Here is a 56,192-nt window from a genome sequence, read left to right as displayed (position 1 = left end):
ATTGGAGGACACCGATCGCCACATCAGCGTCGGCATCGGCGCCGTGGCGATCGTGGCAGGCACGCCGCCGACACGCGCCGAGTTCACCGCCGAATTGGCGAAACGATTGGCGGGCGACGTTCGGTTACGTCAAAAGGTGCGCAGGATGCCCTGGGATCTGGCCGCTCCGCAGTGGGTGGATGACCCGGCTTTCGATCTCGCCCGCCACGTCCGGTGGATGGCAGTGCCGGAGCCCCGTGACGACGACGCGCTGTTCGAATTGGTCGCGACGACAATGGAGGAGCGGCTGGATCGGGATCATCCGCTGTGGCAATGCGTGGTCATCGAACGTCTCGCCGGCAATCGGTGGGCGATGATCGTGAAAGCGCACCACAGCATGGTCGACGGCATATCGGGGATCGCGCTGTTCGAGCGCTTCTGTGACAGAACGGGCGATTCACCGGCACCCGCCTCCGCGGCGGCCGACTCACGCAGCCTCGGCGCACTGGTGCGTGAGGGGCTTCGCCTTCCCTTCCACGCGCCACGAATTCTGGCGAGTACTGTGCGTGCCGCGGTTCCGCTGGTGGCCAGCGCGGTCAAGCCCGCGCCGGACACCTCGCTGAACGGCTCCATCGGACGTCAGCGCCGATACGCTGTCGCCCGCACCTCGTTGAGCGCTGTCCGGGAGATCGGCGCGGTATTCGGGGTGACCGTGAACGACGTCGCGCTCGCCGCGCTCACCGCGGCCTTCCGTACGCTGCTCCTTGGCCGGGGCGAAGATCCCGGTGCCGAGGAGATGCGCATCCTCGCACCGGTATCGATGCGACCCCCTGATGCGAAGGCGATACTCGACAACAGAGTGTCGGTGATGCTGCCGGTACTTCCGGTCGAATTGAGCGATCCGGTGGAGCAACTGGCCGCGGTGCACGCCCAGATGTCCGAGCACAAGAGCAGCGGTGAGGCTCAGGCCGCGAATTCCTTCATCACGCTGGCCGGGCTGCTGCCGTTCGTTTCGGTGGCCTGGGCCGTCCGGCTCGCGTCGCGGTTTCCGCAGCACAGCGTCGCGGGTCTGGCGACCAATGTGCCGGGGCCGAAGTACCGCCTGTATCTACACGGCCGCGAAGTGCTGGAGATCCTGGCCTACGTTCCCATCGCTATGCGATTGCGCACCGGGATCGGCATCCTGAGCTACCACGATCAGTTGCGGTTCGGAATCACCGGCGACTACGACTCCACACCCGATATCGCCGTACTCGCCGCGGGCATCGAAGATGCCACGCAACAGCTGTTGGAACGAGCACGACGTGTCGCCGAGGCAGGATCGACGAAGACACCGCAGCGGCCCGAATAGTCGGTCGCTCGGTAAGCCCTTCGGGCGCACGATGATCGGCCCACGCTCGTACAATTGGCCTGGTGTCGTTCCGCTTTCGCGGATGCCGGATCGAAAGTCGTTACTTACCTCTTACATTCGAGTCGTTACTTTCGAGCGGGCCACCGATCGTGGCAGCCGCGAACGTCCGGCCCGCGCGCCTGCCGACGCGAGTTGTGCTGCTCAGTGGGCTGTGTGACAGCCGGACCCGAGTCCGAATATGGCTGCGCTGCCATCGAAGTGATGCGGGAATTCGTCACAGTTCTGAGTCTTGTTGCGGCACCGTATCTCACGTGTCGTAGGCCGCGAGATCCGCAGCGCCGCTCGCTCGGCCGGCGGGGCAGCCGAGGCGGGGTCGGGGCGATACAGTACGGCGGTGACCGAACACCGATTGACCACCGGCGGGGATCGCTTGCAGGACCTCGGGGTACCGCCTCCGCTGGACCTCCGCTCCGCCGATTGGTCAAGTTCCGATGAGACCCTTGCCTGGCTGTTCCAACGTGTCGAGACGTTCGCCATGGACGCACGCGATTGGTATTCCAGGGATAAGTTGGCGAAGCAGCGGACAAGCCTAGCGCTCACCGCGGCGATGATCATCCTGGGTCTATTCGGAATTCTGGTACCACTGGTGACCGCCGCCGGAGTCGAAGCTGTCAACCCGAGTTGGGGCTACGTGCTGCTCGCCTGCGCTGCCGGATGCGCGGCAATCGACCGAATCTTCGGCATTTCAACGGCGTGGATGCGTGACGTTCGAAGCGTGCGGGTGATGAACGCAATGATATGTGAGCTCCAACTCGAGTGGATATCAGTCTCGAGAGTGCCCGCCAATTCCAATGGGGAGATCGATCGTCGCATGGGGCTGCTCAGAGATTTCTCCCGCCGAGTCAACGAGGTGCTGGTGGAATAGGGCTCCCGCCGGACACCGGCGGTGCGCCCGCGGGCGGTCGTGATTCGCTCATGACCGCCATGGGCTGTTACGAGGTCCGGTCAGCCACCCTGTCGCGGTGGACGCAGGCCTGGATCATTCCCGGTTGAACCGATCCCGGATCGTCTCCATCCGCGTGCGCAACTCCTCGGGGCTGATCAGTCCGCGATCGAGCATCGTGTGCGCTGTCACGATCAGCGAGCGCGCGCGCACGGGAAAGTCCCGGTAGATGGATTCACCGAGTGCGTCCTCGGCGTGACGACGGGTCAGGTTGTCCAAAGTGCCTCGCCAGGAAAGGCATTCGCATGTCGCCTGCGTACTCGACTCCCATGGATCCGGTTTGCGGTCGAGGTCGGGGAGTGTCGATTCCCTGGGCGAGGCGGGATCCAAGGTGTGCAGGATGACTTCGTACGGGTCGCCGGTCACCGCCGTGCCCCCTCGTTCGCGGCGGGCTCGACCTGGTCCGGCGGCCTCTGCGCGGTCCAACCGATCTGCGGCAGGGCAACGCCGATCATGGTGTCCCTGGTGACGATGGCCGCCAACTGTTCCTCGGTCCAGCCTTCGGTTCCCTCGGGACGCATCGGCATCACCATGAACCGGGACTTCTGATTCGAATCATGCACCCGAACCTCGACATCGGCTGGAAAGTGCAGGCCGAATTCGGCCAGTACCTCGCGCGGCCAGCGCACTAGACGCCTGCGGTAATTGGGGGTGCGATACCAATCCGGAGACATGCCGAGCACCGGCCGCGGATAACACGAGCACAAGGTGCACACGATGACGTTGTGCACCTCGGGGGTGTTCTCCAATACGTAGAAGTAGGTGTAATCGCTCGGGGTACCGGAGCCGGTCGGGTCACGCCAGTCGATACCGACTTCCTTACATGTCTCGGTTCCGTCGGCGAGCAGTCGCGCCTTGAATTCGGGGTCGGTCCACGCTTTGGCGACGAGTTTCGATCCTCCGTGTGGGCCTACCGATTCCGCCCACTCCGAGAATCGCCTGTGGTCTTCCTGTGAGAAGAGGCCTTTTTCGATGGCGAGTTCGCGGATCGCCGTCTCGAGCACCTCGAATTCGCTGATTTCCCCGTCGGTCTCGATCGGTGCGTGCGCCCCGTGGTCGTGGGTACCGCTCACTGAGAATCCTCCTCTGCGGGCGTCAGCCAGCGCTCGGAAACCTCCGTCTCCAGAGTGTCGACGTCGAAGCCGGTATATGTGGGCCACAGATCTCTCTGACGGAATCGCACAACGTAGAACGGTTCGAAACGGCCGTCTTCGCGGCCCCACGCCTCGTCCTCGGGGATCACCCATTCGGGCCGGTATTCCACGACCACACCGGTTCGTCCCCGGGTGTATGCCTGCGTACGAGTATGGAACATCGATGTCGCATCGCGAACCGTGACACGGTCGCCGATCTCGTATTTCCTGGTCACGCCGGTGACTCCATTCGCGCGCGTACTTCGTCCACCTTCGCCGACAGTTCGTCCGGGGTGATCAAACCCTTGCTGACCAGGTACTTCGCTGCCACCGTAGCCCAGCGTGCGTAGTAGGGCAGACCGAAGTACAGCGTCGCGCCCAGGTCGTTCTCCGCGCGGCGGCGTTCCTCGGGATTCCACACGCCACGCCAGCCGAGGCATTCGCACGTGACGTAGGTATTCATCTCCCAGGGTTGTTCTTCCTTTTCCTGGTACTCGATCGGCACATCCGGCTGCCCACCGACATCGTGCACGACGTGACGGAGCGCGGTGAACAATTCATTCGATATTTCATACGGTGAGTCCAGCGGTTCGCGGAAAACCGGGGCGATATCGGCTACGCGACGCTGGATCTCGTCGAAGCGGCTCGGTGAACTCATGAGGTCTCCGTAGTGACGGATGTATTCTCCCCCGCATTTCGGCGGCACTCCGCCAAAAGGAGTGCGACCCATTCCATTGCACGATCCGGCTCGAACAGCCTACACCGAGATCATTCGACAGAAGGATGAATCGGGGCGGCCATGGTCGGGGGCCGTGCTGACGGCCATCGGGCATGGCAGGATGTATCGGGTGAGCGTGCGTGACAGGAATAACGTGGTCGTCACCGGTTCCGGCGATGGGCCGACGTTACTGCTCGCGCATGGTTTCGGCTGCGACCAGAATTTGTGGCGCTCGGTCGTGCCTGCGCTGGCGCAGCGGTTTCGGGTGGTGCTGTTCGACCATGTCGGGGCGGGCCGGTCGGACACGTCGGCCTGGTCGCCCGAGCGTTACGCGAGTCTCGACGCATACGCCGAGGACCTCATCGAGATCTGTGCCGAATTGGATTTGCGCGATGTCGTTCTCGTCGGCCATTCGGTATCGGCGATGATCGCGGTCCTGGCGGTCAATCGTGCGCCGGAGCGATTCGCGAAACTGGTTCTGCTCACACCGTCACCGCGCTATATCGATGACGGAGACTACCGGGGTGGGTTCAGCCGGGCCGACATCGATGAGTTGCTCGATTCTCTCGACTCCAACTATCTCGGTTGGTCGGCGGCGATGGCCCCGGTAATCATGGGCAATCCGGACCGTCCCGAACTCGGCGACGAGTTGACCGAAAGTTTCTGCCGCACCGATCCGGTGATCGCGCGGGTCTTCGCCCAGGCCACCTTCCTGTCCGATAATCGCGCCGATCTGCCGAAGGTCAAGATTCCGACATTGGTCATCCAGACCGCGCAGGACGCCATCGCTCCGCCCGAGGTCGGTCGATTCGTCCACGATCAGATCCCCGCGAGCGAACTGGTCACACTGGATGCGACCGGGCATTGCCCGCAGCTGAGCGCCCCCGAACTCACCGCGGCGGCGATCGCGGCGTTCGCAGACGCGAGATGATGTCCCGGACCGGGGACGCCATCGGCGGCGCAGGCAACCCGGAGCGCGATCCGCTTCCCGATCGCAAAGACGCGGACCCGGCCTTCTCGGCACTGCTGGAGGACAGCGCCGAGGATCTCTACGAGCACGCTCCCTGCGGTTACCTGTCCACGTTGATGGACGGCACCATCGCGAAAATCAACAGCACGCTGCTGGACTGGCTGGGATATCGGCGCGACGAGCTGGTCGGACGCCGAAGATTCGCCGACTTGCTCACCGTCGGTGGGCGGATCTATCACGAGACTCATCTCGCTCCGATGCTCGCCATGCACGGCCAGGTCGGCGGTCTGGCGCTGGAGCTGCGATGCGCCGACGGGACGCGGCTGCCGGTAATGGTGACCTCGGTGGTCAAATCCGGTCCTGACGGCACCGCGCAGCTGATCCGAACCACGATCTTCGACGCCAGCGATCGCCGCGCCTACGAACAGGAACTGCTGCGCGCCCGCCAGGCCGCGGACCATGAACGAGAGCGGGTACAAAAACTCGCCACCACCTTGCAGCGGACCCTACTTCCCCCGGCGTTGCCGACGGTGCCCGGTGTCGAGGTGGCCGGCTATTACCATCCGGCCTCCACCGACGAGGTCGGCGGCGACTTCTACGATCTGTTCCCCCTCGCGGACGGCACGTGGGGATTCTTTCTCGGAGACGTGTCGGGCAAAGGCGCCGCCGCGGCGGCTGTGACCTCCCTGGCCCGCTACACGCTGCGCGCCGCCGCGGTCTACAACCCGGATCCGCTGTCGGTGCTCGGCAATCTCAACACCGTGCTCAACCACGAATACCGCGGCGCCGACCCTCGCTTCTGCACGGTCATCTATGGCTCGCTCACTCCCGGCCCCTCCGGCGCCGCCATCACCTTGGCCACCGGCGGGCATCCGCCCGCCGTGCTGATCCGCGCGGACGGCACCGCGGAACTGATCGAAACTCCGGGCGGGATGCTCGTCGGTGCGCTGTCCGACGCGGTGTTCACCAGTGTCGAGCTGCACCTCGTCGCGGGCGACACCCTCCTGCTCTATTCCGACGGTCTCACCGAGGCCCGCACTCGCGGCCGGGAACGGTTCAGCGAGGAACAGCTGATCGCCTTCATCGCCGGTCTCGGTCCGGCCACCGCGTCGACACTGATCGCCGCGCTGACCGAGCTGCTGACCGGGTTCGGTGACGGCGTCGACGACGACACCGCGCTGCTCGCCGTGAGCGTCCCGTCGACCGGGGGCGGACATCCGTGAGCAACGAGGACGCTCGGACTGGACGGCGTGTCGGCCGCTCGTGTGGCGGCACCGAGGAGGAAGCGGGTTGCGATGACCCAGGAGCGTGAGATCACCCGGCCGATCGATCTGTGTCTGCCGGACGGTCGGCTGGATCCTGCCGCTGTCGGCTGGACCCGGCGGCCCATGCATCGGGCGAATCTGCGTGGTTGGGGGCGGTGCAAGCGATGGGAGTACTGGGGGATCACGACCCAGCGGCACTTCGTCGGCGTGGTGGCTTCCTCACTGGATTACGCGGGCGTGCACGGGATTTACGTGCTCGACCGGGATACCGGAGAGGAGATCTCCCTGGACGCTGTTGTGCCCCTTGCCCGCGGCGCGGCACTGCCCGATCGCAGTGGGGCCGGGGTGGCGTCGGTGCGCGGCGGCGGTATCGAGATCGAATTGACCGACCATGCCGGGGGCACCACGATAAGGGCGGTCGCGTCCGGGGTGGATCTGTCGCTGGAGGTGCCCCTACCGCCTGGGCACGAATCATTGGGGGTGGTGGTGCCTTGGAGTGACACGCGATTCCAATACACCGTGAAGGACGTCGGCCGACCCGCGCACGGCACGCTGACCCTCGGATCGCGGGTGCATTCGATCACCGACGCGTTCGCGGTGCTCGACCACGGTCGCGGTAAGTGGCCGTATGCCATCACGTGGAACTGGGCCGCCGGCGCGCGGCCCGGACTCGGCGTTCAGTTGGGTGGCACGTGGACCGATGGCACCGGCTCCACCGAGAACGCGCTCATCGTCGACGGCCGGATCCACAAGATCGACGATGAGTTGCGCTGGACCTACGACACCTCGGATCGGCTGCGTCCCTGGCGAATCGAGGGCCCGCGCGTCGACGCGCGTTTCCATCCATTCCACGAGCGGGTCGCACGGACCAACCTCGGTATCGTCGCCAGCGAAACCCACCAGTGCTTCGGACATTTCACCGGCCGTGCCCGCACCGACGACGGGGAATGGATCGACCTCGACGGCGTCACCGGCTGGGCGGAGGAGGCACGCAACCGGTGGTGACAGCCGCGTCGCGCTCGCGAACTATCTCGGGCTAACTGCGCGAGGCGCTGCGGAAGGCCATCCCGCTGCGCCGGCTCGGCCGGCCCGATGACCTCGCCAGCGCCGTCGCGTTCCTCGCCTCCGACGAGGCGTCCTACATCACCGGCCAAACCGTCAGCGTCAGCGGCGGCCTCACCATGAGCTGATCCGAGGCAGTCGAGACTGCTCGTCGTCCCCGCCGAATTCCGCGGTTTCGACTATCCGGCGATGGTCGACCGGCTGCGCCCGCAGTGGAGCTGCTCCCCGTACATACGTGACGCCCGCGTCGTGACACGCTACGAAGGCACGAGCCAGATCCGGAAGCTCCTCATCGGCCGCGCCGAGACGGGCATCCCCCCTTCCGCTGACCACCCGACCTCCCGTAAGGAAAGCCATGGCACAGACCCCGTTCGGCCTCTTCGCGATCGACCAGTTGGTGGGCGAGGAGGACCGCGACATCCGCGACACCGTTCGCGCCTACGTCGAGAAGGAGATCAAGCCGCAGATCGCCGACTGGTACGAGGCGGGCCAGATCCCGGCCAGGGATCTGGCCCGTGACCTCGGCAAGCTCGGCCTCCTGGGTATGCACCTGGAGGGATACGGCTGCGCGGGCACCAGCGCCACGGCATACGGCCTGGCCTGCCTCGAGCTCGAGGCAGGCGATTCCGGCCTGCGCTCGCTGGTCTCTGTCCAGGGATCCCTGGCGATGTTCGCGATCTGGCAGTGGGGGAGCGAGGAACACAAGCAGCAGTGGCTGCCCAGAATGGCCGCGGGCGAGGCGATCGGCTGCTTCGGTCTCACCGAGCCGGACTTCGGATCCGACCCCGGCGGCATGCGTACTCGCGCGCGGCGCGACGGTGACGACTGGGTCCTCACCGGCACCAAGATGTGGATCACCAACGGTTCCATCGCCGACGTGGCGGTGGTGTGGGCGCAGACCGACGAGGCGGCCGACGGCAAGGGCATCCGCGGATTCGTCGTGCCGACGGACACGCCTGGATTCTCCGCGCCCGCCATCAAGCACAAGCTGTCGCTGCGGGCCTCGGTCACCAGCGAGTTGGTCCTCGACAACGTTCGGCTACCGGGGTCGGCGGTGTTCCCCGAGGTCCGAGGTCTGCGCGGTCCGCTGTCCTGCCTCAACGAGGCTCGCTTCGGCATCGTCTTCGGATCGCTCGGCGCCGCCCGCGACTGTCTCGAGACCGCGATCGCGTACGCCGGTCAGCGCGAGATCTTCGACAAGCCCCTCGCGGCCTTTCAGATCACCCAGACCAAGCTGGCCGACATGGCGCTCGAGCTCGGAAAGGGCATGCTGCTCGCGATCCAGCTCGGCAAGCTCAAGGACGCGCATCAGCTCAGGCCGGAGCAGATATCCCTCGGCAAACTCAACAATGTGCGCGAGGCGATAAAGATCGCTCGTGAGTGCCGGACGATCCTCGGCGCCGCCGGGATCACGCTGGAGTTTCCCGTCCTGCGGCACGCGAACAATCTCGAGTCGGTGCTCACCTACGAGGGCACCAGCGAGGTGCACCAGCTGATTATCGGCCAAGCGTTGACCGGCCGGTCCGCGTATCGGTAATCCGAGTCGTGCGACGTCCGGAGGTCGCGTGCGACATCGGGTCGTGTCGGTGTGGCTGGACATTCCGGGCGTATACCCGAATGCTGTTCCTGCGCCGCAGATACGGCGCGAACACCTCTTCGGGCAGCACACTGAAGGAGCAAGCTCAATGGCGATGCGTCGTAATCGGATTCACGCTACATCGATGGCGCTCGGCATCGCCCTCGCCGCAACGCTCGGTCTCTCCGCGTGCGGAAAGACCGAACGTTGGTGCGAATTCGACCGGGGCGACGTGCTTGTCGAGAACTGGCACTGCGAACAGAACCAAGCGGGCTACGAATGGGAGCCCGACCACGACAAACCGAAGGTGAAGAAGAAGCCGAACAAGACGAAGAAGCACTAGCCGATAGCGGTCGCCCCTCGAACAGTGCGGACGCCCGCTGGATGTGATGTGAAATCGCGGGTGAATGGCGGATCCGACCGCATCGGACCGATCGGCGATGTCGTGTGGCGTAACGTCGTCGGCCCTTCCAGGTCTCCGCAGCCGGGGACCTCGCCAACTGGGATGACGGCAGCCCGATCGCGCCTATCCGCTCACCGGCGTCGCCTGCGTGAGCAGGGTCGACACCGACCATGCGCTGTTGGAGATCACGCAAGACGTCGGTCGCGTTCTCGAAACCCTCGGGACTTCGGTCGAGGAACTTCGCGGGTGGCTGGACGTTCCGTTCCTCCAAGCACGTGATCCCAGCAATGGTTCTCGGTAGTGTCCGGAGTGTCGGGTAGGCCCGTAGGTGTGACAGTGCCCGATGATGTTGATCCAGGAAGCAGCGCGTACCGCCCGAGCAAGTGCTCAGCATGACGGAGCGGATCGTTGTGACCAGCTCCAGATGGCCCCGGTGGACGTATTCATCTTCTCCACTGACGCGTGAATCGGTAGTACGGAACCACGATTTCTACATAACGTCAGCTATGTCTCATCGGTGTGACTAGTGAGGGAGTACAAATGAGCGTGTCCGACAGCAACGCGCTGTTCGAGGACTTGCTGTCCTCGGCTGCCAGGCTCTCCTTCGATCCCAGAAATCCAGCGGTCTACGAGCGCGGAGTGGAGGACGAGTGGTCGCACGGAATGACACCCGAATGGTCCCCGCTGTACGGCACTGCGATGTGGGATTCCATGTCCGAGGCCGAGCGGTCGCGTCTCACCACGAGTGAGGTTGCGCAATTCCTCGGAGTGGCGATCTGGCTTGAACTCGGGTTGCAGGTCGCGCTCTTGCGCCGAAACGTCAGCTCCGATCCGGCACGACCGGATGTCAGATTTCTACTCAACGAGTGCGCGGACGAGAATATGCACTCGTTGATGTTCGTCAATGCGATCAGTAGCATCGGAGCTCGGTTCTACCCTCGGGACGCTTCGTTCACCCTGTTCGGTTGGTTGTTCCGTAGCTTTGCCTGGGCAGAGGTGGCATACGGGATAACCCTGGCCGGTGAGGAGATTTTCGATGTCATGCAGCGCGACTGGATGGCGAGTGAGAACGTTGTCGCCGCTATTCGGCGCACTTCATATATTCACGTTGTCGAGGAATCCAGGCATATGCAGTTCGCGCGGCGAAACATCCGCGACTGCTTGGCCGGATCATCGCGTTTCCGGCGAACTATCAGCTCACTGTTCATCGCGATAGGGACGCATGTCATAGCCAAAAGCCTGATCAACCGGCGCGTGTATGAGGACCTGGGTTTGAATTGGCGCTCCGTCAAGCGTGAAATCGACGGAAATGAACATCATCGAATGATGTTCCGCAAAGCCGCCGAACCTCTCATCGAGTTCTTGGGTAAAGAAGGTCTGCTGAACGGTGGCGCGCGATGGATCTATCGTAAGTCGAACCTTCTCTAGGAAATGTGAGCGATCTTGACCCACGTAATATTGGGCCACTGTTGTAAGGATGCATCGTGCGTTCGGGTGTGTCCACAGAATTGTATCCATCCCGCACCGGGTGAGGTCGGTTTCGAGCTCGCGGAAACGTTGTACATCGATCCTCGGTCCTGTATCGACTGCACTGCCTGCGTGGAGGCTTGCCCGGCGTCGGCGATCAAACACGAGCGGGAACTCACCATCGTGGAGCGGCGCGACGCCCTCCGGAACGAGGAGTTCTTCCGTGATACGCCGGTCGTGTCCCTGCGGCCGACCCGTCGAGACGCGGGGCGCCGCGCATTGATCCACCGCAACGGACGGTGGAGTATCGCCATCGTCGGTTCGGGTCCGGCCGCTCTGTATACGCTTCGAGAGATCCTGCAGCGATCGGGGTCCGTCCGCGTCACGGTATTCGAGAAGTACGCCGAGATCGGTGGTCTCCTGCGTAGAGGGGTTTCGCGTGACCATCCTCGAGTCCGTGAGATGATCCGGCTTTTCGATGTGCCATTCAATGATGACCGCGTCGAGGTCGTATACGGGACCGAAGTCGGCGTTGACATTTCCATAGGGGATCTTCGGAGGGATTTCGACGCCGTCGTGCTGGCCTGCGGCGCGTCGGAACCGATATCGGTCGGTTCCCGGGACGCGGTGGATGCCGGTGATTTCTATCAGGCCATCGATATTCTGGTCGCAGATAATTGTGAGTTACCCGACCCGGTGCGTTTCGAGAACCTCGGTCCGAGGTGTGCGGTCATCGGGGCGGGAAACGTGGCCCTCGATATCGTCCGATATATCGTGGCTCGTCGTGTCCACGCTGTCGCCGACGCCGTGACGGAACTGCTTGTCCTGTCGCGGTCCGATCGAGTGGCCTTCACGCCGTCGGCATTCTATGAGATCGCCGATCTGGAAAATGTGGAGGTCGTCGTCGACAGCGCCGGGTCCGCGGTGGATATGTCCGTGCCGAGCCGGTTCCTCCGCGATGTCGCCGGACTGGAAGCCGTAGACGTCACGGACGCCGATGATATTGGCACGAATACCGGAACGCTCCGCGTGATCCTTTCCTTCGGAAGCGAGGTGACAGATATCGAGAAGATGGATCGGGGGTTGACGCGAATTGCGACATCGTCCGGGCGTGCCTTCATGGCGAATTCTGTTATCTCTGCCGCCGGCTTCAGGATGAAGGAGTTGGGCGGCATACCGGTGAGTGACCGCGGAGTTGTACTGAACCGGCAAGGAAGGGTGATCTCCCGCGAAACAGGCGAAGCCCTCGAAGGTTTGTACGTGACAGGTTGGGCAAAACGGGGTTCGACTGGAGGGGTGGGCGATAACCGTGTGTGCGCAGCGGAAACTGTCGCGCAGTTGGCCACGGACTTGGCACGCAAATCAGTCGGCGCCCGTTTCGTCGAGGACTAACCGGAGCTCGCGCCGTCGGGTTCGGTGACGGCGGGCGCCATGACCGGATCGGGTACCGCGATCGGGCGTCGGCGCAGTATCAGCAGATTGATCATGCATCCCGCGGCGACCACCGCCGCGGTCGCTCCGGGGGTGGAGTTGTCCAGGGCCAGATCCGGGTCCGTGGTGAACATCCGTCCGCGCAGGGCGATCACGACGCCGGGCACGTACAGCACGGCGATGCCGAGCATGACGCTGGGGCTGTGCCGCGGCACGGCCGCGGCGAAGCAGTACCCGGTGATGACCGTCAGCGCCAGCATGCCGCCGATCGCCGCGCCGGGCAGCGCCCGTCCCGGCGTCGCGGCGAGCGCGCCGAAGGCGGCCAGCGCCAGCAGCGCGAGCATGCCGAAGACCGGTGCGGCCCGGCGGTACCCGAACCACATCCCGGCCACGTTGCCGATGATCGACAGCGGGACCATCCATACCGGTAGCGGAATCGGCACGATCACACTGCCCACCGACGCGACGGCGATACTGGTCTGCAACAGCGTGCCGTCGCGGCCGGGTAACAGCCGTCCCGCGAGCAGCGCCGCGAGCACCGACGCGGCCGTGACCAGCGCGATATCGCCGGTCGTCGTCCCATGGCGCACCATCCATTCCGAGCCGAGGACGGGCACGGTCACCCCGATCACGGCGGCCAGGATAGGGCTCAGCGGCAGTTCGACGGTGATCGACGCATGGCGTCTGCCGTGCCGGTACCGCAGCGCGCACCACACGACCAGCACCGTCATGGGCCACATCAGCCACACCGGGGGCGAGTCGATGAACCACGCGGCGGGACCGCGTGGCGCGCCCTCGAGCCCGGCGAATACGCTGAGTTCGCCGATCACGACGCTGATGAGCGCGCCGAGGATGAAGGCGAGCGTCATCGCCAGCCGCACCGCGGCGGCCGAGGCCAGACCGCCGAGCAGGATCCCGCCCGCGAGGGTATCGATGTAGTTCAGGGTGGTCAGCGGCGCGATCGAGGACAGACTTCGCCCCAGCAGATGGTTGAGCAGCAGCACCACCAGGCCGCACAGCGCCGCGGCCCACGGCACGATCATCGACTCGGCGGTACTCGCGAAGACCGCGACCACGACGGCGGCGATGCATCCGATGGCGGCTGCCCTGGGCATATTGATCGCCAGTAGTTCGATCTGCATCGTGGCGGTGCCGCCGCGCGCCCACGCCAGCGAGACGGGTGTGGCGAGCGCCAGTCCGCCGATCACGGCGGAAACGAGAACCGTGACCAATTCGACCGGCCCGGTGTAGCGGCGCACCACCTGCTCAACCTAGCCGACCCAAGATCATTTACCCAGGGTTTGCGCTGGAAGTCGGCCACCGGGATACAAGACGGCGGCGACCGCGACAAGACCGGTCCGGTCTCGCCGATCACGACGTTTCCCCGCGACCCGAAGGCGATGGGTGCGACCGGCCCGGTGCCGGGGCGGAAACGATGTCGTCGGCCGACGTCGCGACCACTGCGATGATCCGAGCTGCCAGATCGGGGGTGACTCCCGCCGCGGAAAGGGCTCCGGACAGGTGGCCTGCTACGAGGTCGAAGTGGTGCCTGGTGATACCGCGGCCTTGGTGGACCTGCCGCATCGCGGCACCGATGTACGGGTCGGGTCCGCCGAGGGCGGCACTGAAGAATTCGACCTGACGGCCCTTCAAGCGGGCCATATTCGTTCCGGTGAAGAACGGCGACAGCGCCTGGTCGTCGAGAACTCGCGCGTAGAAGTCCTCGACGACCGTTTCCAAGGCTTCGCGCCCGCCGATCTGCTCGTAGATCGGCGGTCCCCCGAGTGCGGTGGGCTCGGGCTCGAAGGCTGAAGCGGGATACATGATTCGCTACCTTCGTCGGGATCAGCGGGGCGGCTGGCTCATGTCTCGGTTCATGGTCGGGAGTTCGATGCTGATCGGCAGCCGCAGTTCGGCCAGGTAGATCAGGGCTGCTTGGCGCAGGAATTCATCGAAGAGCCAATAGGCGTCCGGTGCCAGCGGGACGACGGGGAGCAGGCCTTCGCGGACCGCGATGAAGGGGCCCCAGCTCAGTCTGAGCAGCGGATCCCAGACCGGCTCCCTGGGGATGGCGAGCCCATCGGCGATGTTGTCGCCGAGTAGGAAACGGGTGAACGCTCCCAGAACCGGTTTGCTGAGCACGGCGAGGTCGAGGTTGACTCCCAGATGCAGGAGTCTGTCGGCCAATGCCGCCCCTTCCGGCGTCGGCGCGAGAATGGGATCCAAGACCTGTGCGGCCTGGGAATTGGCCTCGGGCCACGAGTTGGGGATGTACTCGTCGCGAACGCCGAGCATGTGCGCGGCCACCTGCCACGAGTGCAGGAAAGCCTCCGACTCGTGGGCCGGGATGGGCACCTTCCACGCGGTCAGATGCTTCATGACGGTCGTAGGCAGGCTGTGCCAGGTGACCATGACGTCATTCTGGCTGATCGGTATGTCTTCCTCGGCGGAGTACACCCAGTGCGGAGACTGCGGCAGCAGGTGCCGCACCGCCGCATGAACCAACCGGGTCTTGACGCAGGTCACGACCATCTCACCATCGGCCGCGTAGGCGTTGTAGGTCCCGATGTCGTACCCGAGTTTGGCGGTTTTGGAGATGCGGTCCTTGAGGTCGTGGCCGCCCTTGGAGTAGTAGACCGCGCGCGCTTCCTTGGGAATGACGGTGCTCATCATGCCGCTGGCCAGCCCGTACAACACGCCGAGATAGAGTCCGCGTTTCTTGTTGAACTCGACCGCGGTGCCCAGCTTGCCCTGATCGGTCCAGGGCGGCAACTGACGGGCGTACTCCATGAAATCCCGCAGGTCCGTTGGCAATCCGTCCGGAAGGGGCTGACCGTTCCTGGTCCAGGTCCGCAACAACTCGTTGACCCTGGGGACTTCGCCCCTGTCGATCAGTGATGCGACCAGCTCGTCTGCCTCGGGGTCCCACACCGTCATCGGGTCGGCCCCGGCTCCGGTTCCGGCCACCGAACCCTGCGGCGACCACGTCCACGGCTCCGCGCGTGCTGGCGACACCATCGCCAGGGCGCCGAACGCGCCCAGAACGCCGCCGGCCTTCAACGCGTTACGTCGGTTGAGTCCATCCATCTCGCCACTCCTCATTGAGTTCATGCGCCACCCGACGACGCAGGGTGGTCGATCTATGCCAGCCACGCCGGTCGGATGATAAGAATAGTGAGTAACTTAGCAGGCTCGTCGCGGTTCTGTCCGGCTTTGCGAAAAATTGATACGCCCGCATGCCCGGTGCCTGTCAACCGTCGACCTACGAACGCGATTGATGGTGCTGTACTGCATGATCGCCGAATCTCCCTGGCTTGTTCGCCTGGCTGAACAGTGACAAGGGCGGTAGGGGTCGATAGGGCGATTTTGCCTGACCGAAGCTGTCGATATTCTCATAACAGAGCATCACATCTGGAAGCCTCCCTCCGCCCGTCCCGCTTGGCGTGGCGGCTGCGCGGGGTCTGCGTCGCGGTCCAGGGCTCCGGAGCCACATCGCCGCTGGACCGTGGGGTCGAACCACTCGGAACAGAAGCTTGACTCGTTCCAGAAAGCGGACAAGACTTCGGTGCGTGCCGACCGGCTCGGAGTTCCAGCAGATGCTGCGAGGAGTTTCGCTACGCGTGACCCGTCCACGGGTCGCGGTGCCGAGCGCGGTGCGTGAGCACCCGCACGCCGACACGGATCCGATCATCCATGCCGTGCGATCCGCTCTGCCCGAGGTATCGCACCAGACGGTGTACGACTCGTTGAACACCCGCACCGCCGTACGGGATCACAGGCTTCCCGATCACCTCGGTGATCACAGCCCGATCACTCATCCACGGAAGGAATGCCGTGTCATCCGATAGCAGCCCGACCAGCCCTGATACCGAAACTCGGAGCGAGAGCGAGAACCCGGCGATCCCGTCGCCGACTCCGAAGACCGAGCATCGACCCCGAACCAATAAGGACTGGTGGCCGGAGCAGATCGATGTCTCGGTGCTGCAAGCTCATTCGTCCAAGGCCAACCCGCTCGGTGCGGACTTCGACTACTCCACGGAGTTCGAGAAACTCGACGTCGACGCACTGAAGGCCGATGTCACGGCGGTCCTCACCGATTCGCAGGACTGGTGGCCCGCCGATTACGGCAACTACGGCGGTCTGTTCATCCGGATGAGCTGGCACGCGGCGGGCACCTACCGCATCGCCGACGGCCGCGGCGGCGGCGGACAGGGCGCCCAGCGCTTCGCGCCACTCAACAGCTGGCCGGACAACGCCAACCTGGACAAGGCTCGCCGACTGCTGTGGCCGGTCAAACAGAAGCACGGCACGGCGATCTCGTGGGCCGACCTGCTGGTGTTCGCAGGCAACGTGGCCCTGGAATCGATGGGGTTCGAGACCTTCGGATTCGGATTCGGTCGCCCGGATATTTGGGAGCCGGAGGAGGTCTTCTGGGGTCCGGAGGACACCTGGCTCGGCGACGAACGCTACAGCGGGGACCGTGAACTGTCGGGGCCGTTCGGCGCGGTCCAGATGGGCTTGATCTACGTGAATCCCGAAGGGCCCAACGGCCAACCGGATCCGGTGGCCTCCGCGCGGGATATCCGGGAGACGTTCGGCCGCATGGCGATGAACGACGAGGAGACCGCCGCGCTGATCGTCGGCGGCCACAGCTTCGGCAAGACCCACGGCGCGGGCGACCCCGACCTGGTCGGCGCCGAACCCGAAGCCGCCCCGATCGAGCAGCAGGGCCTCGGCTGGAAGAGTTCCTACGCCACCGGCAAGGGCGAGGACGCCATCACCAGCGGTTTGGAGGTCGTCTGGACTGCCACGCCGACCCGGTGGGGTAACGGCTTCCTGCAGAACCTGTACGGCTACGAGTGGGAACTGACCAAGAGCCCCGCCGGGGCGTGGCAGTGGAAACCGAAGGACGGCGCGGGCGAAGGCGCCATTCCTGGGCCGTTCGGTGGACCCGCGCGCACCCCGACCATGCTGACGACGGATCTGGCGTTGCGGGAAGATCCGATCTATCGGGAGATCACCCGTCGCTGGTTGGACCACCCGGAGGAACTGTCCGAGGCGTTCGCGAAGGCATGGTACAAACTGCTGCACCGCGATATGGGACCGATCAGCCGATATCTCGGGCCATGGGTCGCCGAGCCGCAGCTGTGGCAGGACCCGGTTCCCGCCGTCGACCACGAACTGATCGACGAGCAGGACGCCGCGGCCTTGAAGCGCGAGATCCTCGAGTCCGGCCTGTCGGTGGCGCAGTTGGTCAAGACCGCGTGGTCCTCAGCGGCCAGCTTCCGCAGTACGGATAAGCGCGGCGGCGCCAACGGAGCCCGAATTCGACTGGAGCCGCAGAAGAATTGGGAGGTCAACGAACCCGATCAGCTGGCCCAGGTGCTGCCGGTACTCGAGCGGATCCAGCAGGATTTCAACAGCTCGGCCACCGGCGGGAAGAAGATCTCGCTCGCCGACGTGATCATCCTGGCGGGGTCCGCCGCGGTCGAGAAGGCGGCCAAGGACGCGGGGCACGATGTCACGGTGCCGTTCGCGCCGGGGCGGACCGACGCCTCGCAGGAGAACACCGATGCGGAGTCGTTCGCTGTGCTCGAACCGCGAGCCGACGGGTTCCGCAACTATGTGCGGGCCGGTGAGAAGGCGCCGCTCGAGCGCCTGCTGCTCGAGCGCGCGTACTTGCTGGATGTGACCGCCCCGCAGCTCGCGGTGCTCATCGGTGGCCTGCGGGTCTTGGGAGCGAACTATGGCGGCACCCGGCACGGCGTGTTCACCGACCGGCCCGGAGTACTGACCAACGACTTCTTCGTCAACCTCCTCGACCAGAAGACCCAGTGGAAGGCGTCGGAATCGGCGGAGAACGTCTACGAAGGTTTCGACGGATCCGGGCAGGTCATATGGACGGCTACCGCCAACGACCTGGTCTTCGGGTCGCACTCGGTACTGCGCGCGATCGCCGAGGTGTACGCCCAGCGTGGCGGTGAGGCGAAATTCGTGAACGACTTCGTCGCCGCGTGGGTCAAGGTGGTCGACAACGACCGGTTCGACCTCGCCTGATCCCTGTCGACGTATCCAGGTGGGCCCTTCGGGGCCGCCTGGATACGTGTGCCCGCTTCGCCGAACACCGAGATTCGCCGGTCCCGTCGCGCTGCGTGCGGTGTCCGCATCAGCTCGCGGCACGGGCCGCCTTGGTCGCCGTCGTCGAGATCGGTGGTGCGTGGCTGGTCTGGCGCGAGCGCGCGAACACGCGACCGAGGCTCGGATCGGCGCGGGTGTGATCGTCGCCCGGTCAGGTGATCGTCTGATTCGCCGACGATGCGCGGCGGATCGTGGTGGCGGGTCGCGGCGGGTGGGTGAGCGCGGTGAGGGCGGGGATGCCGACGGGTTCGTCGGCGAGGGTGGGGATGACCGCGTAACGATGGGTGTGGGTGGTGACCCGGCGGATCTGCTCGAGTTCGGCGGCGGCGCGGCGGCGCAGCAGCGGGTCGACGGGGGCCGCGGCGGCGAGACTGTTGTCGATGATCCAGGCCCAGGGGTGGATGCCCGCGCGTTCGAGGTCGGCTTGCAGGTCGGTGGCCTCGAGGACCGGGGTGGTTTCGGGCAGGGTGACGAGGAGAACCTTGGTGGCGGTGGGGTCCTGTAGCCGCATCAGGGGGGTGACGAACCGGGTGCCTGGTGCCATCTGGCGCACGATGTCGCGGTGGTAGGAGCCGGTGGCATCGAGCAGCAGCACGGTGTGGCCGGTGGGTGCGGTGTCGATGACGACGAACCGGCGCCGTGATTCGGCGATGATATGTGAGAACGCTTGGAAGACAGCGACTTCGTCGGTGCACGGGGAACGCAGGTCCTCGGCGAGCGCGGCGCGGCCTTCGGCATCGAGGGCTGCGCCTTTGCCCGCCATCACCCGGGCCCGGTAGTCGGCGACGGCCTCGGCGGGGTCGATGCGCGAGACCGTCAGGTGTTCGAGGCTGCCGCCGACGGTCTCGGCGAGGTCGGTCGCGGGATCGGTGGTCGACAGGTGCACGTCGTGGCCGCGTTCGGCCAGCGCGACAGCGACCGCCGCCGCGACGGTGGTCTTACCGACCCCGCCCTTGCCCATGGACATGATCAGGCACGGCCCGTCGCGCTCGATGTCGTCGACCAGTCGCGCCAGCGGCGCGTCGGCCAGCGCCGGAACGATCGTCGGCGCCACTGCCGGGGTCGGCTCGGGTGGTGTGCGGTCGAACAGAGTGGTCAGGGTATCGGTGCCGACGATATTGGTGGCTTTGAGCTCTACCAGATCACGTGGCAGGTCGCGGACCCCCGCGGGCATGGTGTCGATGGCGGTGAGTTCGCGGCGGTGGATCGCGGCGGCGAGCGGATCGGTGGTGTCGGTGGCGTCGGGCAGGACGCCGTTGATCACCACGTACTGGTTGCTGAGTCCGACATTGCCGAGTTCGGTTCGGGTGCGGGCGATTTCGGCCAGCGCGGACCGCGACGGCCGTGCTACGAGAACGAGGCGGGTGCGGTGCGGGTCGGCCAGCGCCGCGACCGCGGCGGCGTAGACGGCTTTCTGCTTATCCAGTCCGGACAGGGGCCCGAGGCAGCTCGCGTCGCCGCCGCCGGTGAGGAATTCGCTCCAGTTGCCCGGCAGCTGCAGCAGGCGGATGGTGTGCCCGGTGGGGGCGGTGTCGAACAGCACGTGATCGTAGCCGCTCGTCTCGTCGGTGAGCAGGGCGGTGAACTCGTTGAACGAGGCGATCTCGGTGGTACACGAGCCCGACAGCTGCTCGGTCATCGACGCGATATCGTCCTGGGGCAGCACGCCGCGCATGGGCGCGATGACGCGTTCCCGATAGGCCTGTACCGCCTGGTCGGGATCGATTTCGAGTGCCCACAGGCCGGGAACTCCATCGATGCCGGTCACGGTGTTGCCGATCGATACCCCGAACACCTGGCCGACGTTCGATGCCGGGTCGGTCGAGACCAGCAGCACCTTCCGGCCCGCACGGGCGAGCCGGACCGCCGCCGCGCAGGCGATCGAAGTCTTTCCGACCCCGCCCTTGCCGGTGAAGAACATGAACCGCGGCGCACTGTCGAGGAAATTCATCTCATCCATTCTCCTCGACGCTCAGGTGCGGGCGGGCAGCAGTTCGGCAATGAGATCCTGGACGCGAGACTCGATCTCGTCGCGGATCGGGCGCACCGACTCGACACCTTTGCCCGCGGGGTCCTCGAGCACCCAGTCGCGGTAGCTGACACCGGGAAACACCGGGCAGGTGTCACCGCAGCCCATGGTGATCACCACGTCCGAGGACTCGACGGCGTCGAAGGTGAGGATCTTCGGAGACTGGTCGGAGATATCTATACCCAGCTCGGCCATGGCCTCGACCGCGGCCGGATTCACCGAGTCGGCCGGTGCGCTACCCGCCGAGCGAACCTCGATGGCGTCCCCGGCCAGGTGGGCCAGGAATCCGGCGGCCATCTGGGAGCGACCGGCGTTGTGGACGCAGACGAACAGGACGCTGGGTTTGTCGGCCATGGAGGCGAAACCTTTCAGGGGAGAGCGGGGGCGGTGGCGGGCCGGAATCGTTTCCGCAGGGCCAGGGAGACATAGACCAAGCCGACCAGGACGGGAACTTCGATGAGGGGACCGACGACTCCGGCCAAGGCTTGCCCGGAGGTCGCGCCATAGGTGGCGATCGCGACGGCGATGGCGAGTTCGAAGTTGTTGCCCGCCGCGGTGAAAGCCAGCGTGGTGGTGCGCTCGTACCCTATTCCCATGACGGCGCCGAGGAGGTATCCGCCGCCCCACATGATCGCGAAATAGGCCAGCAGCGGGAGGGCGATCCGCACGACATCGAGGGGCTGGGACGTGATCTGCTTTCCTTGCAGCGCGAACAGGATCACGATCGTGAACAGCAATCCGTACAGCGCCCACGGCCCGATCGTGGGCAGCAGCGTCGACTCGTACCAGTCGCGGCCTTTCGCGCGTTCACCCAGGCGGCGGGTCAGGTAGCCGGCGAGGAGGGGTATGCCGAGGAAGATCAGCACCGATTTCGCGATCTGCCACGGTGAGGTGTCGATCGTGGTCTGTTCGAGGCCGAGCCATCCGGGCAGCACCGAGAGGTAGAACCAGCCGAGCACGGCGAACATGATCACCTGGAAGACCGAGTTCAACGCGACCAGCACCGCGGCGGCCTCACGGTCTCCGCACGCCAGGTCGTTCCAGATGATGACCATCGCGATACAGCGGGCCAGCCCGACAATGATCAACCCGGTCCGGTACTCGGGCAGATCCGGAAGCAGCAGCCACGCCAGCGCGAACATCAACGCCGGACCCAGGAGCCAGTTCGATACCAGCGAACCCACCAGGAGTCGGCGGTCGCCGGTGACGGAGTCCAGGCGGTCGTAGCGCACCTTCGCCAACACGGGATACATCATGATCAGCAACCCGATGGCGATCGGCAGCGAGATCCCGTCGATCTCGACCGCGCTCAACGCGTCGCCGAGTCCGGGGATCAGGCGACCGAGGAGCAGTCCGGCGGCCATCGCGACACCGATCCACACCGGCAGGAATCGGTCCAGGGTCGACAGTTTCGCGACTACACCCTGCTCGCCGGTAGCGGTGCCCACGCTCACGAGGCCACTCCGGCCACGGTACCACTCTCGACGAGCAGCACATTCGAGAGCCGTTGCAGCGCTTCGGGTACCACCCGATAGTAGACCCAGGAAGCGCGGCGTTCGGATTCCAGGAGACCCGCCTCTCGCAGCACCTTCAGATGGTGGGAGATCGTGGGCTGGGTGAGGTCGATGCCTTCGGAGAGATCGCATACGCACGCCTCTTGTCCGGCGCGGGACGCGATCGCGCTGAGCAGTCGCAGCCGCACCGGATCCGACAGCGCCCTGAACACGCTCGCCAACTCGGCCGCGGCCGAGCCGGTCAGTGGTTCACGCACCAGTGGCGATCCGGAACATGCCTGGACCGGTACGATCGGCAGCTTCGACTTCGACATATACCTATATTGACTGATATCTATACGGGACTGCAAGCAAACGTGCGGTGAACGCTGCGGATATGCCGCCGATGGACATATCTCGATCGCCGCACTCGGCCCGACGAACCGTATCGAAAGTGTCCTGCGCATCGGTTGGACGGTACCGCGCGACCCCGTTCGTTTTCCGTCCGACAGGCCTGGTGTGCGTATCCGGCAATTCGCGGGCACCTGTCCCGCGAATTGCCGGTATCCGGATCGGTCGTCAGCCGAAGACCGCGGTGGTCGAGGGCAAATCCAGTGTCGATCGGATTCCCGGTGCCGCCGCGCACACTGCCGCGACGAGATTCACCGCGCGGTTGGCCGTGTACCCCGGCGAGGTCTCGGCCATGTGCTCGAGCGGCACCGGCATCCTCAACGCGACGTCCAAGGGGGCGTCGCCGTGCACGGCGACATGCCACCCGGTGTCGTGGACCTCCCACGCCGGATCGAGATCGGTGGTGGTGTACCAGGTCGCGCGGAAGGTGATGAGCTCGTGCCCATCGCGCCGGCCGGTGATGGTGATGCGTTGCGCGGCAACCGATCCGGCTTTCAGTGTGCCCGCGGCGATCTGGATTTCGCGTGGTGTGGTCGCCAATTCCCCGCTGGCGGTCACCTCGTCCAACGGCATGCCGATCGCGTCGGCTGTCAAACGAAGCGATGGCCCGAAGCTGGAGCGCAGGTAGTCGGCGCGGAATTGCTCGAACGGAGCCAGGTCACGGCCGAAACCCATGAGGTCGAACAACATCTCGGGCGAATTTCGTTGCGACAGGTCCGCGTACTCGTCGATGACGATCGTGTCCAACCGGCGCTGGATGGACGTCAGTACCAGTGGCACGGCCTCGGAGATGAAGCCGGGGCTACTTCCGGTGCTGTGAATCGATGTGCCACCGGCCTGGCAGGCCGCTTCGACCCTGGCCCGCGTCGTCGCGTCCATGCTCGGCGGATGGTGGAACTGACCGCACGTCGTCACGATATTCGAGCCGGACTCCAACAGTCGGCACACCTCGTCGAGGTCGAACATCCGTGGCATGTAGAGCACGCAGTCGGCACCCGCTGCCAGTACGTCCTCGATCCGTCCGGTGGTGGCGACCCCGAGGGCGTCGAGTCCGCAGAGTTCACCGGCGTCGAGACCGACCTTGTCCTGGTCGTAGACATGCACCCCGGCCAACGTCATCGACGGGTGTTCGATGATTCCGCGTAGCGCCTTGCGTCCGATGTTGCCGGTGGCCCACTGCACCACACGGTGATTCGCGTTCGTCATGCGGGGCTCGCGCTCACCGGCACGCCGGAACTGCGCACCATACCTGTCATCACGTCGATGTTCTCCTTGTCGGCCGGTATGTTGACGTTGCACTCGGCGTGGCCGTGCGGCATGGCGTCTGTCGCGGTGGACCGCGGGTGTCCTATGACTCGGCTCACATCGGGAATATAGGCAGGGCCCGATAATGCTGTCAATGACAACATTGTATTATCGCCGGATATGCCCGAGCGTCGCTACCATCACGGCAACCTTCGCGCGGCCCTGCTCGCGCAGGCCGAAGCCACTCTGCGGGTGTCGGGGGTCGACGGGTTATCGCTGCGGGAACTCGCCCGCGACGTCGGAGTCAGTTACGGATCGCCGCGCCGCCACTTCGAGGACAAGGCCGCGCTCCTCGACGCCCTCGTCGAAGCGGGTTTCCAGCGCCTGGGCGCCGAATTGGCAAGGGCGGCCGAACCCGACGGCCGCGACTTCGCCGACATGCTGACAGCCGTCGCGGTGAGTTATATCGGGTTCGCCACCGCCAGTCCGGCGTTGGTGGATCTGATGTCGCGGAGCCGATACCTCGCTCAGGCTCCCGAGGCGCTGGTCAGGGCGCGCGAGGCGAGTTTCGCGCCGGTACGCGGCCTCGTCGAAAGAGGGCAGGCGAGTGGCGAATTGGCGCCGGGGGAGGTGCGCCGAATCGGGACGTTGATCTTCGCGACGCTGCACGGCCTGGCGACCCTGGCCAACAACGGAATGATAGATCCGCTCGATGATCACGTGATCTCCGACTCGATCCACTCGTTGCTGACCGGTATCGCGGGTAGCGGCTTCCATCAGCGCTAGCAAGAAGCCGTCGACATCGGATCGCGCGAATTGGTGCGCCGGTGTAGGGTTCGGCCCCCGAGAGCGGCCCCCGAAGAACGCCGGTGGATCGATATCCCGTGCGTTTCCACCCGAGCCCATCCTGCGCGGGAAGTCTTACCCGCACAGGCGATCGGGCGGGGTGGATGTGAAATGAAAGTCTCTGAGGGAAAGGAGATTCGGGCATATCGGTCCGCGTCCGGGGGCCGGCGAGGTCCGCGTTGTGTGCGTGCGAGACTCGTTAGCGATGCTCACCTACTTTCAAGCGACTGTCATCGGCGCGGTGCAGGGCTTCACCGAACTGTTCCCGATTTCGAGCCTCGGGCATTCGGTGTTGATCGCGGCGTGGCTCGGAGGTGATTGGCAGAATCTGGTCACACAGGGCGAGTCGAGCACGGGCACACCGTATCTGGCGTTTGTGGTCGCCTTGCATGTGGGAACGGCCGTGGCGCTGCTCGCCCACTATTGGCGGGACTGGTATGCGATCGTCGCGGGTTTCATCGCCACGGTTCGGACCGGGCGTCTGGACACCGTCGCGCAGCGGTTGGCGTTGCTGATCGTGATCGCCACCGTTCCGGTCGCTGTTCTCGGACCGTTGCTGCAACATCCACTGCACGCGCTGTTCGCGGCGCCGATCTGCGCCGGCGTGTTTCTGGTGCTCAATGGTGTCGTGCTGATCGCGGGGGAGGGGTTGCGCCGACGTAATGAGCCGACGCTGGCGGAATACGGGCGACGGTTCGCCCGGCGAGAGGCCGGGACGAGGGTTCTCGCCGCGGCGCGAACTCGCCGCCAATCCGACCGGCCGCTGGCCGCCCTCGGGGTCGGGGACGCCGTCGGCATCGGCTTCGTACAAGTCGGCGCGCTGCTGACCGGGTTCAGTCGGGCGGGGCTCGCCATGGTCGGCGGTCTGTGGCGCGGTCTCGAACACGAACACGCGGCCAAATTCGCTTTCCTGCTCGCGACTCCGGCGATCCTCGGCGCGGGGGTACTGGAGACGCCCGAGTTGGTCGGGCCGCAGACCGATGGCATCCGCGGGCCGGTGCTGGTCGGCGCCATCGTGTCCGGGGTGTCGTCGTGGCTTGCCGTGCGGTTCCTGGAGCGGTACTTCCAGACCAGGACGTTACTGCCGTTCGCGGTGTACTGCGTGGTCATCGGGTTGGTCTCGATTGTCCGGTTCATCTGAATCGCCGCCGGGACCGGAATATTCGCGGCCAGCGGTTCGTTCCCGCTCAGTAGTTGACATAGAAACTTCTTGGGAGGGTGCGACCTCGTGGAACTGGGACTTACGACATTCGCCGAGCTGTACCCCGTCGGCGGACAGGCAGCGCCGACCGCCGCCGAACGGTTGCGCGAGGTCGTCGACGAGGCGGTCGCCGTGGAGCGGGCCGGGCTCGACGTCTACGGCGTCGGAGAACACCACCGCGAGGATTTCGCGGCCTCCGCACCGGCGGTGGTGCTGGCCGCCATCGCCGGACGCACGCGGCGGATCCAGCTGACCAGCGCGGTGACGGTACTCAGCTCCGCCGATCCGGTGCGCGCCTACCAGGAGTTCGCCACTCTGGACGGCCTCTCGAACGGACGCGCCGAGCTGATGGCAGGGCGAGGTTCCTTCACCGAGAGCTTTCCGCTGTTCGGCTTGGATCTCGGCGACTATGACGAGGTCTTCGAGGAGAAACTGGCGCTGTTACTGCACCTGCGCGAGGAGAAGCCCGTGACCTGGGCCGGGAAGTTCCGTGCCCCGCTGACCGACGCGATTGTCTACCCGCGCACCGACAATCGGCCACTGCCGGTGTGGATCGCCGTCGGCGGCAGCCCGGAATCGGTGGTCCGCGCGGGTCTGCTCGGCCTGCCACTCGCTATCGCGATCATCGGCGGACAACCCGCGCGATTCAAGCCGCTGGTCGATCTCTACCATCGCGCGCTCGCCGAGGGCGGCCACGACAGGCAGCCCGTCGCGGTCCACGCACACGGCTACGTCGCCGATACCGAGGAACAAGCCGTCGCCGACTTCTACGACGCCTACGCGTTGGCGATGAGCACTATCGGGCGCGAACGGGGTTGGGGTCCGATGACCCGCTCCGCCTTCGATGAGATGCGCTCGCCGAGCGGTTCGCTATTCGTCGGCTCACCCGACTATGTGGCGGAGAAGGTCGCCGATATCCGCGACACTCTCGGCCTGGATCGCTTCATGCTGCACACCAGCGTCGGCACGCTGCCGCACAAGAAGGTGCTGCACAACATCGAACTGCTGGGCGAGAAGGTGGCCCCACTGGTGCGCTGAATCGCGGACGCGCGAACCGCAATCGCGTCGGATGAGCGTGCCGGACGCGCGATCAGCGAATCGCGTCCACCACCAAGGTGGCGATGGCGCGGCTGCCGAGCGGTGTCGGGTGCCGGATGGGTGTCGAACTGGTCGACACGTTTCCCTCGAACCATCGACTCTCCGGAGGTGCGCACGCGTCGTGCCCGACCGCGGCGTTTCGCACATCGACGAATCTGGCATTGTGCGCCGTGGCCCGCACACGCAGAACCTGATCGATCGTGGCGAAGAAGTCTGCGACCCAGGCCGCGTCGAGCGCGCTGAAGGTGGCCGTCGCGCCGCAGCCCCGTGGCCCGTAGATACCCCCGTGGCCGACCACGACGACGGTGGCCTTCGGTGATTTCGCGACGACAGCGTCGAGGTCGGCGTCGATCCACCCGGCGAGTTCGGTCAGCCTCCGGTCGACGCGGTCCTGCACACCGGAATCGAGCCTGCATTTCGCGTCGGTGTTCTGCTCCGGCGGGAAGCATGGCGAAACCAGGTCCCACCACCTCAGATCGTTGCCGCCGATGCTGATCGTCACCAGAGTCGTCCGCGCGCTGAGCGCGGAGATCTGAGGTGTCGCGTCATGCCTGCGGCCATCGGGGCTCGTCGTGACCTGCGCGGTGGTCAAGATGTTCGGCGAGGTGGCTCCCGCGCACGACATATCGGTGAAGGACGTCGGTCGGATCAGGTCGGCGATCTGCACGGGATAGCCGTTCGCGCTGCGTCCGCAGCCATCGAGTCCGGGGCCGACGACCTTGTCGGGTGCCGCTGCCCGGGAGTCCCCCAACGCCACATACTCGATGACGCTGTTCGTTCCGACATATTCGATGGCGTTATCCGTTCGCGGACAACTGCTGACGATGAGCGCGAGTGCGGCCGCGATCAGTCCGAATCCAGGAAGCCACCGGCTTGTGAAACGTGTTTCGATCTTGCTGTACACCGTCGATCAGCGGCTACTGCTCGGCGAGCCAGGTGCGGGCCGTGGATTCTGGGTCGGGAGCCGTAGCGGCCGTGACTGACAGTGTGCGGTTGTTGCTCATTGCGGTGACAGGTCTTTCATCGAAATCGGACGCTGAGCTCGGTTGTCGTGCGTGTGTTCGGTGAGTGGACCACCCTATCCGTTCCGGAGCGACGGCTCGGCGCACCATGATTCGAAACCCCAACCCGCCCCCGCGTTGCTCGATGAAGCGCCGGCTAGGGCGTGGAGTCCGCGATCGTCTCGGCGCGAACGCTGTCGAAGGCATCGGCGCAACGCGTCAGCAACTCCTGCAGGGTGGCGCGTTCGGCGTCGGTGAATGCCGCGCCCACCGCGCGTTCCACGCGGATCGCGCGCGTATCCGCATCCCGCATCACGGCCGCACCGCGTTCGGTGAGACGGGTCTCCAGCACATTCCGGTGCCACTCGTGCGGGCTGCGTTCGATGAGACCGCGTTCCTGCAGATTGGTCAGGATCGTATTCATGGTCGGCGGTGTGACGCCGCACAGGCGGGCCAGCGCGGCGGCCGAGATACCTGGATTCTCGGTGAGGAACAGCAGCACCGAATACTGCGGCACGGTGACGCCCACCGGTTTCAGCGCGGCGTTCTTGGCCACGGTGAGGGCTTGCTCGGCGCGCTTGATATAGGACCCGAGGCGCTCGGCGGGCGGCATGGACGTCATGAACGCATGGTATCTGCCCACTTCCTGATTCGATCCTTGACGAATATTAGAACTCTAATTTATATTCGTGCTCGTCGCATGATGTGACTTCACTTGATGATTCGAACTCTCGGAGACAGGGTCATGTTGTCCCACACTCGCTTTCGCCGTCGCCTCGCCGTCGCCATGGCATCCACCCTCATCGCCCTGGTCGCGGCCGCCTGCGACTCGCGCAACGCGCCGAACACGGTCGAAACCGCCTACGAACTGCCGGGCGATCACATCTATCCGGAGGGCATCGCCGTCGATCCGCGCACGGGAGACAGCTATGTCGGCTCCTACGCCACGGGCGCTGTCTACCGCGCTGCTCCAGGCGCCACCGAGGCCGAAATCTTTCTCCCCGAGGGCGCCGACGGCCGCCACACCGCGAACGGGCTGAAGGTCGATCGCGCCGGACGGCTGTGGGTGACCGATTCCACCAGGGGCGTCGCCGTCTACGACATCGCGAGCCGAAACTTGATCGCCCGCTTCGATGTTCCCGGCGCCGGTCCTCGATTCGTCAACGATCTCGCCATCGCCCCGGACGGCACCGCCTACCTGACCGACTCGGTAGGCGGCGTCGTCTACCGGGTCACCCCGGATCAAGTGCGCGAGGCCGGCGCACGCGGGGTGCCCGCCGCTCTGACAACACAATTCGACCTCAGCGATGCCCTCGCACGCGATCGCGGCGCGTTCTACCTCAACGGCATCGTCGCGGACCCCGCCGGAAACTACCTGCTCGTCGTGGACATGGTCTCCGGCGAGTTGTACCGCATAGCCCTCACTCCCGGCGTCGCCGATCCGATCCGCGAGGTCACACTGCGCGGCGGCGATCTCACGCACGGCGACGGCCTCGAACTGCGTGACAACACCCTGTGGGCCGCCCACAACACGATCGACACCATCAGCCGCTGGTCGGTCACCGATGACGGCGCAATCGCCACTCGCACCGGCGAAGTCACCGACTCGGCGTTGAGTATCCCCACCACTCTGGTGCGTATCGCCGACCGAACCCTGGTGGTCGCCTCCCAGTTCGATCGGGGCGGGCCGATGGGGCCCGGATCCCCGACGACATTCGAGATCGTCACTGTCCATGGCATCTGACGCGGTCCCGGACCGGTGACGAAGTGCGCACCGCCGATCGGCGTGCGGCGGTGGACCATATCGAGCCGGTGTGCTGACCCTTTGCATTCCGACTGATCGCAACCCTGTTCCCGCGCGCGGGCGCGCGGTGGGATCGAAGACGCGGCGGATCGTCACTGTCCACCACATCCGCCATGGAGATCGTGATGGCTACCGGTGGACAAGTGACGGACCGATCGAACCCCTACGAGCGTCAGTGAGCCCGATGAGCGTGGCAGAACCCCGAATCAGCACCCTCGCCTTCCTGACTCCGGGCAACTATCCCGACGACGACCCCGCCGCCGGGCTCGAGGCCACGCTCGAACTGTTCGAGTACGGCGAGCGCCTCGGTTTCGACGGCGCCTGGATCCGGCAACGTCATCTCGAACACGGCGTCGGATCGGCCTCGGTATTCCTGGCCGCGGCGGCCCAGCGCACCGCTCGCATCGAGTTGGGGACCGCCGTGATCCCCATCGGCTACGAGAGCCCGTTCCGGCTCGCCGAGGATCTGTCCATGGCCGACGCCCTGTCCAAGGGACGCCTGCAACCCGGCTTCAGCGCGGGAACCCCACCCCACGCGGAACTGATGGGACACCTCGTCTTCGACGGGGATTGGCGTACCTACGATCTGTCCTACGGTCGGATCGAGCGGCTGATCGAGAATCTGCGCGGCGGCTATCTGGGTGACGAGCACGCGGTGATCCACTCGCCCGGCAATACGCAGCGTCCCCGGCTCCAGCCGTACAGTCCCGGCCTTGTCGATCGGATCTGGTACGGCGGCTCCAGCGCTCGGTCCGTCCGCTGGGCGGGTGAGACCGGGCTGAACCTGCTCACCGGCAATATCGTGATCGGTGACCGCAGTGACGATTTCGCCACCGCCCAGCTGGGCCTGATCGATGACTACCGTCGTCGCATCGCCCCGGCGCGTCCGGCCAGGGTCGCGGTCGGGCGCGTGATCGTGCCGTTCGACAGCGCCGACCGGACGACCCGCGAACGCTACCGGCAATACGCGGCCTCGCGCTATGAGCGCACCCTGGCTCCCCAGGGCGAGCGGCGAGTCCTGTTCGCTCCGGACCTGGTCGGGACCGCCGAGGAGATCGTGGAACGCCTGCGCGCCGATCCGGTTCTCGCGCAGGTCTCCGAACTGCGACTGGAACTGCCGTACGAATTCCACCGGGGTGAATACGAGCAGATCCTGCACGACACCGTCGAGTTGATCGCACCGGAACTGGGCTGGTCGCCCTCCGCACCCGCCGCTGCCGCGGAGGGTGTCGCCGTCTCGGCCTGAACCGGAGAACCCGACCGCGAGCCAGACCGGTCAGGAATCGAGAAGCGTCGCGCACCGAGCAGCGCTTAGCGTTACTGCCATGAACATAACCACTGATCAGGCCACTATCGAGTCCGTCATCCTGGAGGTTTCCGACCCGGTGGCGGCCTCGGCTTTCTACGCCGCCGCGTTCGGCCTCGGCGACCAGTTGCGTGTCCGTGCCACCGAGGCGCCCACGACCGGCTTCCGCGGCTTCATACTCTCGCTCGTGGTGTCTCAGCCGAGCACCGTCGACAGCCTCGTCGGCACCGCGCTAGAGGCGGGCGCGACGACGCTGAAGCCCGCCAAGAAGAGCTTCTGGGGCTACGCCGGGGTCGTGCGGGCTCCCGACGGGGCGATCTGGAAGATCGCGACGTCATCGAAGAAGGACAGCGGCCCGGCTACCAGGGAGGTCGATGATTTCGTTGTGCTGCTCGGGGTCGACGACGTCAAGGCGACCAAGAAGTTCTATGTCGAGCGCGGGCTGGCCGTGGCGAAGAGTTTCGGCGGCAAGTACGTCGAGTTCGACACCCCACCGTCTTCGGTCAAACTGGCGCTCTACGGGCGCCGTGCCGCCGCCAAGGATGCCGGCGTCCCGCCGGAGGGCACCGGGTCGCACCGGATCGTCCTCGGCGGCACGATCGGTCCCTTCGCCGACCCGGACGGGTTCGCGTGGGAGGGCGCGGTCTGAGCCAGCAAGATTGACATACTCCATTTGAAGAATGTTATTCTCCAAATGGAGAGTCAGGAGTGCGCAGGTAGATGGCAAGGCTTACCGGCCGGGGTCGGGAAGTCGGGTCGGTAGCTGACGCGAGGTCACCACCGACAAGGAGCCACCGATGGGATACGCCGACCGCATTTTCGATCTGACCGATCAGGTAGTGCTGATCACCGGCGGCAGCCGCGGGCTCGGCCGTGAGATGGCGTTCGCCACCGCGCATTGCGGAGCCGACGTGATCATCGCGAGCCGCGACTACGATTCGTGCGCGGCGACCGCCGACGAGATCCAGGCCGCCACCGGCCGTTCCGCGCTGCCCTACCGTGTACACGTGGGCCGATGGGACGAACTCGACGGCCTCGTTGATGCCGCCTACGCACGGTTCGGCAAGGTCGACACACTGATCAACAACGCCGGAATGCAGCCGGTCTACGACTCGCTCACAGCGGTCAGCGAGAAGTTGTTCGACTCGGTACTCAACCTCAATCTCAAGGGCCCGTTCAGGTTGGCGGCGCTGGTGGGCGAGCGAATGGTCGAGGCGGGGCGCGGGTCGATCATCAACGTCAGCTCGACCGGATCGCTGCGCCCGACGCCGTGGATCGTCCCGTACGCGGCGGCGAAGGCCGGGCTCAACGCGATGACCGAAGGTCTCGCGCTGGCGTTCGGCCCCACCGTGCGAGTGAACACGTTGATGGCGGGCCCGTACCTCACCGATGTCAGCAAGGCGTGGGGTTTGGACTCCCTGGAACCATCGCGGAACCCGTTCGCCGCGCATGCGCTGCAGCGAGCCGGTAACCCGTCCGAAATCGTCGGCGCCGCACTCTTTCTCGCATCCGACGCGTCCAGCTACACCTCCGGATCGATTCTGCGGTCCGACGGTGGCATCCCGTAGGGACGAGTTCAGATCCGGTATTCCCGCAGCAGTCCCTTGCTGATGATGGTCTTCTGGATCTCGCTGGTGCCCTCACCGATCAGCAGGAACGGCGCTTCGCGCATCAATCGCTCGATTTCGGCTTCCTTCGAGTAGCCGAAACCGCCGTGGATGCGGAAGGCCTCCTGGGTCACCTCGGCGCAGTACTCGCTGGCGATGAGTTTGGCCATGCCCGCGACGACGTCGTTGCGTTCGCCGGAGTCCTTGGCGCGGGCGGCGTTGACCATCATGAGGTGGGCGGCTTCGACCTTGGTCGCCATTTCGGCGAGTTTGAAGGCGATGGCCTGGTGTTCGGCGATGGGTTTGCCGAAGGTGGAGCGCTGCTGGGCGTAGCCGATGGCGAGTTCGAAAGCGCGGATGGCGATGCCGCAGGCGCGGGCGGCGACATTGACGCGGCCGACTTCGATGCCGTCCATCATGTGCGAGAAACCTTTGCCCGGCGTGCCGCCGAGGATGGCCTCGGCGTCGATGCGGAAACCGTCGAAGAGGGCCTCGGTGGTGTCGACGCCCTTGTAGCCCATCTTGTCGATCTTGCCGGGGATGGTGAGGCCGGGCAGCACCTCGCCGACGCCTTCGGGTTTCTCGACCAGGAAGGTGGTGAGGTTCCGGTGCGGTTTCGGTTCGCCCAGATCGGTTTTCACCAGGACGGCGGTGAGGTTGGACGTGGAGCCGTTGGTGAGCCACATCTTCGCGCCGTCGATGACGTAGCCGTCGCCGGAGCGGGTGGCGCGGGTCTTGATGGCGGCGACGTCGGAGCCGAGGTCGGGTTCGGACATCGAGAACGAGCCGCGGATCTCCCCGGTCGCCATCTTCGGCAGGTAGTGCGTCTTCTGGGCGTCGGTGCCGTGTCCGGCGATCATGTGCGCGACGATGAAATGGGTGTTGATGACACCGGATACGCTCATCCAGCCGCGCGCGATCTCCTCCACCACCAGGGCGTAGGTGAGCAGCGATTCGCCGAGGCCGCCGTATTCCTCGGGGATGGTGATGCCGAACAGGCCGATCTCCTTCATCCGTTCGACGATGTCGGTGGGATAGGTGTCGGAATGCTCGAGGCGCTGCGCGTTCGGGATGATCTCGCGGTCGACGAAAGCGCGCACGGTGGCGAGGATTTCGGTCTGGACCTCGGTGAGTCCCGCGGTCCGGGCGAGCCGGGTCACGAGCCGACCCTTTCGAAGATGGCGGCCAGGCCCTGCCCGCCGCCGATGCACATGGTCTCCAGGCCGTAGCGGGCCTCGCGGCGACGCATCTCCCTGGTCATGGTCGCCAGCATCCTCGTACCGGTGGCGCCGACGGGGTGGCCGAGCGAGATACCGGAGCCGTGCACGTTGAGACGATCGAAATCGCTCGCGCCGAAACCCCATTCGCGGGTGCAGGCGAGTACCTGGGCGGCGAACGCCTCATTGAGTTCGATCAGGTCGATATCGGACAGTTTCAGTCCGGCGCGGTCGAGCGCGGCCTGGGTGGCGGGTACCGGGCCGATGCCCATCACCTTCGGCTGCACGCCGGCCACACCCCACGACACCAGTCGCGCCAGCGGGCGCAGACCGAGTTGTTCGGCGCGCGCGGCGTGGGTGACGACGCACAGGGCGGCGGCGTCGTTCTGGCCGCTGGAGTTGCCCGCGGTGACGGTCGCCTCCGGGTCCGAGCCGCCGAGCACCGGCTTCAACCTCGCCAGTTTCTCGACGGTGGAATCCTCGCGCGGATGCTCGTCGGTGTCGATCACGGCTTCCCCCGCACGGGATTTCACCGTGATGGGCACGATCTCCTCGGCGAAGACGCCGCGGCGCTGGGCGGCGACGGCGCGCTGATGCGAGGTGACGGCGAGTTCGTCCTGCTCGGCGCGGGTGATGCCGTATTCGCGGCGCAGGTTCTCCGCGGTCTCCAGCATCCCGCCTGCCACGGGGTAGTCGCGTCCGCCCGCGGTGACCCGGCCCCTGACGAGGCCGTCGTGCAGGCTCACACTCGGACCCTTGACGCCGAAACGCATATCGGTGGCGTAGAACACGACATTGCTCATGCTCTCCACGCCGCCCGCGACGACGAGATCGCTCGCGCCGGTCGCGACCTGCATACCGGCCTGCAACACCGACTGCAGACCCGACCCGCAGCGGCGGTCCACCTGCATTCCGGGCACGGTCACCGGCAGTCCCGCGTTCAGCGCGACAACCCGACCGATCGCGGGGGCCTCGCTGTTGGGGTAGCAGTTGCCGAGCACCACGTCATCGATCGCCTCGACGGGCAGGCCGGTGCGCTCGAGCAGGGCGCGAAGCACCGCCTCGCCGAGGTCGGTGGCGGCGAGGCTGCTCAGCGAGCCGCCGAATCGGCCGATCGGGCTGCGAATCGGTTCGCAGATCACCACGTCACGCATCACATGAACCTTCCGCCGGTGACTTCGAGAACGGCACCGGTCATATAGGACGACAGGTCCGAGGCCAGGAACAGCACCACGGAGGCGACTTCGCTCGGTTCGCCCGCGCGGCCGAGCGGAATCTCGGCCATCTTCTGGTCCCAGACCTTCTGCGGCATGGCCTCGGTCATCGCGGTGCGGATGAGACCGGGTTGCACGGCGTTGACGCGGACGTTCTTGAACGCGACTTCCTTCGCCGCGGCCTTGGTGAGACCGACGATGCCCGCCTTGGCTGCCGAGTAGTTGGTCTGGCCGGGCAGGCCGATCTTGCCGGACAGCGAGGAGATGTTGACGATGGCGCCGCGCCCGTGCTCGCGCATCCGGTCCGCGGCGATCCTCGTGCCGTTCCAGGTGCCCTTGAGGTGCACGGCGATGACGTCGTCGAAATCGGATTCGGTCATCTTGCGCATCGTGGCGTCGCGTGTCATGCCCGCGTTGTTGACGAATACCGCGAGCGGACCGAACTGTTCGGCGGCATCGATCAACGCCTCCACCTGCGCCGCGTCGCGCACGTCGCAACGCGCGTAGCGGGCGACCGACTCGCCGCCGAGTTCGGCGACGGCCGCCGCCCCCGCCTCGTCGTTGATATCGCCGATGGCGACCTTCGCGCCCTCGGCGACGAAGGTGCGCGCGATCTGCAGCCCGATTCCCTGGGCCGCACCGGTGATCACGGCCACCCGACCCTCCAGCAAGCTCATGCTCAGCTCCGATCCTTGGTTGTCCCGATGGCTGATGTCGATGGGGATGTCGATGGGGGATGTCGATGGGATGTCACTGCACGACACCGTCCGCGCGCAGTCGCGCGATCTGCTCTGCGGTGCGGCCCAATTCGGCCAGCACGGCGTCGGTCTGTTGCCCCAGCGCGGGCACGGGGTCCATGCGCATCTGCACGTCCTCGAACGTCATCGGCGGAAGTACCGCGCGGATCGGGCCCGCCTCGGTGTCCACCTCGCGCCACCGGTCGCGGGCCGACAGTTGCGGGTGCGCGATCAGACTTTTCATATCGTTGAGTTGCGCGGCGGGTATACCGGCCGCGGCCAGCAGTTCGTCGAGTTCGGCGGTGCCGAAGCGGCGGGTCTGCGCGGCGACGGCGGCGTCGACCTGCGCGCGGTGGCGCACCCGCTCGATATTGGTGGCGAAACGCTCGTCGTCGGCGAGTTCGGGGCAGCCGAAGACATCGGTGACGAGGGCGCGCCAGCCGCGGTCGTTCTGCACGCCGATCAGGATCTGTCCGTCCTCGGTCGGGTAGGCGTCGTAGGGCGCGATCGAGGCGTGCGACAACCCCATGCGCTGTACCTGTTTGTCCTGATACATCTGCATGTACATGGAGTGCCCGAGCCATTCCACGGTCGAGTCGAACATCGAGATCTCGATGGTCGCGCCCGCGCCGGTGCGCTCCCGGCGGAACAGCGCGGCCTGCACCGAGGACATGGCGTAGAGGCCCGAGGCGATATCGGCCGACGGCACACCGGTCTTGGTGGCGGTCTCCGGTGTTCCCGTGATCGAGCACAGGCCGGTCTCGGCCTGAATGAGCATGTCGTAGGCCTTGCGGTCGCGGTGCGGGCCGTCGGTGCCGTACCCGCTGATGTTCACCACGATCAAACCGGGGTGATCGCGGCGCAGCTCGTCCGCGCCGAGCCCGAGACGTTGCGCGGCTCCGGGCGCGAGGTTCTGGATGAAGACGTCGGCGCGGGCGATCAACTGCCGCAACACCTCCAAGCCCCGCTCGTCCTTCAGGTCGAGCGCGATCGACTCCTTGCCGCGGTTGAGCCACACGAAATGCGAGGCCAGGCCGTGCACGGCGGCGTCGTAGTTGCGGGCGAAGTCGCCTTCGCCGACCCGCTCCACCTTGATGACCCGCGCGCCGAAGTCGGCGAGGTGACGGCTGGCCATGGGGGCGGCGACGGCCTGCTCGAGACTGACGACGGTCACACCGTGCAGCGGCAGATCCCCCGAACCCTTCTCGGCTTGCGGCTCAGCGCTGTCCACCGCTCGCCTCCCGCACGGCCCGCTTGACCAGTTGCCCGCCGATGATGAGCCGCTGGATCTCGCTGGTGCCCTCGTACAATCGCAGCAATCGCACCTCGCGGTAGATCCGCTCGACCGCGACCTCGCGCATGTAGCCGGTGCCGCCGTGGATCTGCACCGCGAGATCGGCGACATTGCCGACCATTTCGGTGCAGTACAGCTTCGCCGCCGACGGCCCGACCCGTCGGTCCTCCCCGGAGACGTAGCGCGCCGCGACATCGCGAACCAGCGCCCGGCCCGCGAGCACACCGGTGTGCTGGTCGGCGATCATCGCCTGCACCAGTTGGAAATCCCCGATCGGGGTGCCGCCCTGCGTCGCGGTGGCGGCGTAGCGCACCGATTCGTCGAGGGCGCGTTGCGCCGCGCCGACGGCGAGTGCGGCGATATGCACCCGGCCACGGGTCAGCGACACCATCGCGGCCCGGTACCCGACGTCCTCGCTGCCGCCGACCAGCGCCGACGCCGGAACCCGCACGCCGGTGAAACGCACGTCGGAGGTCCACGCGCCCTCCTGGCCCATCTTGCGATCCTTGACGCCGACCTCGACGCCCGCGGTGTCGGCGGGCACGAGGAAGACCGCGATACCCGGCCCGTCGGCGTCGGCGGCGCGGGTGCGGGCGAAGACGACGAACAGGTCCGCCGACGGCGCGTTGGTGATGAACCGCTTCTCGCCGTCGATCACCCAATCATCGCCGTCGCGAACCGCTTTGGTGCGCAGCCCGGCCGGGTTGGAACCCGCGCCGGGTTCGGTGAGCGCGAACGAGGCGACCACAGCGCCGGAGGCGATGGCTTCCAGCCAGGTCCGTTTCTGCTCGTCGGTGCCGTAGTTTACCAGCACCTGTCCGGCGATTCCGTTATTGGTGCCGAACATCGAGCGGAAGGCCAGGGTGGTGTATCCGAATTCCATCGCGAGTTCGACATCCTGGGCGAGGTCGAGACCGAGACCGCCCCACTCCTGCGGGATCGCGTAGCCGAACAGCCCCATATCGGCGGCGGCACGGCGGATATCGTCGGGGATGCGGTCGGCGTCGGCGATCTCCTGTTCGCGTGGTACCACGGCGTCGCGGACGAACGCGCGGGTCTGGGCCAGGATGTCGGCGAAATCCTCTGCGGATACCTGGGAAACCGGGTTCGCGCTCGTACTGTCGGCAGCCATCGATGCTCCTCTGCTGGATATGTCGCGGATCGGTCAGCGCGGGCTGCGAACCAGCTTCTTATTGGCGAATTCGGCGATGCCGTAGTGCGCGAGTTCGCGGCCGACACCGGAACGCTTCACGCCGCCGAACGGCAGATCCGGCGACGACGCGCTGACGCCGTTGATCCAGACCATCCCGGTCTCGAGCCGGTCGCCGACCGCGCGGGCGAGTTCGGTGTCCGCGCAGAACACCGAGGCCGCCAACCCGTACGGGGAATCGTTGGCGAGTTCCACCGCCGCGTCGACCGAATCGACGCGATAGACGACCGCGACCGGGCCGAACAGTTCCTCGCGGTAGGCGCGCATCGCGGGCGTCACGTCGGTCAGCACCGTCGCCTGGAAGAACGCGCCGGGCCCCTCGATGCGCTGTCCGCCGGTCGACACGGTCGCCCCCTTCGCGATCGCGTCGTCCACCTGGCGGGCGAGGTCATCGACCGCGCGCTGTGAGGACAGCGGCCCGAATACCGTCGCAGGATCGGTGGGATCACCCGGTTCGTGCTCCCGCATGGCGGCGACGAACGCCGCGAGGAAACGGTCGTACACCTCGTCGAGCACGATGAAACGCTTCGACGCCGTACATGCCTGCCCGCCGTTGGCCATACGGTTGCGCACGGCGGCGGTCACGGTCCGGCCGAGGTCGGCGTCATCGAGTACCAGGAACGGATCGGAGCCGCCGAGTTCGAGCACGTACTTCTTCAGATGCCTGCCCGCGACCTCGGCGACCGCCGATCCGGCACGCTCGGAACCGGTCAGCGACACACCCCGCACCCGCGGGTCGGCGATGATCCGGGCGACCTGGTCGTTACTCGCGAATACGTTGAGGTACACCGCATCCGGCGCGCCGACCTCGGCGAAAACCTTCGCGATCGCCAGCGCGGACTGCGGGCAGATCTGCGCGTGCTTGAGCAGAATAGTGTTGCCGAGCACTAGGTTCGGCGCGGCGAAGCGGGCGACCTGGTAGTACGGGTAGTTCCACGGCATGACGCCGAGCAGCGGGCCGATCGCCTCGGTGCGGACGAACGCGGTGCCGGTTCCCGCGATGGTCAGCGGCTCGTCGGCCAGGAACGTCGCGGCGTTATCGGCGTAGTACTCGAAGATGGCGGCGCTGATCGCCACCTCGCCGAGTGCCTGGGTGACCGGCTTGCCCATCTCCAGGGTCAGCAGCCCGGCCAGTTCGTCGGCGTTGTCCCGGAACCGGCCCGCGACGCGACGCAGCAGATCCGCGCGCCGCTCGAGCGGGACGCGCCGCCAGTTGTCATAGGCCGCCTCGGACCGGGCGATGGCGTCGTCGATGTCGGCGTCGGTCGCCTCGGGAAAACGTGCGAGCACCGCCCCGGTGGCGGGGTTGATCGTCGCGTAATCGCTCATCGCTGTGTCCGTTTCGCGCTGTGCGGGCGCCCTGCGTGGTGACGCTGCGCTGCCGCCTTCGGGCGCTGACCGCTCATCGCTGTGCCTCTCCCAGATATCCGCGTTCGATCAGGTTGTCGATCTCGTGCTGCTGTGCTCCCAGCAGATCGCGCATGACGTCCGCGCCGTCGGCGCCCAGCGCGGGAGCCGGTCCGGTCGACAGGTGCCTTCCGTCGAAGGCGGCGGGCAGTCCCGCTGCCAGGTAGGTGCCGATGCGCGGCTGGTCGAGGGCGGCGAACAGCGGGTTGGCCTCGAGTTCCCCGCTGCCGACCAGTTCGGCGAAGCCGCGGTAGCGGTCGAACAGCACCGAACTGTCCGACAGCGCCGCGTCCACCTCGGCGGCGGTGTGCTCGGCGAACCAGGTCGCGAATACCGCGTCGAGCAGCGCGCGGTGGCGGTAGCGGTCGGCATCGGTCGAGAAGTCCACGCCCAGTGTCGATTCCAGTGCAGAGACCACCTCGGTTCGTCCGGTGATCCGCACCAGATCGCGCATATGCCGCGGCGTCAGCGCGACCACCATGAACCGCGCGCCGTCCGAGGTGCGGAAATCCTTGCCGTAGGTGCCGTAGACGGCGTTCCCGGTGGCCTCGCGCTCGACACCGTTGATCTGGACCTCGGTCAGATATCCCAGGTGACCGGAGATCGCCAGTGCCACGTCTTCCAGTGGCAGGTCGATCGCGGTTCCCTGCCCGGTCGATTCGCGATGACGCACCGCCGCCGCGATCGCCAGCGCGGCGTACAGACCGCACGCGACATCCCAGGCGGGCAGCACGTGATTGGCCGGGCCGCCGTGCTCGGGGGAGCCGGTGATCAGCGGGAATCCGGTGGCGGCGTTGACGGTGTAGTCCACGGCGGCGCCGCCGTCGCGCTTGCCGGTGATCCGCAATGTGATCACATCGTCACGCAATTCACGTAACGCGTTGTGGCCCAACCAATCCCGCCCACCGGCGTTGGTCACCAGAATGCCACCGCCGTCGCCGGGCGCGGTGACGAGCCGCTGCACGATTTCGCGACCGTCGGGGCTGCGAAGGTCGCAGGTGACCGAGCGTTTTCCGCGATTGAGTCCGGCCCAGTAGATACTCTCCCCGGCGTCGGTGACCGGCCAGCGGTTCTTGTCACCGGCCCCGCCGACCGGATCGATGCGGATCACTTCGGCCCCGAGTTGGGACAGGGTCAGCCCGCAAAGCGGCGCGGCGACGAAACTCGACACCTCCACGACGCGCAGACCCGCCAGCGGGCGGATGCCGGGAAGTTCGGTCATGCCATCAATCCCGTGAATCGCCAATCCAATACCGGGCGGGCGGAGTCGGCGCCGTTGTGCGCGTGCACGATCGAGCGCAGTCGCACGGCGGTCCCCGCGCCGAACGGTTCGGCGTCTTCCACACGCAGTTCGCTGGTGAGGGTGTCACCCTCGCGCACCGGGCCGGTGTGGTCGCAGGATTGCCAGCCGAGCACCGTCACCAGGGCGGGCAGTGCCCGCGTCGCCTGGCCGAACGCCAATCCGATGGTGTGGCCGCCGTATACGAGGCGACCGGCCTCGCCGACGCGTTCGTCGTGATGTACGGCGGCGATATTGAGGGTGAGCCGGGCGAGTTCCGGCGCGCTCGACACCACGTCGCCGCTGCTGCGGAAGAGGGTGCCGACGAGATCCGGGGTGAAATGCGGGCCGGGCACCAGCGCGCGGTAGGCGTCGAGATTCCAGCCGTCGATGGATCGGGTATCCGAATTCCCCGTTCCGCCGGCGTCGCCCCCGATCGCCGAGAGGTCGTCGGCGCGGCGTACCCGGTCCTCGGCCGCCGCCGGGCTCAGCGGGAGCATCGCGCAGCGATGGAAGTCGAGGATGATCCGGCCGTGCTGGTCGGTGGAGGTGATGCGCAGGGCGGCAAGTCCGGTCGGCGCGCGCCCCGGTTTGGCGGAATTCTCCCGGAGGCCGACCACCTCGGTGCGGGTGTGCACGGTGTCGCCCAGCACGGGAAACCGGTGGAAGCGCAGGCCGCGATAGAACAGATTGGCCTTCACGTGGTGGGTGGCCAGTGTCGATTGACCGATCGCGATATCCCAGACCAGGCCGGGAGGCGCCAGGGGAGCGGCCGACCCGATGACCGCTTCGCCGGTGTACGCGTCCAACGCCAGGCGTAGCCGGTCGCCGAGGATCGCCCGGTGACTCGCGGCGAGGCCACTGGTCAGGGTGACCGCGGGGGCCGAGTCGAAGGTGGCGCCGGGCTCGAGTTCATCGAAATACGGTCCGCCGACGAACATCTCACGTCGGTTCACGGCGCGGTCTACCTCGATCCTGTCGGCGGGCACGGACACCGCGCGAGCACTGCGGCTCGGCGCGGGCGATGGTCCGAATATTGGCAGTACGCAAACAGCTATGTCAAGATCAATGTACAGATATGATCCGAACATAACGGATATATGGCCGTACAAATCAACACCGTTCAGGCGGGTATGCCGAGAGGCGGGCCGTCAACAGTCGAGCCAGGAGGATGCGGAGCACGATGACCGCCCGGGAGTCCGAACCGGCACACCAAATGGTGTCCCGTGAGTTGCGCGCGGGAATCGCCGCGGGCAGCTACCGCGACGGCGTCAAGCTGCCCACCGAAGCCGAACTCGCCCAGCGGTATCGGGTGAGCAGGCAGACGGTGCGCCGCGCCTTCCAGGATCTCGTCGCCGACGGCACGGTCTATCGAGTCCCCGGCCGCGGCACCTTCGTCACCGAATCCGACGGCCGCTACCTGCGTCATCACGGTTCCATCGAGGACCTGATGAACCTGTCCTCGGACACCTCGATGGAGGTGCTCGTCCCGCTGCACCGCCGCGTCGACATCGACGCGGCCAGCCGTCTACGCCTCGACACGGATGTGGTGTACACGGTGGTCTTGCGTCGCATCCACGAAGGCGTTCCCTTCGTGCTGACCACCGTCCACCTTCCCGAACATATCGCCAAGCCCCTGATCGATGCCCCCGAAGTCGAAGCGGGTGCGGTGAGCTCGCATACCGTCATCGGTCTGCTGGAACCGCGGCTGGACAGTCCGATCGTGGAAGCCGCCCAATCCATCACGGTCTCGCCCGCCAACGCCGAGATCGCGACCGGCCTCGGGTGCGAGCCGGGACACCCCATGCTGCGGATCGACCGGTTGTACTCCGACGCGGGCGGGCAGGTGATCGATCTATCGATCAGCTACTTCCTGCCCGAGCACTACACCTACCGCGTCACCCTGCGGCGCAGCACGCTGTGAGGGGATTTCGCGCCGAGAGGGCGAGCCTCGCCGCGAAATGTGCCTTCGCCCACCGGGTTCGACGTTGTGCGGGTGGCCCGAAACCGGGCGGGGCCGCTGTACCCGGTGCGCGGGGACCTACGTCCCACGTTCAAGGGCCGCCGGGCCCTGTCGTCGCCCAGCGCACGACGCGAATAGTCGATGATGCCCGACCACGGCGGCTACCGCAGGCACTCGACAACTCCCATGGTGTCGACCGCGCGGTCGTCGCGGGGCGGCGCGACGAGACCCCACAGCACACAGTCGGAGCGGAGCCCGGATGACCACCCTCGCGAACCATCAGTCGATCGTCGTCGGAATCGACGGCAGCCGCGCCGCCCCTGCCGCCGCGCGGTGGGCGGGCGCGATCGCCGCCAGGCAGAAGGCGCCGCTCGAGCTGGTAGGTGTCGTGTCTGCCCTCGACCACCGGCTCACCGCGGCCGCGCTGGCACAGGTCGACCTCCTGCCGCTCCTGCGGGATGTCGCGAAGGACAAGGTGCGCGAGGCCGCCGCCGCGGTGCGCGAGGACTTCCCGCAGTCGCGGGTCAGCGAACGAGTGCTGGACGGGTCTCCGTCGCGGGAACTCATCGCCCTCGGCGAGACGGCCGGACTGCTTGTGGTCGGCGCGAGCGCCAACGACCGGTTCAGCACGGTGCTCTTGGGCTCGACCGCACTGCGCGTGGCGAACAAGGCGGGCTGCCCGGTCGCGGTATGGCGCGGGGACCACGCGCACCCCCTGCCCGATCAGCGCCCGATCCTGGTAGGGGTCGACGGCTCCCGAGACAGCGAGGCGGCGGTCGGTCACGCCTTCGAGTTGGCGGCACTGCTCGGGGTGGGAGTTGTCGCGCTGCACGCCTGGAACGACCCGGATCTGCTGCAGTGGACACAGGTGGCCGACAGCTGGGATGTGCTGGCTCAGCAGGAGGAGGAACTGCTCGGTGAGCGGTTGTCGGGTTGGGGGGAGAAGTACCCGGACGTGACGGTGACCCGTGTTGTTCAGAAGAGTCCGACCGCGCAAGCATTCCTCGAACACTCCGCGGGCGCTCAACTGGTCGTGACCGGGAGCCACGGACACAACCGTGTCACCGGGCTCATGGTGGGATCGACCACCCAGAATCTACTGCATCACGCTCCCTGCCCGATCCTGATCTGCCGCGGTCGCTGAGCCGCGCGATCTGAGCCGACGTCGGATTCACCGGCGTCGGCCGCGGCGGCATCGCGGGTGCTGGCATAGTGGACGCGGTCGGAATGACGCTCCGACCATCATGTCCCAGCTAGTCGAGATGCGCGGTCGTTGAGGATCGTATCGGTGTCGGTCCCGACTATCGGCGGATTCAGTCGGAGGCGGCGGTGAACGGCGGCAACGAGGCGGAGCGGAACGCGGCCAGCGGCGGGTGGGTCGAGGTTCGTATCCATGGTGTGAGTGGGACGCCACCCGAAGCGACACTGCGGAGTTGGCATGCCGTGCAAGTAGCGGGCGACGACAAAGGTCGCATCTACCACGTCACCGGTGATGGCAGTGCGAGCGACGCCAACGACAGTTCCGCTCCGCTGATCGAGGCGTATCACTGGGGCAGTTACACGGCCGGAAGTTGGGTGCAGGGGCTGTGGTTCGTCCTGATCCCGTTCGGAATTCTCAATGCCGCCCAGTTCATGCTGCCTCGGCCCGCTATCGATGATCGGTTCGGGTACGCGCTGCACGCGGTATGCGGTGCGATGCTCCGGCTGGTCAGTCTGTGTATGACCGGTGTCTTCGCGTTCACCTCGGCGTACATCCTTGCCGACTTGCTGGCGTGGCAGACATTGCCGACGTGGATAGCCGGAATCGGCACCGCGACCGTGCCGATCGTATCCGTGCCCGCTCATGAATTCGCTGTCGCGGTCGCGTTGCTCGCCGCGGTCGCCTTGATCTGGCTGATCAGCACTCTCGCCGGTCGAGGAGTGTCGCGCGTGGAGACGACGGCGGAGCTGGATTCCCCGGACACTGTCGGACAGACACTCCTGCAGCGCCCCGGCTTTCTCGCGGGCGATCACAAATCGCCGGTGCTGCGCAACCTGCACCTGGCGTTCGCGACGCTGATAGTCGCCTTCATGGGCGCGGGCCTGTTCGATCAATATCGACTGCTCGACGTCGTGACGAAATACGGGCTTGTCGCGCTGGTGATCATCGTCGTGCTGCTGGGTGATCCCGAGCGCTCTGCCGCGCTGACGGACGGAACACCGCCCCCGGCGGAAGCTCTCTGGAAGGTCATACGTTGGCTTGCCCGTCTGATTCTCGCGGGCGCGTGTCTTCTGGTCGTCGCGTCCTGCGTGGGTCTGGTCCGAACGGACACACCCGTCGCCGAGCAGCATAGAATGGTGCAATTCGACAGCGGCGCAACGGTATTGCTGTCGTACAGTCTGATCGGGCTCCTCATCCTGCTGGTCGCCACGGTACTTCTCGCCGTACGGACGTGGTCGGATCAGGCGAAGACGCCCTCCTCGTTTCGCCCGTATGCCAGGGGCACCGCCGCGTATTGGGTGACGTCGACCGGATTCTTTCTCGGTCTGGGGTTCTCGGCCGCGGTCGCCGAGGGATCGGCACAACTACTCGGCGCCACATACAAGTCGCCGATCCTGGAACATATCGCGAACGCGTGGGGGATCACCGTCGTACTCGCGGTCGGCGTCATGGTTGTCGTCGCCGTACTGTTCCGAATCCGATCCGGGAGTCGTGGGCGCCATGTCGACGAGATGTACTCGGATCTCGAAGACGATCTCGGTATTTCACAGCGGTGGAAGAACAAGGCCGCCGCGGCGATCGGGATCGCGCGCCTCAAGAACTGTCTCGTGCCGATTTCGATTCTGTTCGGCATCGTGGCACTCCTGCTGACGGTTGCCGTGGCACACGAGGTAGTCGGTCTTCAGCATTTCTGGCGTCATCTGTTGAGCCTGGCGGCGGATACCGACGGGCAATTGCCCACGCTATTGCGTTGGGCCGGCGCTGATGTCGCACCCGGTCAGTTCGATCCGGTGATCTGGCTCGGAACGTGGGTGCTCGTCGCGGTCGCGGGGCGGCTGGTACTTCTCGGCCGCAGTGCGGTGACCGGTCAGGAGAGTCGCCGCACCGTCAATACGGTGTGGGACGTCTTCTGTTTCTGGCCGCACGCCGCCCACCCATTCGCGCCGCCACCGTATTCGACCTATGTGGTCATAGATATCCGGGATCGCATTACCTATCACCTCGAACGACTGAAGCGCGAAGGTAGGGCCGATATCCGACGTCCGATTGTCGTGTGCGGGCACAGTCAGGGCAGTCTGATCGCGTTCGCGGCACTGCTGTGGCTCGAACCCGAACAACGACAATATGTCTCGCTTCTCACCTTCGGATCGCAACTGCAGGTCATCTTTCCCAGGGCCTTTCCGGGGTACATCAACTTCGCGACCATCGCGGCCGTATTCGGCGAACTCGACGGTGGCTGGGTGAATCTGTATCGGGAAACCGATCCGCTCGCCGGGCCGGTACTGTCCTGGAAACCTGACCTTCCGCCGAAGCGAGAACCGATCGGCCTCGGTGATATCGGGAGGGCAGCACTGGAAGGGCCGATCCTCGACACCGGAATCGACGCCGTCTACGGGCGACGGGAATTCGGCAACGACTGGAGGCTGCTCGACCCGACCCCCGCGGATCGCGCCCGCCAAACCAGGCAGGTGTCGAAGGTGAATGGCCACTCGGACTTCTTCGCGGACCCGGCGTGGGATCGTGCCGTCGCGAGGGCACGAGGTGTCGACGGGTGAGTCGGCGGAGAACCGAACCCCTCGGTTCCGCGCCGACTGCCCGCTAAGGGTGTGAGCCGGTTCGTCGCGCCAGAATCGACGCGATTCCGGCTGCCGCCGCTCGAACCGGTACGGCGTGGGCTTCGGGGCGGAATCGGGTGGTCGGACCGGTCATCGAGATCGCTGCCAGGGGTCGGTCGTCGGTATCGAGTATCGCCGCCGCGATGCAGACGATGCCCGTGGTCGATTCCTCGTATTCGTAGGCGACTCCCTGTTCGATGATGGTGTCGAGCTGGGCGCGCAGGATTCCGGGACCGACGACGGTGCGGGGGGTGCGTCGCGTCAGGGGGCCCGCGAGGACGCGATCGATCGTCGCCTGTTCTGAATACGCCAGGAGCGCTTTGCCGATCGCCGTGCAGTACAACGGCATACGGCCGCCGACCCGGGATGGGGCCCGTGCTTGACGGTGTCCGCCGATCTTGCTGATGTAGACGACCTCGTCTCCGTCGAGCACGCCGAGATGCACGGTTTCCCTGGTCCTGGTGAACAGATCCTGCAGGAAAGGGACGGCGACCTCGAGCAGTGTCCGCTCGGCGGCGGCGCGCATGCCCAGTTCGAACAGCCCTCGCCCGAGGCGGTATCCCCCGGGTGAGATCGCGAGCCAGCGTGCCGCGACCAGATCCCGGCACATCCTGTGGACGGTGGCCTTGGGTAGGCCGGTCCTGCGCGTGAGTTCGGACAATCCGACCGCCCCGTCATCGAGTGTGAACGCTTCGAGTATTCGCACAGCCCGGCCGAGGACGGATCGCTCGTCCAATCGCGGTGTCCCCATGCTGGTCATTTCCTGTTCTCGGTCCACTGAGTGGACCATTCTACTGTTCAGGCGGGCAGTGCGAGGAGTGGACTGGTCGACACCGACCCGAGAGATGAGAAAGAGGTCAAGATGTCCACCAGAGCCGGCATCGTCGGCACAGGTACAGCGCGCGTCGACGATTCCATCGTCACGGCCGCCGCGGAACGCCTGATCGCCGCCGCGGCGACGCGGCGACCCTGCGCACCGGTTCGTGCCCTGATCGGCCCGGACGACGTCGACACCGCGTACCGCGTGCAGGAACGTTTCAACGCGTCCCGGTTGGCCGACGGTGTCACGGTCGTCGGCCGCAAGATCGGCGCGACATCCGAAGCGGTCCAGCAGCAATTGGGCGTCGACCAGCCGGATTTCGGTGTGCTGTTCTCCGATATGGCCTACGACGACGGCGACCTGATCGCCATCGACCGGCTCCTGCAGCCGAGGGCGGAGGCGGAGATCGCGTTCTTCCTCGCGGAGGATCTCGCCGAAGGTCCACTCGACGTCGCGCAATGCCGATCGGCGGTGGGATACGCCGCCGCCGCGCTCGAGATCGTCGACAGCCGCATCGACAACTGGGACATCTCGTTCGCCGATACGGTGGCGGACAACGCGTCGAGCGGATTGTTCGTCCTCGGCGCGCAGCGCCCGACCCTCACGGATTTCGAGCCGGTCGAGGTCGCCATGAGCATGCGGATCGATGGCGAGGTCGTCTCCACCGGCACCGGCGCGGCCTGCCTCGGCGACCCGCTGAACGCATTGGCATGGCTGGCTCAGCAGGCGCGGGCATTCGGCGATCCGCTGCGCAAAGGCCAGGTGATCCTGTCCGGGGCACTCGGCCCGATGCGTCCGCTGTACCCGGGCGCCACGGTCACCGCCACCATCGACGGCGTCGGCACCGTGTCGGCGTCCTTCTCCACGACGCCGGAGGTTTCCAGTGAGTGACCACGCCATTCGCACCAAGGTCGCGATCATCGGGTCGGGCAATATCGGCACCGACCTGATGATCAAGGTCATCCGGCATTCCCGGTTCCTGGAAATGGGGGCCATGGTCGGCATCGACCCCGATTCGGACGGGTTGGCCCGTGCGGCGAGGCTGAAGGTGCCGACCACCCACGAAGGCGTCGACGGCCTGATCGCGCTGCCGGGGTTCGACGAAATCGAGATCGTCTTCGACGCGACGTCCGCGAAAGCCCACAAGGTCAATCACGACTTGCTGGCGCCGCTGGGTAAACGCTTGATCGACCTGACGCCGGCGGCGATCGGCCCGTTCGTCGTCCCCGCGGTCAATCTCGAAGACCACCTCGACGCCGTCAACGTGAATATGGTGACGTGCGGTGGTCAGGCGACCATCCCGATCGTGGCCGCGGTGTCGCGGGTCGTCCCCGTCGCCTACGCCGAGATCGTGGCGTCGATCGCCTCCAAATCCGCGGGACCGGGCACCCGCGCCAATATCGACGAGTTCACCGAGACCACCTCCCATGCCATCGAAGCCGTCGGCGGCGCCGAACGCGGTAAGGCGGTGATCATCCTCAATCCGGCGGAGCCCCCGCTCATCATGCGGGATACGGTCTTCTGCCTCGTGCACGCCCCGAATGTCGATTCGCACGACCGCATCCGCGCATCGGTGACGAAGATGGTGGGCGATGTCGCGGCGTATGTGCCCGGCTACCGGCTCAAGCAGGAAGTCCAGATCGATCCGATACCGGCCGACCAGCCCGTGCACACGCTGCTGGCCGACGGTACCGCCACGGTCGCGACGCATCGGGTCTCGGTATTCCTGGAAGTCGAAGGCGCGGCGCACTATCTGCCCGCGTACGCGGGGAATCTCGACATCATGACCTCGGCCGGACTGCAGGTCGCCGAGCGCATCGCGCAGAACATTCAGCAGAAGGAGACCGCCCGATGAGCTCGAACAGTCAGCCGCCGACGGTATTCGTCCAGGACGTCACGCTGCGCGATGGCATGCACGCTGTCCGGCACCGGATTTCGCCCGAGAATGTGGGACGGATCGTCGCTGCCCTCGACGCCGCCGGTGTCGACGCCATCGAAGTCGCCCACGGTGACGGGCTCGCCGGTGGTTCGGTCAACTACGGTCCCGGCTCGCACAGCGACTGGGCGTGGATCGAAGCCGCGGCAGCCAATCTGAGCCGCGCGCGGCTGACCACACTGCTGTTGCCGGGGGTCGGAACTGTCGAAGACCTCAAACGCGCGTACGACCTGGGCGTGCGATCCGTGCGGATCGCGACGCACTGCACGGAGGCCGACGTCTCCGCCCAACATATCGCGACGGCGCGCGAAATCGGTATGGACGTCTCGGGATTCCTCATGATGAGCCATATGGCGCCGCCCGAGGAACTCGCCGCCCAGGCTGCGTTGATGGAGAGCTACGGCGCGCACTGCGTCTACGTCACCGATTCCGGCGGGCGGCTCACCATGGACGGTGTGCGCGACCGGGTCCGCGCCTACCGGGACGTCCTCGATGAGGGCACCGAGATCGGCATCCATGCTCACGAAAACCTCTCCCTTTCGGTCGCCAACTCGGTCGTCGCCGTCGAGAACGGTGTCGTCCGAGTCGACGCCTCCCTCGCGGGGCACGGCGCGGGGGCGGGGAATACGCCCATCGAGGCCATCGTCGCCGTCGCCGACGTGCTGGGCTGGAAACACGGATGCGATGTGTTCGCACTGCAGGACGCGGCCGACGACCTGGTCCGTCCGCTGCAGGACCGGCCGGTGCGCGTCGATCGCGAAACGCTGACCTTGGGCTATGCCGGGGTCTACTCCAGCTTCCTGCGGCATGCCGAGGCCGCCAGCGAACGGTACGGAATCGATGTGCGGACGCTGCTGCTGGAGGCGGGCCGTCGTCGTCTCGTCGGCGGTCAAGAGGACATGATCGTCGATATCGCGTTGACGATGGTCGCTGAGCGCCAAGCGGTCTGAGGATTCGGGTCGTGTACAGCCGCGTCGGCCGCTCTCGCTGGTGTGGAGAGCCCGGTCTGGGCGGACATCCGTCGTGCGGGATGCCGCAATCCCGTGCATTCGATCGGAGAATGTCCGCGCAGACCGGAAACCCACCGCCGCACACACGCGCGGAGCTTGCGCTCACCGCACGAGAAGCGTCACGGCCGGTAGCAACGCCAGCGACACCAAGGTGGTCTTGACGACGACCGATCCGGCGAAATCGAGATCGACGTCATAGCGCCCGGCGAGGACGAAGACGTTCTGTGGCGTCGGCATGGCCGCCAGCACCGTGAGATAGGCCAGCCACGGATCGTCCACGCGGACAATGTATTCGGCGACAGCGTAAACCATCAGCGGCAGTATCACGCATTTGAAGGCGATGATCGCGTTCTCGTCCGGGGTGGCGCCGCGCAGGCGCAGTGTGGAGCCACCCAGATGCAGGCCGAGCGCGATCAGCGCGACCGGTGACGCCGCGTCCCCGGCGAAGGACAACCCCGACACGACGGGGTGGGGGACCGGCCACGACGCGACATTGAAGGTGATGGCGGCGCCGCACGCGACGACGACAGGCGTCGCCAGCGCCGCACCGACGGATCGAGTAATGGTCACCGCGGGATGGCGCGCAGTCACGTGGTCGGCTCCGGCGAATTCCAGAACGGTCAACACGATGATGGTCAGGCCGCAGACCTGCAGGATCAGGATCGGGAAAATCGGTGTGGCGTCATCGAACAGCTGCACGAATACCGGGATGGCGAAGTAGGCGGTGTTGACTTGGCAGGCGGCCATCATCCGCAATGCGGTACCCGCGGCCCCGAGTTCGGTGCGGCGCAGGCAGAGTACGCCGACGATCACCATCGCGGTGATCGCCGCCGCGGCGTACGCGCCGATCGCGGTGAAGTCGAACAGCTGCCCGAGATCGCTCGCGTACAGCTTCGGAAACAGATACGCCGGGATCAGTAACAGGAAGGCCAAGTCGCACAGTGGTTTCGACACATCGGCGGCGATGATCTTCCGCCGCGCGAACCACCAGCCCGCGGCGACGAGCGCGGCGATGGGCAGCAGTTGGGTGAGGGTGGCGGCGATCTCGCTCATCGAACGGTCCCGTCGGTCGGTGGCAAAGGTGGGCGTATTACCCGACCACAGGTCGCGCGGGTCATCGACGATCGCGCCCGCTAGCGGCTACCGGCTGGACGGACCGAAGCCGCGGTCGATGCCATCGGGCAGGTCGGCGCCACCGATGGCGAACCCGGCGATCGCGCTAAAGCTGCGGCTGCGGCGGCAGGGGGCGAGGCCTTCGTCGCGCAACAGCACCGAGGTGCCCGAATTGAGGATCACCCTGATCATCTCGGGTATCTGACGCTGCATGCGTCCGCGGGATCGTCGTAGAGTGCCACGATCCCGTCGCGCTTTCGATCGGGACGATCTGGCCTTCCTCGCCGATCTCGGCATCCGCTTCGTCACGGTGTATCCACTCGGCGGCCGTCCGCAGGGCAAACCCGGTGACGGCCGCGACGATATCGTCGACGTCGAAGATCACACCGGCGCACTCGCCCGTTGGTTTCGGAAGGCCGGGGTCCGCGTCGGCGGCGTCGTCGCGCTGCGCCCCGACCGATTCGTCTCCGGCACCGCCGCAGAATGACGCGGCGCTCTATTGGCGACCCAACTGCGGGAGCAACTCGGTATCCGGGGCGGTCCGGACGCGCACCTCTCGGTCCGGGACGAGGTCATTGCCACAACGTCGAGCACGGCAATGGGGGCAGACCTTCGCGTACATCGTCATCGATAGTGACCGAAACCTCGAGTGCGGCGTGACATGACGACAGCACGCGCGCTACGTCGTCGGCTTGATCGATCGGCGCCACATAGTCCAACGCGAGCACGCCTACTCGAATGTGGATATGCCTGATCTGCTCTGCCTCCATGCGCGGTTCACCACTGTCCGGTCATGGGGCGCGTGTCCGGCGCGGTGTACAGGTCGACCGATCTCGGGATCGCCCCGGAGTCGACGAAGTCGGTCGTCGTTCGGTAGCGGTAGTCCGAGGAACCACCGATGTGCCTCGCGGCGGCGGTGATCGGAATAGCGGCCCCGACACGCAGGTGTGCGGTGGTGCTCGCGTGTGCCGCAGAGTCCGTGTTCATGGCGAACCCCTTGCGTCGTTGCCGGTGGTCGTCCTCGTCGCGTGCCTCGCCGTCCTGCGATTCGGCTACTGCGGGTCACGCCGAGGGGCTGTCCGAATTATGGCGGAATGAACGATAACATGATACGCCCAGGCCAAGGTTCAGCGCCATGGGCATGTTGGAATGCGCAATAACATGCCGTGATGCGATCGTGGGGGAGTGCGGGAACTCGTCGAGATGGTCACGTGCGGCAATACGAGGGGGTGACGTGATCGAGCTCCGGGGAGTCGACGGACCTCCGGGCGGAAGTCGCGAACACCACGGACGACGAGGAGCGCGCGGGCGCGGTCACCCGGTTTCGGTGATGTCGCCGGCAGCCTGCTGATAGGCGTCGGCCGCGCGGGCGAAGTAGTCGAACAGCAACTCCCGCTGTTCGGGGGTGTAGCTCTGGATGATTTCGCCGATCCTGCGGCGCGCGGGTGCGAGCGCCTTGTCCAGTCCGGCCGGGCGGTCCACCGGTTCGACGATGACCTTGCGGCGGTCGCCCGGATCCGCCACGCGCCGCACATAACCCGCCTGCTCCAGGCGGTCGACGAGGCGGGTGGTGGGCCCGGTGGTCAGTCCTGACCTGGCGCCCAGCTCGCCGGGAGTCATGGCGCCGCTCAGCTCCAGGATGTTCAGGGCGTACAGGTCGGTGGCGCCGAGGCCAACGGCCCGCGCGCCTGCCTGGGCGTGTAACACGACCGAACTCAGGTACCGGCGAAAAACCCGGCCGGGGTCGTTCTCGGCCTGTTCTGTTGACACTGGGCGGTCCCTCCTCGTAATCTCTTCCTCAACGAAGAAACAGTGTTTCAGCAGATACTGCGTCTGTGCAGAGAATAACACGGGAGAGCTTCCCGTCACGGTCGAGTGAGGAGAAATCTCATGCACCCCGCCCCTGACACCGCCGCCATCCGCGCCCTCATCCAGCGCAGCCAGGACGCCTGGGACCGCGGTGACGGTGCCGCATATGGCGCGTGTTTCACCGACGACGCCACCGACGTCACCTACATGGGCGCTGTCTATCACGGCGGCGCCGAGATCGGTCGAGGCCATCAGGCGCTGTTCGACAGTTTCCTGAAGGGCACCCGCCTGACCGTCGAGATCATCGAAATCCGCCGCTATAACGGTGACACCGCGGTGGTCGTGACACGAGGTGAATCGGCCAAGCGTGCGCCGAAGAAGCTCGGCAAGCTCGCCACCTACACCGTTGTCCGCGATGCCGACGGTCAGTGGCGCATCGCCGCGGTACAGAAGACGCGACGCCGAGCGTTGATGGAGGCGCTGACCTTCACGCTGCAGCCCGCATCCCGACCGGCGGCGCGGTAATGGCCGCCATCGCGATCCCGGGAGTCGCCGGGCGCGCGGGGCGCGTCATGGCGACGTCGAGGATGCGCGCCCACCGTCACGGATGCGTGATCGACTCGGGAGATAAAGCCATACGCTCAACCGAAAAAATCTGTAGCAGTGAGAGTAGACATTTTGGTGCAAGCGAGTTAGAGTCGCTGTCGTTGGAGATGAGAAGGCCGAGTGGCCGGGCAGGTGAGCTGTCCGGAAGGACAAAGTTCGACCGTCCCCTCCGGTGGAGAAGAGAATCCGGTGCAGTCGGCCGGCCCGCCGGAGGGGATGAGGAAATACCGCAGACACTAGGTACGTTCGACCAGGGAGGTGGCCGCTGCACCATTCACTCGACTTTTCCGTGCCCGGAAAGTATCGGGCACCTTGTCCGACGTCGACCAGCCCGGTCGACGGACAGAACTGAACCTGAATCCCTTCGTAAGATCACCGGGCCCCGGCGCACAGTGCGCCGGGGCCCGCCGGCGTTGATACCCGAGAGGTGTTGTAGAACAACCAAACCCGGACCAGTCAACGGTCGGGCCTTTTCGCGTTGCGAGGTGGCGCCGATGACGAGGGTGCCGCGGGGCCTGACTTCCGCCACCACCATGGCCGACGCGTGACCACGTCGCCTCGTGTAATACGCAGTTGCTCCTCGCGATTGATCAGACGTCGGGCCGTGACGGGAGCGTGAGATGAACACACCGCGAAGATGGCCGCTGTGGTTGTTGCGGCCGCTGCTAGGTGCGGCAGCGGCAGTGGCGCTGGTAGTGGGAGGGATGTCGGTGTTCTTCGATGGCGAGGGTGATCAGGAGGCGCCTCCCGCTCGGATCAGCGAGGCGCCGCTGACGGTGCCGTTGAGCACGAACCACTGGCCGGGCGACGGTAACTGATGTCGCGTCGGCCCGTACCGCTGCCGCCGCCGTGACGGAGACCGCCCACCCGACCATGGACGCCCCGGACGCTGGTCACGATCACCGAACCCGCTGACCCATCTATGGTTGGACGACACCGACGGAAGGGCAGCGATGGAGTTGGTCAAGGGCGCGAACGCGCCGATCACCGTGGGAGAGGTCCGGGTCGCGGTCGCGGCGGCGACGCCGGTGGATGTCGCCGCGCTGCTGCTCACCTCCGACGGAAAGGTGCGCTCCGACGCTGACTTCGTCTTCTACAACCAGCCGACCGCGCCCGGCGTGACTGCGCAAGCCCCGGACGCGATCCGTGTCGTCCCCGGCGCGGTGCCCGGCGATATCGACAAAGTTGTCGTCACGGCGAGCCTCGACGGTTCGGGTCCGGCCGACTGGGGACAGGCAGGCTCGCTGCGTATCTCGGTCACCGATGACGCGACCGGGGCCATCGTGGCCACCTTCGCGCCGACCGGTCTCGGCTCGGAGACCGCGCTGATCGCATGTGAGCTCTACCGGCGCGGGGACGCTTGGAAGGTGCGCGCGGTCGGCCAGGGCTATGCCGATGGATTGGCCGGTATCGCTTCCGATTTCGGGATCACCGTCGACGATGCGCCGCCGAGCGCCGACGGGCCCGCATCGCCGTACACCGCGCCGGTGACGTCGCAGCCGATTGCCGCACCCGTACACCAGCCGCACCCCGAACAGCAGCCCCAGTACGCCCGGCAGGCGCCGGCCGCCGCGCAGCAACCCGCCGCCGCGCCGCGGTTCGGGCAACCGACGGTGAGTCTGGACAAGGGCCGAGTTTCCCTGCGCAAGAACGAAACCGTCGCACTCACCAAACAGGGCGCGCCGCCGCTGAGCCGGGTTCGGATGGGGTTGGGGTGGGATCCGGCGGTGGGCGGCCGGAATATCGACTTGGACGCGTCGGTCATCGCCTACGACAACAGGGCCAAGAAGCTGGTCAATGTCTGGTTCATGAAGCGGGAGGCGTTCGACGGCGTCATCCGGCATTCCGGCGACAACCTGACCGGCCACGGCGATGGCGACGACGAGGTGATCGCGGTCGACCTCACCGCGTTGCCGCCTGAGGTCTATGCCCTTGTCTTCACCGTGAACTCGTTCGCGGGCCACACGTTCGACCAGGTCGGCCGGGCGCACTGCCGCCTGGTTGACGATCACTCCGGGGCGGAGCTGGTGCGTTTCGAACTGGGCAAGGGCGAGTCGACCACGGGCGTATTCATGTGCATGCTCACTCGCGGCGCGCACGGCTGGAATATGACGGGACTCGGCGAATACGCGAAGGGTGCGACCGTGCGCAAGATGGTCGATCCGGGCAAACGGTTCGTGTCGACGACTCTCCTCTAGCGTGGTCGTCGACACGAACCGTTTTG

56 protein-coding genes and 2 pseudogenes (1 of these 58 running past the window's edge) are annotated in these 56,192 nt (G+C 66.2%); 29 read left to right on the top strand and 29 right to left on the bottom strand.

What is annotated here, in order from left to right; genetic code table 11:
• On the top strand, positions 1-1,330 hold the 3' portion of the coding sequence (locus ABZS43_RS29155) for a wax ester/triacylglycerol synthase family O-acyltransferase (protein ID WP_355039184.1). It extends 38 nt beyond the left edge of the window; 1,330 of the gene's 1,368 nt are visible here — the last part of the coding sequence; its start codon lies beyond the left edge, outside the window; it ends in the stop codon at positions 1,328-1,330.
• A gap of 394 nt (positions 1,331-1,724) precedes the next feature.
• Positions 1,725-2,255 (top strand): SLATT domain-containing protein, encoded by a 531-nt coding sequence (locus tag ABZS43_RS29150; RefSeq protein ID WP_355039183.1) that lies wholly within the window; start codon positions 1,725-1,727, stop codon positions 2,253-2,255.
• 114 nt (positions 2,256-2,369) lie between these two features.
• On the opposite strand, the gene ABZS43_RS29145 is transcribed toward ABZS43_RS29150, so the two are convergent.
• The 4 genes from ABZS43_RS29145 to ABZS43_RS29130 are packed head-to-tail and all read right to left on the bottom strand — an operon-like array spanning position 2,370 to position 4,124.
• Positions 2,370-2,699 (bottom strand): ScnB, encoded by a 330-nt coding sequence (locus ABZS43_RS29145; protein ID WP_355039182.1) that lies wholly within the window; start codon positions 2,697-2,699, stop codon positions 2,370-2,372.
• Positions 2,696-3,406, bottom strand: a complete 711-nt coding sequence (scnC, locus tag ABZS43_RS29140; RefSeq protein WP_355039181.1) for a thiocyanate hydrolase subunit gamma — start codon at positions 3,404-3,406, stop codon at positions 2,696-2,698. Before scnC ends, ABZS43_RS29145 begins: the two co-directional genes overlap by 4 nt.
• Complete coding sequence (locus ABZS43_RS29135) at positions 3,403-3,702, bottom strand: SH3-like domain-containing protein (RefSeq protein WP_355039180.1); 300 nt, start codon at positions 3,700-3,702, stop codon at positions 3,403-3,405. Before ABZS43_RS29135 ends, scnC begins: the two co-directional genes overlap by 4 nt.
• A complete protein-coding gene (locus tag ABZS43_RS29130; RefSeq protein WP_355039179.1) occupies positions 3,699-4,124 on the bottom strand; it encodes a hypothetical protein in 426 nt (141 codons plus the stop codon). Before ABZS43_RS29130 ends, ABZS43_RS29135 begins: the two co-directional genes overlap by 4 nt.
• Before the next feature lie 190 nt (positions 4,125-4,314).
• On the opposite strand from ABZS43_RS29130, the gene ABZS43_RS29125 reads away from it, so the two are divergent.
• The 8 genes and pseudogenes from ABZS43_RS29125 (at position 4,315) to ABZS43_RS29090 (ending at position 12,319) form a co-directional block, all read left to right on the top strand.
• Positions 4,315-5,115, top strand: coding sequence for an alpha/beta hydrolase (locus ABZS43_RS29125; protein ID WP_355039178.1), 801 nt, complete (start codon positions 4,315-4,317; stop codon positions 5,113-5,115).
• Positions 5,115-6,377 (top strand): SpoIIE family protein phosphatase, encoded by a 1,263-nt coding sequence (locus tag ABZS43_RS29120; RefSeq protein WP_355039177.1) that lies wholly within the window; start codon positions 5,115-5,117, stop codon positions 6,375-6,377. The genes ABZS43_RS29125 and ABZS43_RS29120 overlap by 1 nt, the downstream gene beginning before the upstream one ends.
• A gap of 72 nt (positions 6,378-6,449) precedes the next feature.
• Entirely contained in the window at positions 6,450-7,424 is a 975-nt protein-coding gene (locus ABZS43_RS29115) for a DUF2804 domain-containing protein (protein ID WP_355039176.1), read from the top strand.
• A 35-nt stretch (positions 7,425-7,459) separates the two neighbouring features.
• A pseudogene (locus ABZS43_RS29110) lies at positions 7,460-7,609 on the top strand (SDR family oxidoreductase); the annotation flags it as partial.
• Positions 7,610-7,836: 227 nt separating this feature from the next.
• Complete coding sequence (locus tag ABZS43_RS29105) at positions 7,837-9,018, top strand: acyl-CoA dehydrogenase family protein (RefSeq protein WP_355039175.1); 1,182 nt, start codon at positions 7,837-7,839, stop codon at positions 9,016-9,018.
• A gap of 148 nt (positions 9,019-9,166) precedes the next feature.
• Positions 9,167-9,400, top strand: a complete 234-nt coding sequence (locus ABZS43_RS29100) for a hypothetical protein (protein ID WP_355039174.1) — start codon at positions 9,167-9,169, stop codon at positions 9,398-9,400.
• Between the two features lie 600 nt (positions 9,401-10,000).
• The gene (locus ABZS43_RS29095; RefSeq protein WP_355039173.1) at positions 10,001-10,888 is read left to right on the top strand and encodes a diiron oxygenase; all 888 of its coding nucleotides are present in this window, start codon (positions 10,001-10,003) and stop codon (positions 10,886-10,888) included.
• Between the two features lie 66 nt (positions 10,889-10,954).
• Positions 10,955-12,319: an FAD-dependent oxidoreductase gene (locus ABZS43_RS29090; protein WP_355039172.1), complete on the top strand. Its 1,365-nt coding sequence runs from the start codon at positions 10,955-10,957 to the stop codon at positions 12,317-12,319.
• Here the strand turns inward: ABZS43_RS29090 and ABZS43_RS29085 are convergent.
• From ABZS43_RS29085 to ABZS43_RS29075, 3 genes are all read right to left on the bottom strand, one after another.
• Positions 12,316-13,620: a hypothetical protein gene (locus tag ABZS43_RS29085; RefSeq protein ID WP_355039171.1), complete on the bottom strand. Its 1,305-nt coding sequence runs from the start codon at positions 13,618-13,620 to the stop codon at positions 12,316-12,318. The genes ABZS43_RS29090 and ABZS43_RS29085 overlap by 4 nt on opposite strands.
• 109 nt (positions 13,621-13,729) lie before the next feature.
• On the bottom strand, positions 13,730-14,182 hold the full coding sequence (locus tag ABZS43_RS29080; protein WP_355039170.1) for a group 1 truncated hemoglobin: 453 nt from the start codon (positions 14,180-14,182) through the stop codon (positions 13,730-13,732).
• Between the two features lie 21 nt (positions 14,183-14,203).
• Complete coding sequence (locus ABZS43_RS29075) at positions 14,204-15,445, bottom strand: oxygenase MpaB family protein (RefSeq protein WP_355039169.1); 1,242 nt, start codon at positions 15,443-15,445, stop codon at positions 14,204-14,206.
• Between the two features lie 509 nt (positions 15,446-15,954).
• On the opposite strand from ABZS43_RS29075, the pseudogene ABZS43_RS29070 reads away from it, so the two are divergent.
• Positions 15,955-16,122: pseudogene (locus ABZS43_RS29070) on the top strand (transcriptional repressor); the annotation flags it as partial.
• Positions 16,123-16,192: 70 nt separating this feature from the next.
• Positions 16,193-18,415, top strand: a complete 2,223-nt coding sequence (katG, locus tag ABZS43_RS29065; protein WP_355039168.1) for a catalase/peroxidase HPI — start codon at positions 16,193-16,195, stop codon at positions 18,413-18,415.
• A 232-nt stretch (positions 18,416-18,647) separates the two neighbouring features.
• Here katG and arsA read toward each other — a convergent pair whose 3' ends face one another.
• The 6 genes from arsA to ABZS43_RS29035 all read right to left on the bottom strand — a co-directional run bounded on the left by arsA (position 18,648) and on the right by ABZS43_RS29035 (position 23,793).
• On the bottom strand, positions 18,648-20,447 hold the full coding sequence (arsA, locus tag ABZS43_RS29060) for an arsenical pump-driving ATPase (protein WP_355039167.1): 1,800 nt from the start codon (positions 20,445-20,447) through the stop codon (positions 18,648-18,650).
• A 21-nt stretch (positions 20,448-20,468) separates the two neighbouring features.
• The gene (locus ABZS43_RS29055) at positions 20,469-20,879 is read right to left on the bottom strand and encodes an arsenate reductase ArsC (protein ID WP_355039166.1); all 411 of its coding nucleotides are present in this window, start codon (positions 20,877-20,879) and stop codon (positions 20,469-20,471) included.
• A 14-nt stretch (positions 20,880-20,893) separates the two neighbouring features.
• The gene (gene arsB, locus ABZS43_RS29050; RefSeq protein ID WP_355039165.1) at positions 20,894-21,979 is read right to left on the bottom strand and encodes an ACR3 family arsenite efflux transporter; all 1,086 of its coding nucleotides are present in this window, start codon (positions 21,977-21,979) and stop codon (positions 20,894-20,896) included.
• Positions 21,976-22,353, bottom strand: coding sequence for a metalloregulator ArsR/SmtB family transcription factor (locus tag ABZS43_RS29045; RefSeq protein WP_355039164.1), 378 nt, complete (start codon positions 22,351-22,353; stop codon positions 21,976-21,978). The genes arsB and ABZS43_RS29045 overlap by 4 nt, the downstream gene beginning before the upstream one ends.
• A 244-nt stretch (positions 22,354-22,597) precedes the next feature.
• Positions 22,598-23,635, bottom strand: coding sequence for a dihydrodipicolinate reductase (locus ABZS43_RS29040; RefSeq protein WP_355039163.1), 1,038 nt, complete (start codon positions 23,633-23,635; stop codon positions 22,598-22,600).
• Complete coding sequence (locus ABZS43_RS29035) at positions 23,632-23,793, bottom strand: hypothetical protein (protein WP_355039162.1); 162 nt, start codon at positions 23,791-23,793, stop codon at positions 23,632-23,634. The genes ABZS43_RS29040 and ABZS43_RS29035 overlap by 4 nt, the downstream gene beginning before the upstream one ends.
• 61 nt (positions 23,794-23,854) lie before the next feature.
• Between ABZS43_RS29035 and ABZS43_RS29030 the strand changes: the two genes are divergently transcribed.
• The 3 genes from ABZS43_RS29030 (at position 23,855) to ABZS43_RS29020 (ending at position 26,759) form a co-directional block, all read left to right on the top strand.
• Positions 23,855-24,460 (top strand): TetR/AcrR family transcriptional regulator, encoded by a 606-nt coding sequence (locus ABZS43_RS29030; RefSeq protein WP_355039161.1) that lies wholly within the window; start codon positions 23,855-23,857, stop codon positions 24,458-24,460.
• Positions 24,461-24,725: 265 nt separating this feature from the next.
• Positions 24,726-25,661, top strand: a complete 936-nt coding sequence (locus ABZS43_RS29025; protein ID WP_355039160.1) for an undecaprenyl-diphosphate phosphatase — start codon at positions 24,726-24,728, stop codon at positions 25,659-25,661.
• Positions 25,662-25,748: 87 nt separating this feature from the next.
• Positions 25,749-26,759, top strand: coding sequence for an LLM class flavin-dependent oxidoreductase (locus ABZS43_RS29020; protein ID WP_355039159.1), 1,011 nt, complete (start codon positions 25,749-25,751; stop codon positions 26,757-26,759).
• Between the two features lie 52 nt (positions 26,760-26,811).
• Here ABZS43_RS29020 and ABZS43_RS29015 read toward each other — a convergent pair whose 3' ends face one another.
• A complete protein-coding gene (locus tag ABZS43_RS29015) occupies positions 26,812-27,723 on the bottom strand; it encodes an SGNH/GDSL hydrolase family protein (RefSeq protein WP_355039158.1) in 912 nt (303 codons plus the stop codon).
• A gap of 254 nt (positions 27,724-27,977) precedes the next feature.
• Entirely contained in the window at positions 27,978-28,442 is a 465-nt protein-coding gene (locus ABZS43_RS29010) for a MarR family transcriptional regulator (protein WP_355039157.1), read from the bottom strand.
• 123 nt (positions 28,443-28,565) lie between these two features.
• Between ABZS43_RS29010 and ABZS43_RS29005 the strand changes: the two genes are divergently transcribed.
• The 4 genes from ABZS43_RS29005 to ABZS43_RS28990 all read left to right on the top strand — a co-directional run bounded on the left by ABZS43_RS29005 (position 28,566) and on the right by ABZS43_RS28990 (position 32,498).
• Complete coding sequence (locus ABZS43_RS29005; protein ID WP_355039156.1) at positions 28,566-29,564, top strand: superoxide dismutase; 999 nt, start codon at positions 28,566-28,568, stop codon at positions 29,562-29,564.
• 244 nt (positions 29,565-29,808) lie between these two features.
• On the top strand, positions 29,809-30,870 hold the full coding sequence (locus ABZS43_RS29000) for an LLM class flavin-dependent oxidoreductase (protein WP_355039155.1): 1,062 nt from the start codon (positions 29,809-29,811) through the stop codon (positions 30,868-30,870).
• Between the two features lie 79 nt (positions 30,871-30,949).
• Positions 30,950-31,579 carry a glyoxalase gene (locus ABZS43_RS28995; RefSeq protein WP_355039154.1) on the top strand — a complete coding sequence of 210 codons (630 nt, stop codon included), beginning with the start codon at positions 30,950-30,952 and terminating at the stop codon, positions 31,577-31,579.
• Between the two features lie 148 nt (positions 31,580-31,727).
• Complete coding sequence (locus ABZS43_RS28990) at positions 31,728-32,498, top strand: SDR family NAD(P)-dependent oxidoreductase (RefSeq protein WP_355039153.1); 771 nt, start codon at positions 31,728-31,730, stop codon at positions 32,496-32,498.
• Between the two features lie 8 nt (positions 32,499-32,506).
• Here the strand turns inward: ABZS43_RS28990 and ABZS43_RS28985 are convergent, their stop codons facing one another.
• The 8 genes from ABZS43_RS28985 to ABZS43_RS28950 form a co-directional block, all read right to left on the bottom strand.
• Positions 32,507-33,697: an acyl-CoA dehydrogenase family protein gene (locus ABZS43_RS28985; protein WP_355039152.1), complete on the bottom strand. Its 1,191-nt coding sequence runs from the start codon at positions 33,695-33,697 to the stop codon at positions 32,507-32,509.
• Positions 33,694-34,908: an acetyl-CoA C-acetyltransferase gene (locus tag ABZS43_RS28980; RefSeq protein WP_355039151.1), complete on the bottom strand. Its 1,215-nt coding sequence runs from the start codon at positions 34,906-34,908 to the stop codon at positions 33,694-33,696. Before ABZS43_RS28980 ends, ABZS43_RS28985 begins: the two co-directional genes overlap by 4 nt.
• On the bottom strand, positions 34,908-35,645 hold the full coding sequence (fabG, locus tag ABZS43_RS28975) for a 3-oxoacyl-ACP reductase FabG (protein ID WP_355039150.1): 738 nt from the start codon (positions 35,643-35,645) through the stop codon (positions 34,908-34,910). The genes ABZS43_RS28980 and fabG overlap by 1 nt, the downstream gene beginning before the upstream one ends.
• 73 nt (positions 35,646-35,718) lie before the next feature.
• Complete coding sequence (locus tag ABZS43_RS28970) at positions 35,719-36,936, bottom strand: CaiB/BaiF CoA-transferase family protein (protein WP_355039149.1); 1,218 nt, start codon at positions 36,934-36,936, stop codon at positions 35,719-35,721.
• Positions 36,923-38,131: an acyl-CoA dehydrogenase family protein gene (locus ABZS43_RS28965; RefSeq protein WP_355039148.1), complete on the bottom strand. Its 1,209-nt coding sequence runs from the start codon at positions 38,129-38,131 to the stop codon at positions 36,923-36,925. The genes ABZS43_RS28970 and ABZS43_RS28965 overlap by 14 nt, the downstream gene beginning before the upstream one ends.
• A gap of 33 nt (positions 38,132-38,164) precedes the next feature.
• Positions 38,165-39,538: an NAD-dependent succinate-semialdehyde dehydrogenase gene (locus tag ABZS43_RS28960; RefSeq protein ID WP_355039147.1), complete on the bottom strand. Its 1,374-nt coding sequence runs from the start codon at positions 39,536-39,538 to the stop codon at positions 38,165-38,167.
• 73 nt (positions 39,539-39,611) lie between these two features.
• Positions 39,612-40,838 (bottom strand): CoA transferase, encoded by a 1,227-nt coding sequence (locus ABZS43_RS28955; RefSeq protein ID WP_355039146.1) that lies wholly within the window; start codon positions 40,836-40,838, stop codon positions 39,612-39,614.
• Complete coding sequence (locus ABZS43_RS28950; RefSeq protein ID WP_355039145.1) at positions 40,835-41,851, bottom strand: MaoC family dehydratase; 1,017 nt, start codon at positions 41,849-41,851, stop codon at positions 40,835-40,837. Before ABZS43_RS28950 ends, ABZS43_RS28955 begins: the two co-directional genes overlap by 4 nt.
• 227 nt (positions 41,852-42,078) lie before the next feature.
• Here ABZS43_RS28950 and ABZS43_RS28945 point away from each other — a divergent pair, with 227 nt between their 5' ends.
• The 3 genes from ABZS43_RS28945 to ABZS43_RS28935 all read left to right on the top strand — a co-directional run bounded on the left by ABZS43_RS28945 (position 42,079) and on the right by ABZS43_RS28935 (position 46,614).
• Positions 42,079-42,819, top strand: a complete 741-nt coding sequence (locus tag ABZS43_RS28945) for a GntR family transcriptional regulator (RefSeq protein WP_355039144.1) — start codon at positions 42,079-42,081, stop codon at positions 42,817-42,819.
• Between the two features lie 298 nt (positions 42,820-43,117).
• A complete protein-coding gene (locus ABZS43_RS28940; RefSeq protein ID WP_355039143.1) occupies positions 43,118-44,002 on the top strand; it encodes a universal stress protein in 885 nt (294 codons plus the stop codon).
• Positions 44,003-44,187: 185 nt separating this feature from the next.
• Entirely contained in the window at positions 44,188-46,614 is a 2,427-nt protein-coding gene (locus tag ABZS43_RS28935) for a hypothetical protein (RefSeq protein WP_355039142.1), read from the top strand.
• 43 nt (positions 46,615-46,657) lie between these two features.
• On the opposite strand, the gene ABZS43_RS28930 is transcribed toward ABZS43_RS28935, so the two are convergent.
• The gene (locus tag ABZS43_RS28930; protein WP_355039141.1) at positions 46,658-47,434 is read right to left on the bottom strand and encodes an IclR family transcriptional regulator; all 777 of its coding nucleotides are present in this window, start codon (positions 47,432-47,434) and stop codon (positions 46,658-46,660) included.
• A 102-nt stretch (positions 47,435-47,536) separates the two neighbouring features.
• On the opposite strand from ABZS43_RS28930, the gene ABZS43_RS28925 reads away from it, so the two are divergent.
• Genes ABZS43_RS28925 through dmpG form a run of 3 tightly spaced genes read left to right on the top strand, consistent with a single transcriptional unit; the run spans position 47,537 to position 50,380 of the window.
• The gene (locus ABZS43_RS28925) at positions 47,537-48,385 is read left to right on the top strand and encodes a fumarylacetoacetate hydrolase family protein (RefSeq protein ID WP_355039140.1); all 849 of its coding nucleotides are present in this window, start codon (positions 47,537-47,539) and stop codon (positions 48,383-48,385) included.
• Positions 48,378-49,349, top strand: coding sequence for an acetaldehyde dehydrogenase (acetylating) (locus ABZS43_RS28920; protein WP_355039139.1), 972 nt, complete (start codon positions 48,378-48,380; stop codon positions 49,347-49,349). Before ABZS43_RS28925 ends, ABZS43_RS28920 begins: the two co-directional genes overlap by 8 nt.
• On the top strand, positions 49,346-50,380 hold the full coding sequence (dmpG, locus tag ABZS43_RS28915; protein ID WP_355039138.1) for a 4-hydroxy-2-oxovalerate aldolase: 1,035 nt from the start codon (positions 49,346-49,348) through the stop codon (positions 50,378-50,380). The genes ABZS43_RS28920 and dmpG overlap by 4 nt, the downstream gene beginning before the upstream one ends.
• A 162-nt stretch (positions 50,381-50,542) precedes the next feature.
• Here the strand turns inward: dmpG and ABZS43_RS28910 are convergent, their stop codons facing one another.
• Both ABZS43_RS28910 and ABZS43_RS28905 read right to left on the bottom strand, forming a co-directional pair.
• Entirely contained in the window at positions 50,543-51,493 is a 951-nt protein-coding gene (locus tag ABZS43_RS28910) for an AEC family transporter (RefSeq protein ID WP_355039137.1), read from the bottom strand.
• Between the two features lie 87 nt (positions 51,494-51,580).
• Entirely contained in the window at positions 51,581-51,745 is a 165-nt protein-coding gene (locus ABZS43_RS28905; RefSeq protein ID WP_355039136.1) for a hypothetical protein, read from the bottom strand.
• Positions 51,746-51,788: 43 nt separating this feature from the next.
• Here ABZS43_RS28905 and ABZS43_RS28900 point away from each other — a divergent pair, with 43 nt between their 5' ends.
• Entirely contained in the window at positions 51,789-52,040 is a 252-nt protein-coding gene (locus ABZS43_RS28900) for a hypothetical protein (protein ID WP_355039135.1), read from the top strand.
• Positions 52,041-52,125: 85 nt separating this feature from the next.
• On the opposite strand, the gene ABZS43_RS28895 is transcribed toward ABZS43_RS28900, so the two are convergent.
• The 3 genes from ABZS43_RS28895 to ABZS43_RS28885 all read right to left on the bottom strand — a co-directional run bounded on the left by ABZS43_RS28895 (position 52,126) and on the right by ABZS43_RS28885 (position 53,323).
• The gene (locus ABZS43_RS28895; RefSeq protein WP_355039134.1) at positions 52,126-52,323 is read right to left on the bottom strand and encodes a hypothetical protein; all 198 of its coding nucleotides are present in this window, start codon (positions 52,321-52,323) and stop codon (positions 52,126-52,128) included.
• A gap of 7 nt (positions 52,324-52,330) precedes the next feature.
• On the bottom strand, positions 52,331-52,540 hold the full coding sequence (locus tag ABZS43_RS28890) for a hypothetical protein (protein ID WP_355039133.1): 210 nt from the start codon (positions 52,538-52,540) through the stop codon (positions 52,331-52,333).
• Between the two features lie 327 nt (positions 52,541-52,867).
• Positions 52,868-53,323 (bottom strand): MarR family transcriptional regulator, encoded by a 456-nt coding sequence (locus ABZS43_RS28885; protein ID WP_355039132.1) that lies wholly within the window; start codon positions 53,321-53,323, stop codon positions 52,868-52,870.
• 120 nt (positions 53,324-53,443) lie between these two features.
• Between ABZS43_RS28885 and ABZS43_RS28880 the strand changes: the two genes are divergently transcribed.
• The 3 genes from ABZS43_RS28880 (at position 53,444) to ABZS43_RS28870 (ending at position 56,166) form a co-directional block, all read left to right on the top strand.
• The gene (locus tag ABZS43_RS28880) at positions 53,444-53,887 is read left to right on the top strand and encodes an SgcJ/EcaC family oxidoreductase (RefSeq protein ID WP_355039131.1); all 444 of its coding nucleotides are present in this window, start codon (positions 53,444-53,446) and stop codon (positions 53,885-53,887) included.
• Positions 53,888-54,588: 701 nt separating this feature from the next.
• On the top strand, positions 54,589-54,786 hold the full coding sequence (locus ABZS43_RS28875) for a hypothetical protein (protein ID WP_355039130.1): 198 nt from the start codon (positions 54,589-54,591) through the stop codon (positions 54,784-54,786).
• A gap of 135 nt (positions 54,787-54,921) precedes the next feature.
• Complete coding sequence (locus ABZS43_RS28870; protein ID WP_355039129.1) at positions 54,922-56,166, top strand: TerD family protein; 1,245 nt, start codon at positions 54,922-54,924, stop codon at positions 56,164-56,166.
• The last annotated feature ends 26 nt before the right edge of the window (positions 56,167-56,192 follow it).

Source organism: Nocardia sp. NPDC005366 (assembly GCF_040606855.1).
Lineage (GTDB): Bacteria > Actinomycetota > Actinomycetes > Mycobacteriales > Mycobacteriaceae > Nocardia.
This window is presented reverse-complemented; position numbering and strand designations above follow the sequence as displayed.

Excerpts from the sequence above, each read along its gene's own strand:
- ABZS43_RS29130 (WP_355039179.1), bottom strand. The coding sequence starts at position 4,124 with ATGAGTTCACCGAGCCGCTTCGACGAGATCCAGCGTCGCGTAGCCGAT.
- ABZS43_RS29120 (WP_355039177.1), top strand. The coding sequence starts at position 5,115 with ATGTCCCGGACCGGGGACGCCATCGGCGGCGCAGGCAACCCGGAGCGC.
- ABZS43_RS29115 (WP_355039176.1), top strand. The coding sequence starts at position 6,450 with ATGACCCAGGAGCGTGAGATCACCCGGCCGATCGATCTGTGTCTGCCG.
- ABZS43_RS29105 (WP_355039175.1), top strand. The coding sequence starts at position 7,837 with ATGGCACAGACCCCGTTCGGCCTCTTCGCGATCGACCAGTTGGTGGGC.
- ABZS43_RS29100 (WP_355039174.1), top strand. The coding sequence starts at position 9,167 with ATGGCGATGCGTCGTAATCGGATTCACGCTACATCGATGGCGCTCGGC.
- ABZS43_RS29095 (WP_355039173.1), top strand. The coding sequence starts at position 10,001 with ATGAGCGTGTCCGACAGCAACGCGCTGTTCGAGGACTTGCTGTCCTCG.
- ABZS43_RS29080 (WP_355039170.1), bottom strand. The coding sequence starts at position 14,182 with ATGTATCCCGCTTCAGCCTTCGAGCCCGAGCCCACCGCACTCGGGGGA.
- ABZS43_RS29075 (WP_355039169.1), bottom strand. The coding sequence starts at position 15,445 with ATGGATGGACTCAACCGACGTAACGCGTTGAAGGCCGGCGGCGTTCTG.
- arsA (WP_355039167.1), bottom strand. The coding sequence starts at position 20,447 with ATGAATTTCCTCGACAGTGCGCCGCGGTTCATGTTCTTCACCGGCAAG.
- ABZS43_RS29055 (WP_355039166.1), bottom strand. The coding sequence starts at position 20,879 with ATGGCCGACAAACCCAGCGTCCTGTTCGTCTGCGTCCACAACGCCGGT.
- ABZS43_RS29045 (WP_355039164.1), bottom strand. The coding sequence starts at position 22,353 with ATGTCGAAGTCGAAGCTGCCGATCGTACCGGTCCAGGCATGTTCCGGA.
- ABZS43_RS29040 (WP_355039163.1), bottom strand. The coding sequence starts at position 23,635 with ATGACGAACGCGAATCACCGTGTGGTGCAGTGGGCCACCGGCAACATC.
- ABZS43_RS29030 (WP_355039161.1), top strand. The coding sequence starts at position 23,855 with ATGCCCGAGCGTCGCTACCATCACGGCAACCTTCGCGCGGCCCTGCTC.
- ABZS43_RS29025 (WP_355039160.1), top strand. The coding sequence starts at position 24,726 with ATGCTCACCTACTTTCAAGCGACTGTCATCGGCGCGGTGCAGGGCTTC.
- ABZS43_RS29010 (WP_355039157.1), bottom strand. The coding sequence starts at position 28,442 with ATGACGTCCATGCCGCCCGCCGAGCGCCTCGGGTCCTATATCAAGCGC.
- ABZS43_RS29005 (WP_355039156.1), top strand. The coding sequence starts at position 28,566 with ATGTTGTCCCACACTCGCTTTCGCCGTCGCCTCGCCGTCGCCATGGCA.
- ABZS43_RS29000 (WP_355039155.1), top strand. The coding sequence starts at position 29,809 with ATGAGCGTGGCAGAACCCCGAATCAGCACCCTCGCCTTCCTGACTCCG.
- ABZS43_RS28995 (WP_355039154.1), top strand. The coding sequence starts at position 30,950 with ATGAACATAACCACTGATCAGGCCACTATCGAGTCCGTCATCCTGGAG.
- ABZS43_RS28990 (WP_355039153.1), top strand. The coding sequence starts at position 31,728 with ATGGGATACGCCGACCGCATTTTCGATCTGACCGATCAGGTAGTGCTG.
- ABZS43_RS28980 (WP_355039151.1), bottom strand. The coding sequence starts at position 34,908 with ATGCGTGACGTGGTGATCTGCGAACCGATTCGCAGCCCGATCGGCCGA.
- fabG (WP_355039150.1), bottom strand. The coding sequence starts at position 35,645 with ATGAGCTTGCTGGAGGGTCGGGTGGCCGTGATCACCGGTGCGGCCCAG.
- ABZS43_RS28965 (WP_355039148.1), bottom strand. The coding sequence starts at position 38,131 with ATGGCTGCCGACAGTACGAGCGCGAACCCGGTTTCCCAGGTATCCGCA.
- ABZS43_RS28960 (WP_355039147.1), bottom strand. The coding sequence starts at position 39,538 with ATGAGCGATTACGCGACGATCAACCCCGCCACCGGGGCGGTGCTCGCA.
- ABZS43_RS28955 (WP_355039146.1), bottom strand. The coding sequence starts at position 40,838 with ATGACCGAACTTCCCGGCATCCGCCCGCTGGCGGGTCTGCGCGTCGTG.
- ABZS43_RS28945 (WP_355039144.1), top strand. The coding sequence starts at position 42,079 with ATGACCGCCCGGGAGTCCGAACCGGCACACCAAATGGTGTCCCGTGAG.
- ABZS43_RS28940 (WP_355039143.1), top strand. The coding sequence starts at position 43,118 with ATGACCACCCTCGCGAACCATCAGTCGATCGTCGTCGGAATCGACGGC.
- ABZS43_RS28930 (WP_355039141.1), bottom strand. The coding sequence starts at position 47,434 with ATGACCAGCATGGGGACACCGCGATTGGACGAGCGATCCGTCCTCGGC.
- ABZS43_RS28925 (WP_355039140.1), top strand. The coding sequence starts at position 47,537 with ATGTCCACCAGAGCCGGCATCGTCGGCACAGGTACAGCGCGCGTCGAC.
- dmpG (WP_355039138.1), top strand. The coding sequence starts at position 49,346 with ATGAGCTCGAACAGTCAGCCGCCGACGGTATTCGTCCAGGACGTCACG.
- ABZS43_RS28910 (WP_355039137.1), bottom strand. The coding sequence starts at position 51,493 with ATGAGCGAGATCGCCGCCACCCTCACCCAACTGCTGCCCATCGCCGCG.
- ABZS43_RS28905 (WP_355039136.1), bottom strand. The coding sequence starts at position 51,745 with ATGATCAGGGTGATCCTCAATTCGGGCACCTCGGTGCTGTTGCGCGAC.
- ABZS43_RS28895 (WP_355039134.1), bottom strand. The coding sequence starts at position 52,323 with ATGGAGGCAGAGCAGATCAGGCATATCCACATTCGAGTAGGCGTGCTC.
- ABZS43_RS28890 (WP_355039133.1), bottom strand. The coding sequence starts at position 52,540 with ATGAACACGGACTCTGCGGCACACGCGAGCACCACCGCACACCTGCGT.
- ABZS43_RS28880 (WP_355039131.1), top strand. The coding sequence starts at position 53,444 with ATGCACCCCGCCCCTGACACCGCCGCCATCCGCGCCCTCATCCAGCGC.
- ABZS43_RS28875 (WP_355039130.1), top strand. The coding sequence starts at position 54,589 with ATGAACACACCGCGAAGATGGCCGCTGTGGTTGTTGCGGCCGCTGCTA.
- ABZS43_RS28870 (WP_355039129.1), top strand. The coding sequence starts at position 54,922 with ATGGAGTTGGTCAAGGGCGCGAACGCGCCGATCACCGTGGGAGAGGTC.